The sequence below is a fragment of the Ruminococcus sp. J1101004sp1_RTP21198st1_B9_RTP21198_201120 genome, assembly GCF_040924245.1.
In the GTDB taxonomy this organism is placed as follows: Bacteria; Bacillota; Clostridia; order Lachnospirales; family Lachnospiraceae; genus Blautia_A; species Blautia_A faecis.
On record NZ_JBCOMI010000014.1, the window covers coordinates 57,672 to 115,342 of the forward strand.

The window sequence follows — 57,671 nt, forward strand, 5'->3', positions numbered from 1 at the left end:
CAGATGAATTCCAGATTCACCCGGAAAAAACACAGCATTGATTCACTGGCAGCCTTGCTGCTTTTTGCAATGTATGTGCTGTTTCTTCTATTTCTGATGCTTTTTGGTGCCGGGAACTATCAGGCCTCTGTAAAAAACCTGGACACTAATAACAATCTTTATACGGCGTCCTCTTACATCACTACCAAGTTTCGTCAGCACGATATTCCTGGAAAAACCTCCCTTACAGAGATTCAGGGAACACAGGTTCTTTGCTTTCAGGAAACTATTGAGGGGAAAGATTACTGCACTTACATTTATTTTGATGGCAGTCATTTAAAAGAGCTTTTTACAGCATCGGATTCCCAGGCTGATCTTTCTATGGGGACCAACCTTGCACAGCTTCAGGATTTCCAGATTGACGCTTTAGAAAACACTTTTTACAGAATCACATTAACGGACACAGATGGACATTGTTCCAGTTTTCTGCTTCATCCAGGAGTTCCTGCCTGATTCGCAGACTCCTGAATTTGGGGCTGGTCACTTCTGAATGATGTGCTGAAAGGAAGTTTTTATGAAAAAAATCACTACCCATTCCAAATCCGGGCTTTTTCTTATGGAAATGATATTTGTCCTTCTTTTTCTGGGGCTGACCTGCGGTGTCTGCGTAAGATTGTTCGCAGCCTCCTACATGGCAAGGGTACATGCCAGGGAGGACTCTCATATCCAGGAGCTTATCACCAGTGCCGGTGAAATTCTGGAAGGAACTGACGGCACTGTCCAAAATTTTCTGGCACTGATGCCAGATGGAGTTGCAGATCATGACAGTATTTGCTATTATTTTGACAAGCACTGGCAGAATACTTCCGAAGAAAGCGCGGTTTATAAAATGAGGCTCGTCTGCTCTGCTTCTGACAAGGTCAAAGAAGTTCAGGTCACTTTTGAAAAACTCCAGAATGCAAATGAGGAAACCAGTCTTTATACCCAGACAATTCGCTTTCCAGTTTTTTCCGCAAAGGAGGAAGCAGATTCATGAAAGAGAAGAATCATCTTTTTTCCGCAACTGGAATTCCTTCCCTTTTTCTAATCTTTGGAGTTCTTATGCTGGTGATCCTGTCCCTGCTGGGCTATGGTACTTCCAGACAGGATCTGCGCGCCAGCAGCCTTTCCCTGGAGCAGACATCAGCTTATTATAATGCCTGCAGTGAGGCAGCTGATTTTTACTCCGAGCTGGTTCAGGCATTGGAAGGATTTAAGGCACAGGCAAAAACAGAGACTGCATATTACCAGCTCGTCTCCGATTATCTGAATTCACAGGAGAATATAGAATGGGATTCAGAGGAACATACTGCTGAATATGCGAAAGCATTTTCCGACACCCAGAGTCTGGCTGTGAAAATTGCTGTATTCCGGACTGACTGTACAGCTGATTCCACTGCTTCTGATAACGTTGCTTCTGATACCATTAATGCAGGATTGGACGTGACCAGCAGCAATATCGCCGGGATTCTCTCCTGGAATACGGTTGTAACTGCAGACTGGAATCCGGACAACAGCCAGTCCGTCTACAAAGGAGAATAATTTTATGGAAGAAAAAGTAAAGGCTTTTCTGGAGCTTGCCACTCAGAAAAAAGCCTCTGATATATTTATTATTGCCGGTCGTCCCCTTTCCGTAAAAATTGACGGAAAGCTCTGTACACTGGATGGTTTTGAAGAACGGCTCATGCCTCCGGAAACAGATGAATTTATCCGGATCATTTACAAGCTTGCTCACGACCGGAATATAGAACCTATGCTGGAAACCGGTGACGATGACTTTTCCATGGCTATCCCTGGTCTCTCAAGATTTCGTGTAAATACATACCGGCAGCGTGGTTCTCTTGCCGCTGTCATCCGTATTATTGCATTTAATCTTCCTGATCCGCAGGATCTGCACATTCCTCCAGCTGTTATGGAAGCAGCTGATCTTACCAAGGGAATGGTTCTGATCACAGGTCCTGCCGGAAGCGGAAAATCCACCACCATGGCTTGTATCATCGACAAGATCAATCACAGCCGTGAAGGACATATCATCACACTGGAAGACCCTTTGGAATACCTGCACAGACATGACAAATGCATTGTCAGCCAGCGAGAGATCTGTACGGATACTGCCAATTATCTGGTTTCCCTGCGTGCCACCCTGCGTCAGAGCCCGGATGTGATCCTGCTTGGAGAAATGCGTGACCACGAGACTATCCAGACTGCCATGACTGCTGCTGAGACCGGACATCTGATTCTTTCCAGCCTTCACACTACCGGAGCAGCCAATACCATCAGCCGTATTATGGATGTTTTCGAGCCCAGCCAGCAGCATCAGATTGCCATTCAGCTTTCCATGGTTCTGCAGACTGTTATTTCCCAACAGCTGGTGCCGGATGTGAATGGGCACAATATTCCGGTTTTTGAGATCATGAGGCTTACCCCTGCCATTCGAAATATGATCCGCGACAACAAGATTTATCAGATTGACGGTGTGATCGCCTCTTCCTCCCAGGCAGACATGAAATCCATGGATAACAGCCTGCTGGAGCTTTATCGAAACCGCCAGATCACAAAAGAAACTGCACTTAAATATTCATCTAATCCGGAAATGTTAAAACGGAAGCTCATGTAATGGGCTTCCGTTTTTTAAAGCGTGTCTGAAAAAGGCTTTCTGCAAGATGTGCGTCACAATTCGGGCAAAATATACCGCAAAGTGGGGCGTATAGATTGCGGGAATGCTTTTTCAAACACGCTCTAGTATCTAAATATTCTGTCACATAAAAGCCATCATAGTTTTTACTATAAACTGTCTTCTATTTCACAATGCTTTACTGCAGATTCTGTTTCTTCTCTGTAATTGATTTCCTACTTTCTTGTAACAGCCGCCGATGCTTTATACTTTCCCTTTACAACACCATTTGGCTCTTTTACATAAGCACGCACATAATAACGGTACTTCTTTCCTTTTTTCACCTTCGTATCTGTCCAGGTGGAAGTTTTTCCCTTCTTAATAGTAGCCGCCAGCTTATATTTTCCGTTTCCGGTTTTTTTGTAAATGTAATAACCATCACACTTCTTCTGTGCCTTCCACTTTAATTTCAGACCTTTCTTCGTATTGGAAACCGATGAGACGTTCTGCCTGGAGGGTGCTGATTTATACGTTCCACTGGACTTGTAACTGCTTGCCACTGTTTTCTTATCCACAGTACAATAAGCTCTTACTGTATACTCATAAACGGTAGCTGATTTTATCTTTTTATCTTTGTAGGATGTAGTAGCTACTTTCTTTATGTTTGCAAGCTTCGTCCATTTTCCAGAGTATGTTTTCCTGTAAACCACATAGCCAGCTGCACCGGAAATCTTATTCCAGTTTACTGTATTGTAAAGTCCGGAAGAAACCTTCACCGACACTGACGGAGTGGCAAGCACGGTCTTCGCAGCAGCTTCCGCAGTATAATCGGAATATTTCGCAGTACCGTTCACCATACTGTACGCACGGATCTTGTATGTATACGTAATTCCCGGCTGAACTTTCGTATCTGTCCAGGAAGTATCTGACCAGGAGGCTGTCTCTACCTTCTGATACTCTCCGTCGGAGATTTTTCTATAAATCTGATATCCGGAAACTCCGGCTGCTTTACTCCAGGTCAGACTGATCTGGTTATAGGCGTGGGCCGCAGCCTGAAAGGAAGCAGGTCTGGTTACATTCACTGCACTGCTCAAGGTTCTTGTGTGAGCTTTAATTCTTGCACAGGCACTTGGACTTGTTTTGGAAAAATCGCTCCATCCATTTTTCTCATGGTAACAGAAGCTCTGATCCGTCTCCAGACCAGCCTGAAACTCCACCCAGTCATAAGCACTGTTAGTCTCGCACAAGTATTCCACTGTGTCGGAACCGATATTGGTGAGCACTACCGAATAAAGGGTTCCATTCATCAGATTTACCTCTGGCACTTCCACCGTGGAAATACCGGCATGTTCCTGATAAAAAGTAACCGGATTGGCATAGGCCGGAGTTCCGCTTACCGGATTGCTCTTATCCTTCAGATTTGTATAGATCTGAATGCTGTAGCTTCCTCCGTCAGTGTAAGTAGCCAGGACCACTTCTCCAAGGGCTTCTCCGTTCCCATTTCCGGCTTTTGCCTGAAAAACATTGGCAATGGAGGAAATCCCACTGCTGCCGGAAGGATACAGCTTCAGTTTGCTCAGTGCACTGGAACCATCATAGAAATAGTTGTTCCGGTACTTCGGACTGGTGGTGGCTTCTGCTGCTACAATATTGTAATTACATTTATTCTCATAGGAAATATAAAAATAACCGGCTTCTCCCCAGTCATCTCCCCAGCTGTTTCTGGCAATCCATGCCCCGTTTGAAGTAACATTGCTGGCAGAATTGAAATTTTCCCTGGAATAATTGTCATCCCAGCCAATCAGGGTTACTGCATGATTCACGCCTGCACTTCCCGGGTAGCTGTATGCATACGTATACGGATTATAATAGGTATCATACATTCCAAAGGACATGGAAACAGATCCATATTCTGATATCAGACTTTTAATGTTATTTACAGAATAAGAGGAAAACGCCGCATTTTCCAGATATGCTGTGGTCTGGTATGCCATTTGGGAGGACGGCACCTTGTCAGAGTCCAGAGTATGATCTGCATTTGTCTCATAAGGAACCTGGGATTCCAAAGCCATACCGCTCCACGTACTCAGGAAAATGGCAGCCAGGGTCTGATTTCCTCCATCTCTGTAGGAATGGAGAATCTCGTTTTTGTCATTAGCTGTATTTCCAAGGGGATCGTTCATTCGGTGGGCAAAGAAATATGCCAGATGTTCTTCTGACAGATCAAACAGTCCAGCTCCTGCCTGCAAAAATGAGATTTCCAGGTTGGCAGCCAATGTGTATGCCCAGCACATATTGGAAGGCTTTTGATTCCTTACCGGGATGGAAATACTGCTTCGGGGATCGTATTTCGCAGGATAAGACGCAGCTCTGGCAGCACCTACGCTTCCTGTATCACCATTCCCGTTGCCAGATGGCGGGTCTACATAACTTATAGGCTGCAGCTCACGAATTGGCTCTAGCTGAGCCTCAATCTCCGCATCGGTCAGATTGTCTTCACTTTTCTCTTCTTCGGCAGAATCCGGATTCATGCTGCCAAAGCCAGAATCTTGTTCCTGAAGTTCATCAGTACCACCATCTGAGAAACCGTCTGACAGGTCTTCCGATTGGGAGGGATTTCCATCTGTCATGCCTGTGAAGCTGGCATCGTTTTCCGTACTTCCATTGCCAGCCTGACCGGCATCATCTAAAGTGCTTTCGCTCCCTGACAGATCATCACCTGCTGAAAAATCATCCTGCACATAAGACTCTTCCGCAGCCATCTTATCAGACGACACAGCGGATACAGTGTCTCCTGCATTTTCCATTTCCGCACTTTCTGTCCAGACCATACCCTGCCCGGCAATATCTGCTGCCTGAATGGGCAAGCCTGTAAAAATCAGGGACTGGGCAAGTAACAGACTTACAGCTGCTTTTTTCAATAATTTCTTATATTTCATATTTACTCCTGTCGTTCTGAGCTTCCTGTTCCGGAGTATTTTTCACACAGGCTCCAGAGCGTATTAAAAAATCACCAGAACAGAATTTTCGTTCAAACAGATATTTTTCACTTATTTATGATTTTTTAGATATTTTTCCAGAAAATGTATTAATTTCTCCATTTCTTCCTGAGTCCCTACCGTGATCCGCAAATGATTGTCAATCCTCGGCTTCGGGAAGTATCTTACATAAATATGCTCCTGACGAAGGGCCTCAAAAATTTCTTTGGCCGGACAGCTTTTGTGAGAAGCAAAGATAAAGTTGGTCTTAGAATCCGGGAATGTGAAACCAAGGGCAGCCAGTTCTTTCTTCGCCCATTCTCTGGTAGCAATAATCTTCTCACAGGTTTCTGTAAAATATGCCTTGTCCTGGATAGCTGCCACACCGGTTACAAGAGTGGTACGATCCATAGTGTAGGAATTGAAGGAATATTTTACATCGTTCAGAAATCTGATCAGCTGTGGATTGCCGCATGCAAAGCCGATACGCATTCCAGCCATGGAACGGGATTTGGAGAAGGTCTGGACTACCAGGAGATTGTCATATTTCTCTATAAGCTCCAGTGCTGATTTCGCTCCAAAATCTACATATGCTTCATCTACGATCACAATGACGTCCCGGTTGTGTAAGAGAATCTCCTCGATGTCACTGAGGGGCAGCTCCACTCCTGTAGGTGCATTGGGGTTCGGAAAAATAATTCCGCCGTTTTCTCCGAAGTAATCTTCTTTGCGGATACAGAAGTTCTCATCAAGAGCTTTACATTCATATGGGATTCTGAAAAGATCCGCCCATACGTCATAGAAAGAATAGGTGATATCTGGAAAAAGGATCGGTTTATCTGAGTTAAAGAAGGTGAGGAAGCTCATGGCAAGTACATCATCTGAGCCAACACCTACAAAAACCTGTTCGTCTTTCAGCCCATAGTTACAGGCAATTGCGTGTACCAGGTCGCCAGCTGTAGGGTCCGGATAAAGGCGGAGGGTATCTGGCTGAATCCCGTGTAATGCTTTCTCCACGCCTGGTGCAGGGGGATATGGGTTCTCGTTTGTGTTCAGCTTGATCATGTCCGGCTGATTGGGCTGCTCGCCGGGTGTATAAGGTACTACTTTACGAATGTTTGCTTCCCATGTATTCATTTCGGTCCATCCTCGCTTCTTCGTATTTTTATTATAATTTCTTTTTGAAAAAATCTGTAGTATGCATGTTTCTGCATAGTTATTAGTATTTTACTTTTTTCCTTGGAGTTTGTCAAATTAGGTATCTTTGTCTTCGGGATTGCAAGCGATGTTTAAATCTGAGCCATCACAAACTAATAATTGATAGCCATTGTATTTTTTCTCAAGAGTAAAAGAAGCATTGAATTCATGAAACAAAAATGCCCAAGTTTCCAAAAGAAGTATTTTTGGAAAACAGCCATGGAACGGTAGCCATTTCACCAATCAAAGACAATAATTGTTTTTTCACCTGTTCTGCAAATATCATAGACGAAAAGTGGGAAAAACCAGCTTTTTTTCAAAAACTGGGAAACGCGGTTTAGCAAAAAACCTCCAATTATGGAAACATCAGCATTTCCAAAATTGGAGGTTTTCTCATTCATTTTCAGGCTCCCAGTGTCAGGAGCTCTCCAAAACTCTGAATCTTCACATCAGCAGCCGCATATCCAGCTGCAATCCCAATTCCCACAGCCTGCATTCCCGCGCTCTTCGCTGCGTCAATTCCAGCATAAGCATCTTCCACCACATAACAATCCTCAGGCTTTTCTCCAAGGAACTCTGCTGCTCTCAAAAATACTTCCGGATCCGGTTTGGACTTGGTAATATTCGTTCCATCGGAGATCGCATCAAATGCATCCAACAGTTGAACCTTTTCCAGGATAAATTTTGCGTTCTTACTGGAAGAGCCAAGTGCCAGCTTATACCCCCTGTTATGTAATTCCGCAAGAGTTCTTCTTACATCTTCCGTCACATCAGCCGGTGTCATGGATGCCAGAAGCTCTCTGTAAGTATTGTTCTTACTCTCCATCAGTTCTGCTTTTTTCTCCTTGGAAAGAGCCGGTCCTTCATATCTCTCCAGAATAATTTCCAGGCTCTCCGATCTGCTCACACCGCGAAGACGGTTATTTATGGTCTCATCAAAATAAATTCCCATTTCATCCGCCATCTTTTTCCACGCCTGATAGTGAAATTTGTCAGTGAAAACAATAACACCATCTAAATCAAATATAAAAGCTTTCATATATTTCTCCATTCCGTTAACAACTGCAAATAAACCTGCCAGCAATCATCTTAAATATAATTTTTCCCACACAAAGGATCCGCCGGACTTACCCCTGTAAATTCCGAGCGTCCCATAATCTTATCCATTGCTGCCTGAATAAATTCCGGGTTCCCACTGTATGTATTAATGTAAGTTTTCACCATCGGTGCATCAAACAGATGGAATGGATAAGCTGTAGAAATCATCAGCGCCGGAATCTCCGGAGCAAACCAGGGTGCATCATCTCCAAGCCCGAAGCACACATTCCAATTCAAGCGAAGAGTGGTATTATTGGAAGCATTTTCCATGTTACAGATATAAACATACAAGTCGTAGTCCTGCTTCATCTCCTCCACACTTCGGTACATTTCGTGCATCAGTTTTCCTTTTTCCGGTGTCATACCTGCCGGATTCACGAAATCTTCCATAGAGATAGATACCCGGCGGTCACGGACCGTCACCTGGAAGCCTTCCTGCTCAAACTTCTCTTTCCATGACTGCACAAAAGCATTCTCTGGATCCAGATCTTTCTGGATTACATTCAGATAAACCCGCTTGTATTTCTTAGGGGAAATTGGAAGCAGTTCCTGCTCATCCCTTACCAGAGTTATTGCCTGGTCTGCCACCTTTTTCGCCCAGCTTTTGTGCTTCTCACAGCCCACAATTTCCAACGCCTCTTTTTCTGGAACCAGAGTGCCCTCCGCTTTCTTCTTATGAAGCCCCAGTGACGCTTTTGTGGCCAGAATTCTGAGAACTGCCTCATCCAGTCTATCCATGCTCAAATTTCTAGTTTTCGCACCAGCCAGAAGATATCCAAAATCCTCTTCCAGACTTTTGTTGAACAAAATCATGTCACAGCCTGCATTGATTGCCTGAACAATCGCCTCGCTGCGCTTCATAGCTGCGGTAAACCCAACCATAGGTGTTGCGTCTGTGCTGATCAGCCCGTTAAATCCCAGCTTTCCTCTGAGAAGCCCAGTAAGAAGCTCCTTGGATAAAGAAGCCGGACGCAGCATCTCTTCCCTGGTTGCCTGGGGATTGAGCGCCTTCACATAAGCAGGCTGGGCAATATGCCCTACCATCACGGTCTTCGCACCTTTCTTTATCAGATTCCCATAAACATATCCATAGGTTTCATCCCATTTTTCTGTAGAAAAAGAATTAACACTTGTAAGAATATGCTGATCTCTTTCATCCACCCCATCTCCTGGAAAATGTTTGATAGCAACAGCCACACCGCATTCATCTGCTCCCTTCATATATTCCAGGGCAAAATCCAGCACCTTCTTTGGATCACTTCCAAAAGTTCTTACATTGGTAATGGGATTGTGAAAATCATAATTAATATCCACAATAGGCGCAAAAGACCAGTTCAGCCCCAAAGCTGCACCCTCTTTGCAGGCGGTATATCCCATTCGGTATCCATTTTCCGGATCATCTGTAGCCGCCACTGCCATAGGTTTTCCGAAGGAAGTTCCCTCATAGGCAAGTCCGTCTCCGCCTGCTTCCGTATTAGCCGCAAGTAGCAGCGGAATATTGGAAAACGCCTGCAGCTTTCTATAAATATCCTGAATATTTTCCGCGCTGTCTGCACGATACATCAGACCACCCACCTGAATATCCTGGGTAAAATGCTTCAGCGTTTCTTCCTCTCCGTTGAACCCCATGGGGCAAAATACCTGTCCGCATTTCTGCTCCAGACTCATATTTTTCCAGGTATCCAGAACCCAATTTTCTCCTTCTTCATCCAGAAAAAAAGGATTTCCTTTCATATCGATCTCTGTCATTATTTTTCCCCTTTCAATGAGCCGTCTGCTGTAAAATACTTTCTAAGAAAATACGCCGGGCCACAGCTCCAGGCATGGCAGTAGCTGTTCACGATGGTGCCGCCATATGGTGATTCTGAAGGGTTTTCCGGATTATATAATTCCCAGAATGTATCCGCTCCCAGATCGGTCATGCCGCCCCAGTATGCTTCCATTTTCTGCAGAGCCATTTTTTTCTCCCCCACAAGAAGCAGCGCCGCAATATAATTGTGATACATGTATGGCGTCACCATTTTTTCAGCTTCCGAAATGGTCTCCACCCTGCGCAGAAGATTTACTGCTGCCTGGTCTTCAATCGCCTCTCCCAAAATCATCCACACCTGGGAAGCAACTGAAACCTGTCTTTCTTTTCCACTGATGTAGCATTGTTTTTCTCCATCCCAGAGATATAAATTCGCCGCATTTCTGCACTCACAGTAAAGCTCCGCCAGTTTTTCCTCCGTCATAACATCTCCTAGCACCTGGGCAATCCGGATAGCTGCACTAAGCGCATAAAGAAAAATCCCCTGGGCAGACGCCTGTTTATTCAGATTCAGATTCCAATCCACAAAGCACCAGCCCAGCACATCTGAATCTCCTACCAACATTTTCTCATCCAGCTGCTCTTCTGCCAGTTCGATCTGTCTTAATGCTACAGGCCATAACTCCTGCAAAGTTTCCTTATCCTTTGTAGCTTCGTAATAGTCCCAAAGTGTGTTTATGAAAAACAGGGAATAATCAAACATCTGGGTATCATCCACTTCCGGTTCCGGGGAAAGAAACAAGCACGCCCCCATCCTTCCTTTTTCCATAGGAAGTGCTGCAAACAGATACAGGCAGGCTTTCACCATATCATTATTGTTATAAGTTTCATAATTGGTCAGTGCCTGGATACGAAGATCTCCCATCCACAGTCTGCGGTCTCTCTTCGGACCGTCCTCAAACACCTGCTGCATACAATTGTGAAGGGTTCTGCATGCGATCTGATCCATTTTTGCCAGCTTATGATTCTGCGCCTTAAATGCGGAAAGCTCCTGGTCTTTCGCAGAAGAAACAGCGGTACAAAAAGCATCTTCCACAACAAGATCAAACTTGGAACTAATATCCAGAACCTCGATCATCACATACCTGAACGCATATCTCCTTGGCAGGCGCAGCTGGGAAGGAACCACATCCACATGGAGCTGTTCCTCTTCGATCCAAGAAGAACAGATCCAGCCCTGATAGCTTTTTCCATCTTCAAAAAGCTCCGTCGCATTTTCTGCAAAGTGAAGCTTCAGCCACACAGGCGCGTCTGGATGACTCCCCCTGTAATTCAGATTTAAAGTCAGATACCCAACCTGATGATTTCCAAAATCCAGGCATACCCGGCTTCCCTTTTTCAAAACTCTCTTTCTGTAATCAACTGCCTGCTCAATGACAATACTGTTATCATTTTTATAAAGTTCTACTGTCTGCACTGCATCTACTTTTGTCTCAACCAGATCCGGAAGCAGATTTAATGCTTTATTCAACAATTTCTGATTTTTCATTTCAGCCATAAAAACCTCTTGTCACATAGAATTTTGTCAAAATTGTTATAAAAATGCGACCCTACGGAGTTTTCCGGCAGGGCCGCTGCAATCTCAGAGCGTGTTTGAAAAAGGCTTTCTGCAAGATGTGCGTCACAATTTGTGGGAGATTTTGCCCGGATGAGGGCGTCGTAGCGGGCTACGACAACCGAATTCGGGTGAAATATACCGCAAAGTGGGGCGTGCAGATTGCAGGAATGATTTTTCAAACAGGCTCAAGTTATTGTCTGATTTTTCCCGTGAAAATTCTTACCAGTAATTTTTCATTATTCAGATAAATCAGGAATGCCATCAGCAATACTGCATTGATAATAGACTGCATGGAAGCGGTCACCACATTTGAGAGAACTGCAAATGTGGAATTCAGCAAAGACATGCAAACCGCAGCCAGCAAAAATCCAAGTTTCTCATTGCTATACCTGCTTATGTAAGAACCAATAAACATTGGCAAAAATGCTGTAAACATAATGGAAATAGAGCCAAAGTTCAGCTGGCCTCCATTGATGGTCGTACTTCTTGCCGCATTCAAAAATCCAACAATTCCCATCAGCGCACCGCAGATCCCATAACAGCCAATGGCATTTGGAATCTCTTTGATTCCTGTATTTACTGCTACCTTCTGCCCATTTTTCAATGCATTATAGTCATAACCAAACCTTGTATAATCAAACAGAAGAATGGAAAGGACCAGTACCACAGCAATAATAATCGCCGCATAAATCCAGGTTCCTACAAAGCCTGACATGGAAGAATTCTGTACCTCTGTCATTACATATTTTCCGCTTGTAATGGTGTACAAAACACCTTCATAGATCAGGGTTACACCCAAAGATGTTATGATGGGCGGAATCCTGAGAGTCACATAAATAAGACCAGATACCATTCCCAGCACAGCGCCGGCCGCAATAGTGATTACCAGCATAAGTGCTGCACTTCCTGAGCCGCCGCCTAATACTGCATAGCTTATCTTCGCTCCCACTACAGCAGACAGAGAAGCCATGGCTCCAAGTGAAAAATCAAATCTTCCACTGTTCAGGTTAATGGACAGGGCAATTGTTGTAATCATAACAATTGCAGTATAGACCACAAAATTATCAAAGCCCTTCTGATTTGTTATGATGTTTTCTCCATGTGACAGACAGATCACTTCCAAAATAAGTAAGGTCAGTACAGGGATCGTAAATGTTCCCGCTATTTTCTTAGGGGTGCTCATAAATTCCAGCCTCCATCCAGCCTGTCCGATTTCCTGGATATGGGCATCCAGGGTTATCGGTCAGAGCTTTCATAAATTAATTTCCAGTTATTTAAATTCGTAACTGTTTAATGTCTTCACAGTTACCTGCAAAACAATTACTTAGATTCTACTAATGTTTTTACATCCTCAAATGTAACGTTATCGCCAATAATACTGTCCAGAGTTTCTTTGTCATAGATTGGTGCATCACCACTGTCAGAAACAGAGTATTTATCAAATGTGTCGCTGTCAGTTGCTACCAGATATCCCTGGCTGATAGATGGAGCGTTTCCGTCCTCGTCTCTGATCACATTTCCATTGATTGCATTCATTACCAGTGCAAAAACTGGTCCGATAGAAGAAGAATATTTTCCAGCAAGATAAGTAAGGGTACCATTTTTCATAGAATTTCCGTTTGTCTCAGTAAAGGAATCAATATCTGAGAAGGAGATTCCTGCCTCACTTAAGGACTGTGCAAAGAATGTGGTTGCCATACCTACGGAAATAAATGCATCCGGTGTTTTCTGGATTGCTGCGTTTAACTCATCCGTTGTGGTGTCACCATATCCCTGAAGATAGGAAACAACCTCTACATCGCCTTCTACTTTAGATAAATCAACTGTCTGATCCTGGAAAATCTGTCCAGCGATAGCGTTCATATCGCTTTCTCCGCCATAGGTGCAACCCAGTCCGTTAAGGACACCAGCAACACGGTAAACATGCATTGGGTTCGGAATAAAAGCTCCATAGATTGCTACTTTGGAAACACCCTGCTCTTTGTAGTAAGCTCCCATATCTTTTCCAGCTTCAAACTCTGTATCATTTCCAGGTCCTACCTGACCAGCAAAATATTCATAAGTTTTGTAAGTTTCATACTGTGCGTCATCCAGCACACCGGAAGCTACCGCATAGTAAACTCCGTATTTTTCACAAGTCTCAATCTGCTGTACACGATCGTTGCTGGAAAAAGAGATGATTGCCTGACACCCCTGGGAAGCAAACTTCTCAATTGCTGTTTTCTCATCTTCTGCACTTTGCAGCGCATCTGTGTAGTTAAATTCTACGTCATAGTTACCAGCGATATAATTCTCATAATAAGAACGGAAGCCCTGTGCTTCCTCGCCACTTACGTCTGCAACCAGCACACCAATCTTTGCCTTGTCAGCAGCCTTTACTTCACTTGTTCCTGCTCCTGCAAGAACTGCTACAGCCATAGTTCCTGTTAATGCCATGCTTACCATTTTTTTCATTGTTCGTTTCATTAGAATTTCCTCCTTTTTATTTGCAGCGTTATACGCTAATTCACCATTAAAAATCCCATATATCGGACAGTTATTTCTTATTCTCCATTATCTTGGAAGTATATTTGTCTTATAATTCATGCTTGTTACATATACAACGATCAGGAAAAATACTGCACTGATCACCTGGGTGATTCCATAAGCCGCACTTCCGTCAATCACCAGCTCCAGAATGTCATTGAGCAGGATAAAGGAAAAACCGCCAACCAGTGCCGCATAAATTCTGGAACGTGCTCCGCCTGAAATAGGCATTCCGCCAAATACAATTGCAATAAAAATATTCATACCAATGCTGGAGGCCGTAGTGGTTGTTACAGATGGTGTATAAACCAGAGTAAGAAACGCTCCAAGCCCTACGCCCAGGCCTGCCATTACGAAAGCAATAATGGTATATTTGTTGGATTCAATTCCGGTAAGAGCTGCGCACACCGGATTTCCTCCGATAAATTTCTGCCTTCTTCCCACTTTTGTAAGATTGAAAACAAAATAACTGATAATAAAGAAGACTGCCAATACTACGATTTTAAAAACTATATTGTCAAACGGCTTTACCACTACTCCCGGAATACTGATCCCGCCAAGTGCACCACCCTTTGTGGTAATGATCTGTGAGGCAATCGCAGAAAGCACAGACATCATGGCAACTGTAGTAACAAATGCTGGAATATGAAATACCGAAGCCAGCAGGGAATTTACAAGGGAACATGCAACTCCGCTTACAAAGATTGCCAGGATCATTAACACCACATTCTGTGTAGTATTGTAAGTAACCACACCCATGGTTGCAGAAAACAAGGTTGCAGCGCCAAGACTGATATCAAAAGTTCCCAATGTGTAAATGAAAATTGCTCCTGTAGCAACCACCGCCAACACAACACCTTCGTTAAAAACAATCTGCAGATACATATCCAGCCGATAGCCTTTTGCACTGACTACTGCCAGGAAGATTCCGAATAAAAGCACCAGAGCCGCAAATGGAAGAACCTTTATCGCAGTTTGGGCTGCTTTATATTTATTCATATTATTTTTCATAATCTGATGTTCCCCCTTAAATCATATATCCAATTACATCTGCGTCTGTCAGGCTTTCACTTCGCATAAATTCACCGGTAATGCTTCCGTCTTTCATAATCAGAAGCCTGTCGCTCATTCCCAGCAGTTCCGGAAGCTCCTCGCTGATCAGCAGGATTGCTTTTCCCTCTTTTTTCAGCTCCATCATCAGCTGATACATGGACTGTTTGACGCCAATGTCAACACCTCTGGTGGGGCAATCCAGGATCAGGATCTCACTTCCACAGCCGATCCATTTTCCAAATACAACCTTCTGCTTATTTCCGCCGGACAGCTGGCTTGTCAGCTGGTCGCCATCAGAACATTTAATAGAAAGATCTTTTATCTGTTTTGCCACATATTCTTTTTCCTTTTTATTTGTTATAAGGAATCCGTTTACGGCATATTTTTCCATTCCGCCAACTGCAATGTTGTCCTGGATACTTGCGGACAGACAAAGGGATTCCACATCCCTGTCCTTTGACACATAACCAATCTTGTTTGCAACTGCGATGTGGGGACTGTTGATCTTCGTTCCATCGTAAGTGGTTACTTCTCCCTCTTCCAGGGCAAGTGCGCCGAACATGGCTTTTCCCAAAGTGTGCATTCCGCAGGCGGCAAGTCCGCCAATGCCTAAGATTTCGCCTTTTTTCAAAGTAATGCTTACAGATTTTAACTCCTCTTTGTACTTCAGATTAGTGGCTGTTATGGCAGCTTCTTTCTGGCTGCTTGGGGTAAAATCACTTCTGTAATAATCTCCCTGAAGCTCGCGGCCGATCATACTTGTACGGATTTCATCCGCATTGAATTCTTCTTTTTTAAACGTACGGATCAGGTTTCCATCACGGAGAACAGTGAGTGTATCACAAACTTCCATAATCTCTTCCAGGTCATGGGAAATAAAGATTATTGCTTTTCCACTGTCCCGCAGCTTTCGGATCAAGGAATACATGATCTCACGTCCATCCTGTGAAAGTGCTGTGCTTGTCTCATCAATTACCAGAATGTCTGGATTTTTCAGCATAACCTTAGCGATTTCTACCAGCTTTCTGGTCTGAAAATCCAGTGAATCAATAGGCATATCGCCGATTACATGTTCTACTCCAATGGCTCTCATTGCCTCTGTCGCTTTCTGGTTCATTGCCTTTTTATTGATCATCCCCAGCTTGTTCCGAAACTGGGAAAGCTCTGCCAGAAAAATATTTTCTGCAACGGTTACCCCCGAAATGGTTCCGCTCTCCTGCACAACCATTCCGATTCCATTTTGTAGCGCATCTATCATACTCGCTGGTTCCCAGCTCTGCTTTTTGAAAGTCATTCTTCCACTGGTGGCTTTCTGCATGCCAGCTGCAATAGAAGATATGGTAGACTTTCCAGAACCATTTTCACCGATCAAACCTCTTATTTCCCCTGGATATACCTCCAGATCTACATTTTTCAGTGCTATTACGCTTCCAAAATTCTTGGAAATATTTTTCATTTCAAGAATCGGTTCACTCATGTTTACCCTCCGTTCACTTGAAAACTGTTTATGAGATTATTATATTCTTCCCCCTAAAATTTCAAATTCACAATTTAGCTCAGTTTTATTGATGTATTTGATCTAAGATGTTAAAATACATCATATAAATAGCTTTATTTTAATATTTTGGATTGTGTGAATAGATTTTGTAAAAGGGGGATTTTTATGGATGTTGAAGAACTGAGACATCAGATTTATCAGTTTAATGATGAAGAATTGTTTTATAAAGAACAGTATGAAGCCCGGGAAGCCGGGCAGATTTATGCTTATATCGCAAAACAGGATATTCAGGAGGTGATCCGCCGCCACTTACTGATTCCGGAAGTGAAAGAAACCATTCCACCGGAATTTAAAGACTCTTTCTTTTTTGATATGGCGGACAAAGATAGCATTGTGGTACAGAAGCATAACCGCTATAGCCCGGCGCTGATTCACTCCCACACATTTTTTGAGCTGGTATATGTTTACGACGGGAAGTGTACACAGGAGATTTCCGGACAGACCATTTCCATGAAAACAGGAGATTTCTGCGTAATCCCCCCTTCTGTAGAGCACTCTATTTCTGTTTATGATGATAGTATTATTATCAACATCATGCTCCGCCGCAACACTCTGCATAGTATGTTTTATAATTTTTTGAATACGCCAAATAAGCTCTCTTCTTTCTTTTTGAATAATATTTATGCAAAAAGAGCAAATGATTATATTCTTTTTCATTCAGGAATGGATTCTTACATCCGGGAATCTTTTTGCTGGATGTTATGGGAAAGTATGAATAAACAGGAATACTCTTATCAGTGCATTACCAATGTACTGCTTCTGGATTTCTATCTATTGGTACGAAATTACTCGGAATCTGTGCAGATGCCTCTTTTCAACAGCAAGATTGATGTGCAGCGTTATGCGATTATTCAGTATATCCAGGATAATTACAGAGATGTGACACTTTCGACTGTGGCAAAGCGTTTTCATTATTCCAATGAATACACTTCCCGTTTAATTAAAGATCTGATGGGAATGACCTATACAGAAGTGGTCCGTACCGTTCGAATCGAACGGTCCCAGGATTTCCTGGCGAATACAACTATGACTGTGGCAAATATTGCGGAAGCAATCGGATATGATACCACAGAACATTATATCCGCCAGTTTAAAAAACATACTGGGATGACGCCTTCTGCTTATCGAAAACAGGAGGCCAAAAATCGGTTGTTTTAATTTTCCATTCTTTTCAGCTCTGGCAGCACCGTCAGCAGCATGATAACGCCTGCAGTACCCAGGCTGATAATATTTTTTGCATTCTCCATGCATCCTGAAAGTTCTTTTTTCTTCAGGAGCCGTGCCTTCATTTCTGCCTTTTTCTCAAGGAAAAGAAGTACATAGGCTGCGGATAAAAACTGGGAGATTACAGTTGCAATGGCAGCTCCCCGGATACCAAATCCAAACACAAAAATGAATAGTGAGTCTAGGATCAGCGGGAAGCAGATTCCTATTTCAAAGTCGATTCGTTTCATTTTTTGTTTCTCTAAAAAACACTTGAACGCACTTTTTGACTTGTGCAGTAAAAGGTTAGTCATTAGCTTGCCGGAACGTTGCGACGCGCGGCGGTAAATATACATTGTGAAATCGCGTCCGGGATAACGACCAACCAATTAAATAGCAATAAGAAAAGCCCCCTAGGAATTTTTATTAACTTCCCAAAGAGCTTTCAATATACAATCTTATTAACCTGCCAGATGCAGTATTCCGATGAGGAATACCCATCCAAGTCCATAATATGTCACAACAGCAACAAGGTCGTTGACGGTGGTGATCAATGGACCAGAGGCTACGGCGGGGTCTACACCTACTTTTTTGAAAAACAGAGGGATACAGGTACCTACGGCACTGGAGATCAGCATTGCAAGGAGCAGGGCGACTCCGATGCAGCCGGATACGGCGTATGCAAATACCAAAGTCTTTCCTTTAAATAAGTAAATGTAAAGTCCAATGAGTACAAAGGACAATATACCAAGCAACGCACCATTGCAAAGACCAATCCGCATTTCTTTAAATACAAGTTCCATCTTCTGCTTGCCGGTGAGGGACTCATCCATCAGGACACGGATGGTAACAGCCAGGGACTGCGTACCGACGTTTCCGGCCATATCCAATATAAGGGACTGGAAGGCCATGATGATGGGAAGATGGGTAACTACGTTCTCAAAGACACCAACTACAGAGGATACAACCATTCCAAGACCAAGAAGAACGATCAGCCATGGCATACGTTTCTTCATACTCTCTTTCAGCGGTTCCTTCAGATCTTCCTCTGCGGTAAGACCTGCCAGCATGGCGTAATCCTCTCCCATTTCATCATCAACCAGGTCGATGATATTGGAAGATGTGATAACACCTAAAAGGCGGTTGTCATTATCCAGCACGGGGATGGAATCCTCGGAATACGCTTTCAGTTCTTCGATACAGTCGTCAATATCCTCTTCGGCATATACATATGGGTAAGAGGTTGCCACCAGATCTTCCAGGGATTTATCCTGTCTTGCAATGATCAGGTCTTTCAGATCAATGGCTCCGTAAAATTTCTGTGACTCGGTTACCACAAAGATTGTGGAAATATTATCGTTCTTAGCAGCCTGTTCTACAAGGCTGTTCATAGCCTGCTTCACAGTCAGGTTCTCACGAATGATAATGCAATTGGTCGTCATGCGGCTACCGATTTCATCCTCATCAAAGGAAGCAATCATCTCAATATCGTGGCGGACATCATCGTCCATTAATTCGAACAGCAATTTCTTTTTGGCTTTATCAATCTTATGAAGAACTTCCACAAGGGCATCGGTCTCCATACGTGAAAGAATGGCTGCACCTTTTTTCACATCCATCTCTTTCACATATTCTGCTGCATTATCTGAGTCCGTATACTCAAAAACATCGGACAGCATATTCAGGTCCAGAATACGGTACAGTTTGCAGCGTTCCTGAACAGTCAGCCTCGGCATTGCATCTGCAATGTCATTGGCATGAAAATCTCCCAGCTTATCGCTCATAGCTGCCGGAGAGGTATTACTTCTTACTACAGCCAGAATATCCTGGGTGTAGTCCTGCACTCTTTTCTCCATCCTACTTTCTCCAATCTGACAATAAGACAGTTCACCATTTCCAGGTGTTTATCTTATGTATTTTTGACAGACTTATACAAAGTCCATTTTTACGGACAGTAAAATCCGTATTTAAACAGAATATAAGCGTATAGCTTTTCTGTTCTTTGAGCGTGTTTGAAAAAGGTTTTCTGCAAGATGTACGTCACAATTTGTGGGAGATTTCACCAGAATGAGGGCACCATAGTGGGCTACGGCAACCGAATTCGGGTAAAATATACTGCAAAATGGAGCGCAGATTGCGGAAATGCTTTTTCAAACAGGTTCTAGGGAATATTGGATTCTTCTGAAGAACTCATAGGATAGAAAAAAGAAATGAAACAGTGTTCTTAAGCGCAATGCGCCTTTTACATGAAAAGAAGAACAGAATGTGCGCGATGCTCATCTGTCATTTCGTTTTTCCATCCTATGCAACTACTTCGCCCATGAGAATCGCAACTATCCATTCTGTTCACCTGCCTTTGTTCTTAGATTTTGTGGGAATATATTTTATTCCCACAGGACATTCTAACTGCTTTTATACAAAAAATCAATTCCTATTTTGCTATTTACCTGATTTTTTCAAGTTTCTTTCCATTTCTTTACATAGCTGTCATTTTTCTGTGGGCAAATAGAAAAAGAGAGACGGCAAAAGCCGTCTCAAAAGAATCAACACGCTATAAATTACAGTAACTGGCGCAATGGTCTTATTATAATTCTTAATACTCCATAGAACAGCTTTTTCTGCCAGTTCAGCACTTTCGTTTCGTACTGTGCTCCTTCGGTCTCCTGTCCGTTTGACAGAACTTCTTTACTTTTTTCTATGTAAGTACCTTCCGTGAACTGAATCTGCTGATTCAGTTCTTTGCTGTCGATAACAAGCATTAATTCCGTATCCAGATAAGTACTTCTCATGTCCAGGTTATAGGATCCAACGATGGAGAGTCGGTCATCAAGCAGGACTGCTTTGGTGTGAACTGGAACCTCGTTCATCAGCTCATATACATCGGCACCGGTATTCAGAATTTTCTTTTTCTGGTTTAAATAATCGGTGCAGCCCCAGGGGTTGGAACCTTTTTCTACTGCATTGAGAACAATCTTTAACCGTGCATGGGACGCGATCTCATTTAAAGTATCGTACATGTATCCGTTGCAGATTACATATGGAGTCTGGAGGGTTACATTGTCTGCGTTCTGCGCCAGATAGCAGATTGTCTGAAGTACCAGAGGCGTTTTGGGACCTGCATGGATTCCGTTGTTGACAAGCGTAATTTTATTCGCCGGAATGGTATCCTCCTGCCAGGAGCTGTAATCTTCAATATCGGTATATTTTTCTTTTAGGGAAGCGTAACGCATTTCTAAAGACTGGTACTGTTTTTCGTACTTTGAAAGTTTTTCCTGTGTCTCGTCTGCAATTTCATTTTCAACATTCGGTATTCCATTCACAATATTTGAGTTTTTTGAATTGCTTTCTGCACCCTCACTGTCATCCGCTGCTTCTTCTGACACAGAAATATCTGAACTATTCTTTTTTCTTCCACCCTTTATTTGCACGCAGTCCTCATTCCATATCTGCCGGAAATACGCTTCCAGTTCCTGCAGAGATTCTCCCTCGCCCTTTGTGATATCCCACACCAGAATATCCCTGTCCACATTGATATCCGTGGTATAATCTCCAAGGAAAATATCATTGCTGTTGCGTCCACCCAGTAGATACATTTCGTCATCCACGATCACATATTTATCGTGCATACGGTAATTCAGCTTAAATAAGCCTGCTGGAGTCACCGGATTGTAAACACCAACAACTACATTCTCCCTCGCTGCCAACGCCTGAAAGTCTTTACTTCCATTCAAGAAAAGCTGCTGGTAAATACCATCGATCAACAGTTTGATTTCCACACCTCTTTTGGCAGCTTGATCCAATGCTGCAAGAAGATCTGTTCCGCTTTCATCTGCCCGCAGATCAAAGGTTGCCAGTACAATACTCTTCTTCGCCGCTCCAATCATCCGCAGACGCCACAAAAGTGCCTCTTCATTGTCATCAATACAGCGGATCCGTTCGCCCCCTGACGTATCGGAAGTAAATTCTGTCTGTTTCAGCGTTTCCGCAAATTTTTCATCTGGCTTCCTGCAATACAGCGGTGCAAAAACATTTACCAGTACTACAATAAGTAAAAACCATAAAAATATATTCCGTATTCGTTTTAGATTTTTCTTTATCGTTATACACCCTTTCTAAAATCAACATTCCCACAAATATTTCTTCAAATCTACACAACCATTTTCTTTCAGAGTAACTCCTTCCCCTTTCAGCAGCCACTCCTGCTCTGTCCACCCCGGCGCCAGCCTCCCCATGTGGTTCACCACCCGATGGCAGGGAAACTTCCCATAGTTCTCTGCATGTGACAACACTCCCGCCACCAATCTGGAATTCTTCTCCCGCCCGATCAGCTTCGCGATCTGTCCATAGGTTGCCACTCTCCCCGCCGGAATTTCCTCCACCACAGAAAGAATCTCATAGGCAAGATCATCGTTTAATTTGGAGATATTTTCTTTGCGCTTGTTTGTTTTCAGTAAATCTGAAAAGGGATCATCAATCATAACTTTTGTCACCTACTTTTATTCATTTCTATTTTGCTGTGTAGTATTACAACTGCTAACGCACATTTCAAATTTCTCTCTAAGCGAGGCTACAATTCCGTTTCCATCAACATCACTATCGGAACCATTTCAATTCGCGCCTCTCTGCGAGAGGCTGCTGTTCTATGGCTGCAGAGACCTGACAAGCCTAGATTTATTTCAATTCACGTCTCTCTGCAAGAGGCTACGGTAAGAATATCCATATGTGTCACCCTGTTCGTTATTTCAATTCACGCCTCTCTGCGAGAGGCTACTGAGCACCATATTCCTGTTTAGGAATATTGTAGATTTCAATTCACACCTCTCTGCGAGAGGCTACGCAGGATAACACAATCGGGAGAGCCTTTAATCCAATTTCAATTCACGCCTCTCTGCGAGAGGCTACCATTTACAAGCGGAAACTTCCCAAGCAACGTCGCCATTTCAATTCACGCCTCTCTGCGAGAGGCTACTAAATTCCTCTGCGTCAACCCAATATCGTTTCTTATTTCAATTCACGCCTCTCTGCGAGAGGCTACTTTCATTGCCGCCAGTATAGCTTTCTTCTGCTTAGATATTTCAATTCACGCCTCTCTGCGAGAGGCTACCAGAGTGCACTTCTCACAACTGCAATGGCTTCTCAATTTCAATTCACGCCTCTCTGCGAGAGGCTACAACTCCAAGTGTAAAATCAAATGAGTCTTTCAGTATTTCAATTCACGCCTCTCTGCGAGAGGCTACGTACTGCTCTAATCTGGTTCGTACTCTGCTCATCATATTTCAATTCACGCCTCTCTGCGAGAGGCTACCACGGCCAGGAGGATATATATGCAGAAACTTATTATTTCAATTCACGCCTCTCTGCGAGAGGCTACAGTAATGTGGATTATGGCAGTTTAGCAGAGGGCGAATTTCAATTCACGCCTCTCTGCGAGAGGCTACCACAACACCTTGGTCAATTGTATCACCTCTGGCAAATTTCAATTCACGCCTCTCTGCGAGAGGCTACAATAATGGATTACTCATCTGCGTTTCCTCCCTTATTTCAATTCACGCCTCTCTGCGAGAGGCTACAGCAAAAACAGACAATATATAGCTGTATTTCAGCTCAATTTTTGTTTAATTAGTTTACTTTGTTATATTCATTCAATTATTCTCTAATTAAACAGCAAAGTTCTTTACATTTATATAATTTTATATTGCGCCAGTCTCCCGAAGTTTTATGTATGGGATATATACGCGCAAGTTCTTAGAATAGCAACGGCTCCCCAGCTTCAACTTTCAGTTTTTTTCCCATAGAATCGATTTTGTTATGATATGAATTCCCTAGTCTATAAAATCGAATCGAATCCACATCTTCATTTATTTCTTTGCTTAACTCATGTTTCAAAGCTGTAAGCTGAGTTGCATCTACCAAAACCTCAAAAACAGAATTTTGCACTCTCACACCATACCGCTCGCACAATTTTGCTACTCTTCGAAGTCTTTTTTCACCTGCAACAGTCATTGTATTTACATCATACGTTATTACAACAAGCATTTTTCACCTCCAGGAATACGGTGGATATTCATCCAAATCGCCACGCAGAACTCTGGCAAATAACATTGCTTGAGCATATGGAATCATTCCAATTTCAATATTTTCATCCAGAAAAGGATGTCTAATTGTTTCCTTTTTTCTTTTTTGCCAAGCATTTAGAACTTTTCTTCTTATACTCTATTGGAAATAAAGTTACCTTAAAGTCAACAGCCGGAATTATACAACCGTTATCAGCTCTTGTCGCTTCAATACAGTCGCATTTCCCGTTCAATCCCAATTCTTCGGAAACCACTTCATATTCATAAAGTTTAAGAAATTCTCCTCTTTTCTCAATTCTTTGTGTATGAACTCTTTCATGTTCTACACGCCCTTTCGCAGTTTCTACATTTTCAACCCAGACACGTTCATTTAAAAGAATAGCAGCTCGTCTTGGACAATAACATATCTGAGAAAGCCAACTTAAAGGAAGATACTCTTTATCATTCATTTGTAAACCATTCCTCATTTTCAGGAAGATGATTCCACACTATATCACTGAATGCATCTTCTTTAAAACCAACTTCAACTCCTTTTGGAACACGATTCAAATGAACAGCTGCAGTATAATCATGATAGCTTCTGGGATAAACTACATGTTCTTTCTTCTTAACTTCTACCAGATCAAACAATTTATGTGCCGGTGCGCATCCTAGTTTTGCCTGACGAACTCTCTGCTCCAGATTAGAATCGGTTCCCACATGTTTAAAAATAATCAGTGGAGAAACCACTTCCATCTCTCCTTTACTTGCAGAACGATTGTGCTCATACATATTCATAAGCGCTTCAAATAAAAGATTTAAATCTTCTTCATCAAATCCTGTTTCTGCTGCTAAATTAGCACTGATAAATCCCCTTATCTCATATAATCCAAAAGGAATAAGCTGTTTTCGTCCCATTGTCCGAAGTTTATCTTCTGGTTTCTCATTTTCCATCTGCTGATAATCTTCCAATTTCAAATCCTTTTCTCCATCTGTTACTGCCATACGGGTTATGGAAATATCAAGTGGTAAAACCGGATCCAGACTTTTTCCAAATGTAATCTGAACCGGACCTCTTACTTGCCCTGCATTCGGTCCGGTACTTATTACTGCACCAAACGTACGTACATCATAAAACAATTCACAGGCTTTCTGCCGTCCTGCATAAATTGCCTCTTTTGCTTTCGCACAATCTTCAACCCCAGCCTCTCTTTTTGCTCTGGCAATATGCCGGTTCATATTTGTTGATTTCTGCACGATAATCTCCATTCCTGGTTCTCCCGCTCTTGACATAGTTACATAATTTCTAATCAATCTTTTAGTAGATACATCAGAAATATATCCCTGCATAGTTTGCGGATCTACTCTCGGAGTATTTCCCATATCAGGATCACCATTAGGATTTGCATTTGTGCATGCTACATAATAAATAAACTCATATCGATTTTTAATTGCCATAGTAAAATCCCCCTTATATGTATTAATCTTCTACATTATTTTTCTTCTTTGCGATTCTTTCATTCTTATCTTTCTGCAATTTTGTACACATCTGTCTATATCCCAACGTAAAATACGCTTGTTCTTCCAACGTCAGTGTTGCTGGAATCTCTTTTCCGATTGCACAATAAACATCATTCAAAGTATCTTCATATTGTTTTCTCAGCCATTCATTTTCTATTTTTTCAAGATGATATGCTGATAATCTGGATATCTGTCCTAACACCAATGCTGGCATCTGACTTGCACTTGAATAATAACGCTGTACAATTGTAGCATTTACATTTTTCATTGCAACATTCTGTATTGTAGCGTGAACCGCCATAGCGGCACCACAATGGTATGCTGCACTTTTATGTGTGGAATCGTATTCTGACATAATTTCAGCCCCCTTTCTTCTCATAAGCCAAACTTTCAGCCACTGGCAAGCAGTTGCATCTGGAATTTGTATGCTAGTTGAATTTTCCTCTTTTTCCAACATCTGTGAACGAATATATGCTAAAGAACGAACTGCAACCACATCTGGCAATGGTGTTCCGTTTATAATTGCACCAATAATTGCCTGCGTGATTTCTGGTAATTCCTTACCTACTCTTTCCCATATCTTACTATCAGAATTTTGTTTTTTCAGCAAACATAATAATCTTGCATTTAATTTTTTACTTTTTTCATTTTGTATTCCATTCAAGTCTTTCAATTCCAACTGTTCATCCCAAAGAGCAATGTTTTTCTGCAATTTTACATATGAGCCACGTTCATACTGCCGAATCATAACGCGTCCATTAACGCCAGATAACAAACATATAGTATATTGATTCGAAAGAGATGGGATTTTTTCACCTGTTGTAACGCTTTTAACTAATTTTGATGCTTGAATCTCTGCAATTCTAGCCGCTCTAGTTCTATCATCCTCTGATATGTCCTCTTCCACATCAACATTTTCTGCCATAGTTATTTCCAGAAAATTAGCCCCCAGAATAGGATCACTGTTGTCTTCAATATTCTGCTCATACCAATGAACAAACTTCATATTTGCCAATACCGGAGCATATTCTAATAAGTGATCCAGAGCTGCTTTAACAGCAAAAAAAGCATTTTCTGATACTGGTGCATTCACGCTCTTCTTCTGATCATAAGAACAAAATGCACTTTTATCAAAACAGATCAAAGCATCACCACGAGCATGTCCTCCAACTACAGCAAGCCCATTAACAGGAGGAACTGTTTCCATTGGAACTGTCTCTTCTCCAGTAATCAAGCATAAAGCCCTTTCTTTTTTTTCTATATCGAAAAACTTCTTTCGATATGTATCCCACCACTCCTTTAAGCACCTTGCCTGTACGATTTTTTGCCCATCAACTATAAAAGAAATTCGATCTGATCCTTTTATTTTGTTTTCATTTAAGGCTTCCGTAACTAATAAAAGCGTTTTTTCATCCTCTGCCATTTTCACACATACTTCAAATTCCGGGATCCTATTACTTCCGTCCTTCAAAACCTGGTAATAAAAATTTCTTTTTACTTTTGTCTTATCTTCCTGGTCTAAAAGATCTTTAAAAATCACTGACCTCTTTTCTACAATTGGATTACATTTCTCTTTTCCATTTGCAAGACTTCCAATATCCGGACATAAAACAGGTGTATCATCCCCTAATATAATTCCGAGAAATTCACCTTTTTTGCTTAACGAAACATACGCTTTTATTGTTTTGTTGCTATAACCAGGAGGCAAAACCAGATTATTTTTCATTGCATAATCATATAATGCCTTCAGCATTTTCTTCCCCCTTTCAACACTTCAGGGCTGTCATATGTCGGAACATTTATAATGCCATGTTCTACAACAGCGTGATACAGCGACAATTGTGGCTTAACTTTTTTTCTTATCTCGCAATCATGAAGATCAAAAATATCATAAACCATTAATCCCCCATCCATATTGATGTCAATTGCCTCTTTACTTCCATCACTTTCCTCAAAATAAGCTGTGAACTCTCTTACCCCAAGGGATGGCTGGTAATAACATTTTCCATTTCTTATTCTTCTGTAAGCCTGATCATATAGTTGCTGCTCTCTGCCTTTGAAATCAGGTCTTGGACAAATAGATGCTGTTATCCGATATCTTACGTCCTTTAACGCTACAGTCTGTCTTTGTGTCCTTTCTTCGTCAGTATATATTACTTTATTATTAACTCTTGTTTTCACCTCATTCCGCTTAAAACTAATATATTGAATCGGATTTAATATTTCAATCCGATCAATCTGCCAATAAAATTCCACTGGCTTGCTATAGATAGCAGATAATATTCCTCTACATGCCGATGGGGTTGGAAAGGGATATGTCAAACGTTCCACTTTTGCATAAGGCGGTGTGAAGCATGCAAAGTCCCCCCAAACTTCAATTGATATCGCCATTCAAATCACTTCCTTCTCCTTTTATTTGGCAATATGGGGCTGATAAATCAGCCCCATACACGCACAGTAACAATAAACACATTTCTATTCTCACCAATTTTATCCACATACGCAATATAAACTTTTACATATCATTTTCTTATTTCAATATGGTTTTCATTATTGGTGTCGTGTTAATTGTATCAATTCTCACATAATTCGTCAACAGAAAATCAGACAATTTTTCTCACAATTATTATCTTCTCCCACTTCAAATTGCAGTCCCATATCTTCCCGATACATATACTCATACTGCATACGCAAAACATAATATTCTGACTCTACTTTTTGCTTCCTCCTTCTGTCAAAATAATAAATTTGCTCACAATACTTCTCTATATCTTTTTCAAATGTATTGACAGTAATTTCCGCTGCACATTTTACTAGTCCAGGCGTTAAATTATCGTTAAGCATCTCTTCTCTTACATTTCTATATAACGGCATGCTTTTATTAAAAGGAACAATAACTTTTTTGCCCTGATTCTCAATTAATTTATACTCTTTAGCAATTTTCTCATAATTTCGCTCTTCAATTGCTTCTGTTAAAGCCACTTTATCTTTTGCATACTCACTAAAAAGTATTTCATAATAGTTTGATATACATTTGGGATCATTAATATCTATGCTTTCTCTTGATAGAATCTCTTTTACAACAATTGCCGCATTCTGATACCATCTATCTGGCGGATACAAACTTCCTTCCACTTTTGGTTCAAAAACTATTACTCTTCCAACTTTCTGATTTCCACTCCTGTTACATCTTCCTGACGCCTGAATAATAGCCTCTAAAGGAGCCAATGCTCTGTATAAAACATCAAAGTCTAAATCCACACCAGCTTCAATACATTGTGTGGAAACCACTTTACATGGCAGCCCCTTACTTTGCCTTTCTTTTACCTTTCTTATAATTTCGCTTCGATGCTTTGGACATAGATCTGTCGTCAAGAAGAACAGCTCCTCCGAATCACAATTATCGCTTTTTAGGAATTTAAATAATTCAGCAGCATGCCTGCGAAGATTTACAATCACGCAAACATTTTCTTCTTGTTGCATTTCTTGCGCTATGTTTCTCAGTGAAATCTGTCGTTCAACCATCCATTCTACTTGTGTCCTTTTTAGCTTTTCATACATTATTGAATATTCCGGCACAATTTCAGTTGGCATCCAGGATACTCCCTGTATATATTTAAATTCCGGCTGCGTAGCAGTAGAAAAAATCATAGTACAATGATATCTGGCACACAATGTATTTACAGCATTTAAAGTTGCTGACAACAAATTTGATGGTAAACTCTGGGCCTCATCAAACAAAATAATACTATTCGCAATATTATGTAGTTTACGGCAATCTGTTGGTTTTTGTGCAAACAGTGTCTGAAAAAATTTAACTGAAGTAGTTATAATAAAAGGGGATTCCCAGCGTTCCGCAAATTCACGCTGTCTGTCATCAAGTTCACTTTGACTATGGTCCTGTAAAATTTCCGGAATAATCTTTGAATAAACCTCATAGCTCTGTTCTGTCAATGCAAGGAACGGCAGTACAAGTATAATCCGTTTTTTCTCATATTTTACCGCATGTCTTAACGCAAAATGCAACAACGCCAATGTTTTTCCAGTTCCCGTAGGTGCTGTAAGTGTGAATAAACCTTCTTTTAATTCGCCAGCCTCACCACAACGCTCAAATAATAAATCACGAATTTTGTTTACCTTCTCCGCTCCCTTTCCGTCCTTTTTCAGTTCTTTTCTATACTCATATAAACGATTCAAATATTGAGCAGTTTCGAAATTTAACGGTTTTTGCAGTTCTTTTTCCGATGAAACGGTATAATCAGCATCTACCAAACAAGAAAATAACATACGGGTATGTAACATTGAATATATAGATTCATTAATTTCTTCCCTTTTCTGCACTTTTTCAATTTTCATATCCTTTAATAAAAATTCTGGAAAATCATTGAAAAACGCTTTTGACGCTTGTTTATATTGTTTCTGTCCTGCTAATGCCGCATTCTTTCCACCGTTGCACACCACAGGCTTATCTTCCAAGAGGCTATGTTTTAAATATGTTTCCAAATAGTCATAACCAATAAGACCATCGTGATGTCCGTTTATTGCTTCTATAACTGCTCGATAACCAGACGAAACCATCTTTTCTACAAGCAGACAGAACAAAAATGCAGCCCCACAAAACGCATGGTCAATATGAGTACATTTTCCCTCCAACACACCTTTAAAACTTTCGCTATATTTTCCAAAATCATGCAATTTCCCGCATAATTCTGCTGCTCTTTTATTATCAATCTGTGCGCCAAATTTCCCTGCCATTTCACTAACTTTTTTCAAATGATTATACAATAATTCCTGTGTTCCATCTTCTCGCTTTGACTTGGCATAATATAATTCATTTTTATCATTCATTTTTATTTATTCCCTTTATATCATCTGTAAAATCACATATTTCATCATTATTTTCATAATATATTCAGCTATGCTTTTCGTCAATAACTAATATGATTAACATTTCCACTTCTATTTTCGAAAGAATATTTCGGCTAATCTTGCATATAATATAAAATCAGCCGTTTTTTCTGTAGAATTGCAAAAACCTATTTGAACTGTGGACAAGAACCATATATGTATTACTACCGTGATAAAGATGCCAGAGAAATTGACATTGTTCTGGAACATGATGGAATGCTGAATCCTTTGGAAATCAAAAAAATCTCTAATCCAGGTTCCGAACTCACTAAAGTATTCGCACTTCTTGACAAAGCTTCTGTTCCCCGGGGAAAAGGTGCAATTTCAAAATGCCATCACACCGGATACTCCAAGTGTGATGGCATTTTGATTTACGGATGGGTAATTGAATGTTCCCGCCGGGGTATCACAGATACTGGCTAAACTCTATCTTTTCCTTATTCGGTCCCTTAATTGTGAAAAATCTGACTCCGTTTTCCCAGAATGGTAAAAAATGGATCGTATCCCTGGTGGTATTTAAACCAGCATGGTTGATCAGTTCATATACTTTTTCGATGTCTTTTACATCAATTGCAACGTGATCTATAGCGCCTGATTCCATTTTAGCAGCTTTATTCTCATATGTCTCAATTACCAGATTATTCAGCTTGAGGAATGCAACTTTCTCATTTGCTTCCTCGTTGACAGTTTGCAAAGCGACCTCAAATCCAAGCCTTCTATAAAATTCAACGGTTGTTTCTATATCATTTGTAGGAATTCCCACATGCTGAATTCCATTTAACTGCTTCCTTAACATTATTTCTCCTCCTTTTTTTCTCATATAACAGCCCGGCTTCAGCCAGTTTTTCTAAAATCCACCTCTTTTCCTCTTCCGTCTCAACTGGAATCTGCAATTCTCCATATGCAAAATCCGGCAGGCTTAAGACTCCAAGCATGGATTTCGCGTCCACAATATAGCGTCCATAACAAAGATCCACATCGCAGGAAATTGATTCTGCAATACTGACCAATTTACTTGCATTCTGCATAGTTCCCAATGTTACTTTTATTTTCATCGCTTTCACACTCCTACGCAAACAGACTAATCACAATAGCACAGACCAGACCTGTAATTCCAATAATGGTTTCCATCATGGTTCAGGATTTCAAAGTCGTTTTCTCATCAATCTCAAGAAGGGAACTGATTTCCCATTCCGCAGTCCTGAAGCACCCAGCGGACAATTCCGCCGCCAGTAATTACCAGTAGGATTTGTCCTGTAGGGCGCAGGGAACGGTCCAGAATTTTCTTTAACTGCTCTCCATCATATCCCTGTTTTTTTCCAAGGAAGTACATGGCACACAACACAGCAATGATCAGCGCTACAAATGGAGTTCCCAGAAATTCCAGCACTGGTCTCGCCGGAGCAATACCAGGAATATAAGTTGAAAATGTGTTACACAAAATCAGTACCAATGGTACAAGGATAATACATAACACTGTAGAAAACTTCGGAAGATTTCCTTCTTCGGCTTCCCGAACTTCCTGAATATTTGAAGGAAGTCCTGCATCAATTTTACTTCCGATAAATTTTGACCATAAAATACCGGCAAAAATCAGTGACAAAATTCCAACAGGCACACCTACTGCGATCATAATGCCAAGATCCACATTCAGCATATTTGCCACCAGGACAGAGCCTGCTGATGGCGGAATAAATGCAAAGCCTGTGGCAAGTCCAGCCAGAAGAGGGATCACATAATATAAAGTAGATTTCTTTGTCTTTTTTGCAAGTCCGAATGCCAGTGGAATGAGAATCACCACGCCAGCCTCAAAGAATACGGTTGTACCAACTACCAGCCCTGTGATTCCCAATGCAATTCCAGATTTTTTCTCACCGAATTTATTGATCAAAGTCTGGGCAACACATTGTGCACCTCCTGATACTTCCAGGATTCCTCCAAACAAAGAGCCAAGTCCAATTAATAGGACAATTCCCTGCAAGGTATCCCCCGCACCTTTTTCCACTGTACTTACCAGGGTTGGAACCGGCATTCCGGCTCCAAGCCCAATAACCAATGCTGAAATCAGCAGTGATAAAATCGGATGAATCTTAAATTTAATGATAAGAAGCAGAAGCAATATAATGCCTGCCCCTGCCGCGATCAGCAGTCTGGCTGACTCTGCCACAAATACCGGTTCTGTCATTTTGTATTTCCTTCCCAAATTTCTCATTCAATAGTCTACAGTTAAACAGATAACAACACCCGCATTTTTGCTATCCTATATTCGGGACTTATCAGCATAGTGCATCCCAGATAAATTTATTACGCTGTAACATATTTATGAATTGTAGCTCTCACAGTTCCCGGCCCTGCGATCATTTCCCTGAACATGTTCTCAATCTTCTCTCCCACACCAGCTTTGTAAAGATCTGTGAAAAACAGGCGCTCGTTCGAAAGAATCGGCTTCAGCTGATCCTTAAAAGTCTCAGGCTTTCCAATAACAATATCCTTTAACTGTTCCTGAAGCTCTTCATTCATCGGATCTGGTGCTAGTTCGTATTTATTCCCTGCATCATCCACTGCCAGCATATATCTTAACCAGCCCGCGATTCCAAGAGGAATTGCTGTGAGCTTAGATGCATTCCCGAATCTCTTCACATATGCCTTTACAGTCTCTCCAAAACGGATTCCAACCATCTGGGATACATCCACAGCAAGACGAAGGTTGGTATCGCCAAGGTATTCATTTGGGAAACGATCGTTAAAAAGCTCATCCACAAATGCCTGTGGGGAAAGGATTCCAGGATCAGCAACTACCGGAAGACCCTCACCATAGGCTACCATACGTGCCATTTTCATCATGTCTTCATTTGTATTCAGCATATGGGCAAAAAGGTCATATCCAAGAACCACGCCAAGAGGACCAGTTGCAGAATGAACCGGATTCAGACATACCGTTACTTTCATTCTCTCAGAAAGATTTACTGTATTTCTGTCTGCCATGTATACGCCGAAGCCTTTTTCCAGAGCAGGACATCCATTGGGGAAACTGTCCTCGATTACAAGATACTGTGGTTTCTCAGCATTTACAAATGGTGCAATGTATGTTTTCTTGCTTGTAATAACAGGCTGCATGCTTTCTACGCCAAGCTTCTCAAGGTCAGCTGCAATCTGCTCACTGGGACGAGGTGTGATCTTATCGATCATGGTCCATGGGAAAGCAACCACTTTCTCATCACTTACATAGCTTATAAATCCATCATCTACAAATCCGGCTTTCTTCCATTCTTCTGTCATAGTCAGCACAGACTCACGAAGCTTCGCACCATTCTGGGAGCAATTGTCCATGGATACAAGAGCGATCGGATATTCGCCTGCTTTATATCTCTCGTAGAGCATTGCCACCAGAACTGCCATGGCACCTGTGGCCTTATCCGGACCATTCTGGATATCAGCCTGTACAAATGGGAACCAGGTTCCGTCAGCTTTATGTAATGTATATCCTTTTTCCGTGATAGTAAAGGATACCATCTGAAGGGATTTACTGGTAAAAATTTCTTTCAGACGGTTCCACTGAGCCAGTTCTGAAGACTGAGCCTTTACAGCTTCTGCCAGAGCGCCCAGAACCTTATATTCACGGGTTCCGTCTCCATGAAGGATTACATTTAATCCAAGATTGTCATATGGTTCATAAATCTTATCCACTACATCATAGTCAAAGGTCTCCACACAGGTGATTCCTCTGTCCAGAATTCCCTCTTCCAGAAGTCCGTCTGCAATACCACCGATAAATACGCGGAAAATATTGCCGATTCCAAAATGTACCCATACTGGAGCTTCTTTCGCTCTTGCGGATACTTTCTCCACATTATAGCCAGGAAGCTGGATTCCTGCCTTTTCCCATGCTTCACGATCTTTGATTCCGTTTAACGTTAATTTCATGTTCTGTTCCTCCTCGATTTTCTTCTTGTACAGATCTGATTCTCAATCCCAATCTGTTTTGTTGTTCTTTATTTTTCTTTTTGTTTTAACTTATGTGTATGTCTTAACTGTAAGTTGAGTATATATCTTTTTTTCAAAAAAATCTATTGACAGAAATTCTAATTTTTATTTCTAATTTTTGTATGGTTTTACCAGTAGTTTTCTGCTTATTGCTTTTTTAACTGTTCTATACTAAAATGCAAGTAAGACTTAACATTATCTGATAAAGTAAAGATTACGTGATTACTGTTCACTTCATAGTCTGCAATACAAGCTTTGTTACCAATGGACAGTAACATTACCTATTTGAATATTTATTAGCAGTCACTAACCTTATGTTGTACTAAAGACATAACCAGGAGACCATCATGAGTGAAAAAGGATTAACCACCATTGCTTTAAAGAAAATAAACCGTTCCAAAATTTACCAATACATTTACCGGAGCAAACTGACCTCAAAGCTACAGATCGTTCAAGATCTGCAGATGGGTCTGTCTACTGTCAGCCAGAATTTAAATCTTCTGGAAAATGAAGGGCTGATTGAGAAAAATGGTTACTTTGATTCCACCGGAGGACGAAAGGCCAATGCCATTCAGATTGTTTCGGATTTCAGAATTTCCATTGGTGTTGGAATATTAAAAAATATGTTTCATATCACCGCCATTGATCTGTACGGAAACACGGTCTATACGGATACAATTCCGCTTACCTACTCAAACACAGCTGCGTATTACCAGCAGATCACTGACAAAGTCAAGGACTTTATTGAAAAAAACCAGTATCCGGAAGACAAAATTCTTGGTGTTTCCATTGCTACCCAGGGAATCACCTCCCCGGACAATACCACTGTTATTTACGGAAACATTATGAACAACACCGGTATGCGTCTGAAGGATTTTTCCAGGCATCTGCCCTATCCCTGCCATCTGGAGCATGACTCCAAATCAGCTGCTTTTCTGGAATTATGGAATCATCCGGAGCTTGACAGTGCTGTTGTTTTTTTATTGAATCGAAATCTTGGCGGTGCCATTATCACCAATCACCAGATTCACCAGGGATGTTCTATGCACAGCGGAACAATCGAGCATATATGCGTCAACCCTGACGGACCGCTTTGCTACTGCGGAAACCGGGGCTGTCTGGAAACCTATTGCTCTGCCAACTCCTTGGAACAGGCCAGCGGCATGACTATAAAGGAATTTTTTCCTCTTTTAAGAGAAAAAAAATCCCCCCAGCTTATACAAATCTGGGAGGATTATCTGAAACATCTGGCTTTTGCAATGAAAAACCTGAATCTGGTTATTGATGCACCCATCATTATCAGTGGATATCTGGCACCTTATTTTACGGAAGATGACACGGATTATCTGCTGCGGCAGATCAATTCCATGACTCCATTTGAGCTGAAAGAAGAACAGATTCTCGTGGGCACACATGGGCAGTATACACCTGCGATCGGGGCTGCACTTTTTTATGTGAAGGAATTTATCCAGTCAGTTTGACACTAAAAAAGCTACTGTTCACTCTGTGACCAGCAACACGCTTCGGGATGCACAGAAATCATGCATTCGCATGATTTCGCGCCGAGGTTCTCGTTTTTTCTGTGAGCTTTGCTTACAAAAAACACCTCGCAGAATGTTACCAATAAACAGTAACCTAAAAAATCAATGCAAAATATGTAATTACACATTTTTCTTGACAAAAGTTTTCGCTCTTATTATAATTACCGTTGTTAATTAACAGTGGTAATTATTTTTTTGTAAGGAGAAATAACTATGGACATTGAACTTATCAAACGTATGATGGATGCCTGTTATCAGGGCAAGCGAATCCGAGATATGCTGCCGCCTCTGCCAGATGGAGTTGCATCTTCTTTTATTCAATATCTGGATATCATTGAAAAACTGGAAAAACAGGGTATTCGAGTGAAGATATCCGATGTAAGTGACGCTCTTTCCCTCCCACGTCCCGGTGTAACCCGTACAGTGAAGGACATGGAAGCCAAAGGCTATGTGAAAAAGCTTGCATCTGCAGAGGACGGCCGGATTACCTATCTGACTGTTACAGAAGCCGGAAAAGCCCTTTCAGAGAAGTACAACAAACAGTACTTTACTATTCTATCCGGTTATGTAGACAGTATTCCAGAGGAGGACATTCTGTGTACCATCCGGACCATGGAGAAATTTTACAAAATTATGTGTGAAAGGAGAATTGACCTTGACAAATGAAAAAAATGATTTTACACAGGGAAGCATTCTGAAAAAGCTTGCCCTTTTTATGCTGCCGATTCTTGGTGCCCTTATACTGCAGGCAGCATATGGTGCAGTAGACCTTCTGGTAGTTGGACGCTTCGGCTCTACATCCGGGCTGTCTGCTGTTTCTACCGGCAGTCAGGTATTGAACCTTGTGACTTTTGTGGTAACACAGTTTGCTATGGGAATCACAGTCCTCATAGCCCGCTATCTTGGCGAAAAAAAGCCGGAACGGATTGGCTCTGTTATTGGCGGTGCTGCAGTTGTTTTTGCTGTCATTTCTGCCATACTTTTTATTGTAATGATTGCTTTCGCCCACCCTATTTCCGTGCTTATGCAGGCTCCTGAGGAGGCTGTTTCACTTACCACAAGCTATGTAAGAATCTGTGGAAGCGGTATTTTCTTCATTGTTGCCTATAACCTGCTTTCTGCTATTTTCCGCGGGCTTGGTGACAGTAAATCGCCGCTTTTATTCGTTCTGGTAGCCTGTATTGTAAATATTTTCGGAGATTTATTTCTGGTTGCAGGGCTTCATCTGGATGCCGCCGGCGCAGCTCTCGCAACCGTTTTCGCACAGGCGGTCAGTGTAGTATGTGCGATCGTCATCCTGCTGAAAAAGAAGCTTCCCTTTTCCATCAAAAAATCCGACTTATGTTTTAATTCCCAATGTAAACGTTTTCTGGGAATCGGACTGCCTCTGGCTCTCCAGGAATTTCTTACCCAGATGTCCTTCCTGGCACTTTGTGCATTTGTAAACAGATTAGGGCTGGAAGCCTCCTCCGGATATGGGGTTGCCTGCAAAATTGTAAACTTTGCCATGCTGATTCCAAGCGCACTGATGCAGTCCATGGCATCCTTCGTTTCCCAGAATGTAGGAGCGGGAAAGCCGAAGCGTGCAAAGCAGTCCATGTTCACCGGAATCGGAGTCGGACTGCTATTCGGATGTCTGGTTTTTGTTCTGATTCTATTGAAGGGCAATGTACTTGCCAGCCTGTTCTCAACTGATGCATCAGTTATCCAGAAAGGCTTTGATTATCTGAAGGGCTTCGCTCCTGAAACAATTTTAACAGCAATTATGTTCAGTATGGTAGGTTATTTTAACGGAAATAATCAGACCTTGTGGGTTATGTTCCAGGGATTGTTTCAGACACTTCTGGTACGTCTTCCAATGTCATATTATATGAGCATTCAGCCTGCTGCCAGCCTGACAAAAATCGGTCTGGCAGCACCTGCCTCCACACTGGTAGGCATTTTGCTTAATGTAATTTTCTTTCTGTACTTCAACAAAAAAATCAATAACAGGCAATAAGTAAAAAAACAGTCCCCTACGCAGTCTGTAAAATGTACTGCGTTGGGGACTTATTTTATGACGGGGTTATTCTTATTATGCCCGTTCTGCTTTCTTTTCAGTTTCCGGTTTTTCCAAAAGCTTCTTAATACCCTGGATTGCAACCAGCACGCCAAGTATTAACAGTAATACTGCAAATATCAGCTGTAAAGAATTTCCAAGATCCAGACCTGTTGTTACAAATGCTTTGGAAAGCTTTACAATTGTCATTCCAAGTGCGGTGAAGGTAACTGCCATCATAAATACCATTGGTACCCAGAGCATCCAGCCCTGACGCTTGGTTTTCTTTAAAAATACGGCGCAGGCTACCAGTGCCAGTACAGATAACAGCTGGTTTGCAGAACCAAACAGTGGCCAGATTTCCGCATATCCAACCTTGGTAAGCAGGTAAGCAAGTACAAGTGTAATGATGGTTGCAAAGTATTTGTTTGTTACCACTTTCTGGAATGGACTCATATTTTTCTCATCTGTGTCGGAATCAAGGAAAAATTCCTGGAAGGACAGACGTCCTACTCTGGCTACAGAATCAAGAGATGTAAGCGCAAATGCGGATACTGCAAGGTTGATCAGAGTGAACACAAGGGAGTGAGGCAAACCGATCACAGAAAGGAAGTTTGCAATCGCACCTGCGAAAATCTGTGGCTGGGTGGTAAGTCCCTGTGCAGCTGCCTCTCCTTTTCCAAATGATGCAACTGCGATCAATGCGATGATTGCAAGCATACTTTCCATAAGCATTGCACCAAAGGAAACTGGAAGCATGTTCTTTTCATTTTTAATCTGCTTGGAAGCAGTACCGGAAGATACCAGAGAGTGAAAACCGGAAACTGCACCACAGGCAATTGTTACAAATAAGATTGGGAACATGTACTGTCCATCTACGTTAAAGCTTGTAAACGCCTGAAGGTTACATGCCGGGTTTGCTGCAAATACACCGATAACAGCGCCCACGATCATGAAAATCAGCAGATAGCTGTTCAGATAATCACGTGGCTGAAGCAGCGCCCATACAGGAGCTACACTGGCGATCAGAATATATACAAAGATAATAATGTGCCAGGTTCCAAGGCTTACATACATTGGGAACTGCAGTCCCAGCACAATTGCTGCAACCAACAGCACAATTGCAAAAGCAGTATTTACCCATTTATTGAACTTTGTGTATTTCAGGAAAAATCCAAGTCCAACTGCTTCAAAAATGAATAACATGGAAGTTGTTGCAACAGCTCCGTTTGCCACTACCTTTGTCACTTCTCCTGCATCATTTGTAGCAAATCCGTTAAAGGTTCCGGCTACAACATCTGCGAATGCCGCAACAACCAGAATACAGAACAGCCAGCAGAATAAAAGGAATAATTTTTTTCCAAGTTTTCCAATGTACGCTTCAATAATGTATCCAATTGTACGTCCTTTGTTCTTTACAGAGGCATACATAGATGCAAAGTCCTGAACTGCTCCAAAGAACACACCACCGATCAGGATCCAAAGAAGTACCGGAAGCCATCCAAAAATGGCAGCCTGGATTGGTCCATTGATCGGGCCGGCACCGGCAATAGATGCGAACTGATGTCCAAATACTACATTGGTATCAGCCGGTACATAATCAACTCCATCCTCCATTTCGTAAGCCGGAGTTTTTGCTTTCGGGTCAATTCCCCATTTGTTCTGGAGGTAACGGCCATACAGAAGATAGGCGCCGCCCAGAACTACGATAGCGATTGCCATCATCATAATTCCACTCATAATCTTTCTCCTCGTCTTTCATTTGTAGTCAAGTGGTTAATATATATAAAAAACGCCCTTGCTATCCAATGGATAACAAAGGCGGAATTTCCGTGGTACCACTTTGCATTATCGTATCTATTACTAAACACGACCACTCACTGCTGTCTGTATAAACAGCTTCTTCTGTAACGTGAAGACTACGTCCCGGCTTACTGAAATTAGTTATTATTTTTTCAGCGGGATGCTCCCAGGTGATACCACAAAATACCTTCTGCCGCCTCTCACCAGTCTGCGGCTCTCTGTGTTCCGGTTATCTTTTGTAATTTGTCCTGTTCAATGCATTTCTCTTTATCTAACTAAAGTTTTACTACTTTTTTTAGAAAATTACAATACATTTTTTGTATATATTATACGATTTTATCAATCTATTTTTGTACATTTTCACTGACCGGTATCAGTATCTTCAGATCAAACCAATTCTCCTTTGTGTCAATGGAAACAGCGCCATCATATTTATTTACCGTATAGCGGATACTTTTCAGCCCATAACCATGAAATTCTTTGTCCCGCTTCGTTGTAATAAACGCTCCGCCCTGGTAATTCAGTTCGGTATCATAATAATTTTCAAACCGGAGAAGCAGAAAGTTTTTCTGTTTTGAGACACTGACGTGTATTAACCTTTTTTCTTTATCCGGAATCTTCAATTCACATTCAATGGCATTATCCAATGCGTTTCCAAAAATACTGCAGATATCCATAACCTCCATAAAATCCAGCAGGGTTCCATCTGCAACGCAGGTAAAGGTTATGTTATTCTTTGCGCAATAAAGACTCTTGGTAGTCAGCACAGTATCCAGCACTTTATTTCCTGTTTTGTTCTGGTTTTCATATTTCTTTATATCTGCTTCCATTTTATCCAGAAATTCTTCTCTTTTCCCAGAATCAGTTTCACTTCTTAGCACAGCGATCTGATGCTTCAGATCATGATACTTATAATTGATCAGCTCAATGCTTTCTCTTGACTGCTTGTATTGGGCATACTGATTCTGAAGCACATTCTGCACTGCCTCCAGTTCTTTTCTCACCCGAAGCTCACAGCACTGTATCAAATGTGCATATAGAATTGCAATTCCTGCAACATCTACTATAGTACGGATATTCCCTATTTCAAAAGAATATCTGCCTGTAAATGGCGTGTTCACATTCACATAACTCATATTGCTGACAGCAAATACAGCAATACTAATCAAGAGTCCGGAAAAATATTCCCTTCTGGTGATTTCCATCTGTCCATCCTTTGGCAGATGAACATGGAGAATTTTGTACAATATCACTACAATCACACCATAAATCAGAAGAATTGCCATTCCCTGCTGCCACCAGGACATCCATGCTTCTTTCCCTGTATAACACAGGATCTGCCACCCGGCAGAAGCCATAAATTCAGCTGCTACAAAAGCAATCATTCCAAAATATGCCGCATCTGTCAGCCTGATCTCACAGCAGCAAAAAACAAAAGCAACCATCAGAAAAACCGCAAATATCATACAGGGGATCCAAAAAATCAGTCTTACCCCACCGGTAGAAATCAGAAATACGCTCTGTATTCCAAATGCACCTGCCACAAGACAGCCTGTTACAGCCGGTGAAAATCTTTTTTTGAAAGGCAAAATAAAAATCAGACAAGCCATCCACTCTGCAAGTGCCGTATAAAGTCTTGGAATATCCGGCAGATAATGTTCTGTCATTTTATCACCTCTCCCCAATATCTGGTCAGGGCTTCCATGAAGACCTTTCTGCGTGCACGGCTCAATGTCAGATTTTCTCCCTTCACCAAAGCACATCCATCCTGGATTCGTTCCACATGCTGGAGGTTGATCAGATATCCCTTATTTCCACGGCAGAAATTCATCTCCGAAAGCTTTTCCTCCATCTCCTTCATTTTCCCCGTTGTCTCATAGTTACCCAGTATGGTATGGAGTATCAGAGTATGTCCCTGACTTTCAATATAATAAATATTTGCAACATTAATCCTGACCATGCCGCCCTTCATATTCACCATGATGATCTTCGTTTCCCGCTTTTTCATTCGGCTGATAGCACGGTTAAGTCTCTGGGAAAATGCGAAATAGGACACCGGCTTCAGTACATAATCCAGCGCATCCACTGCATATCCTCTGATTGCATATTGTGCCATATTCGTAATGAAAATGATCACAACCTCTGTGTCAATTTTGCGGATTTCTTCAGCTGCAGACATTCCGTCCATGAATTTCATTTCCACATCCATCAGAATAATATCGTACTGGGATTTATATTTATTTACAATCTGATCGCCGTCTGAATAGACTGTAATGTCAAACATCTCTTTGTTCTCTTCTTCATATTGATGCAGAAACTGCTGAAGCTGCTTTGCATACATTTCTTCGTCTTCCACAATTGCAATGCTGATCATGCCAGTCCTCCTTTTTTCCTGTTATTACGCCTCCTTTCATAATAAATAATTTTCCCTCACTCTGCAAGACAAAAATCGCATAAAAAAATCCCCCTTTTTTGCTCTGGAAATTTTACAGATTCCTTGCTCTGCTTATTCCAGATTTAAAAGGGGGACTTATGTCTCCAGATTACTGTTTAATTATTCGTTTACAGCCTGTTTTTTCTTTTTTCTCCAGCGTACAATTACAATTGTATCAACTACAATAAGAACAACTGCAAGAATCACGTCAATCATTACAAACAGTTTTGTCATATTGGTCATTCCGGTTGCCGGATTTCCATCTGCATAATATCCGCTGTTTGCTACTGTATAAAGGATATTTTTGCAAGCCTGACGCATTGCAAGAACTGCTGTTGCGCTCTCGTCTGTCAGTTTGTTGGACTCTGCACTGTTAAATCCAAGCATCAGATCATTTCCGTTTCTGATACAATGATCGGTGATCATGTAACCATAGGAACCGTCATAATCGGTTTCTACCATTCCAACAAATCCCCATTCTCCACGGAGCACGTTGTTCAAAAGCTCGTTGTTTGCACAGCTTGGTACTGTACCGATCCAGTTGAAGGAGGACATAACTGCCATTGCTTTTCCTTCAAAGCCCTTTGTTGCAAGCTCGAATGCTTTCAGATATCCTTCACGGATTGTCTGCTCGGAAGCAAATGTGAGAAGGAAAGAGCATCTGTTTGTTTCCTGATCATTTAATGCAAAATGCTTCATGTATGGATAAACACCCTTGGTGGCTGCTCCATTCATTTCATTTGCTGCCATGTATCCAGACAACAGACTGTCTTCTGAATAATATTCGAAGTTACGTCCTGCAAATGCTGTACGGTGGATGTTCATAGCCGGGCCGTACCATCCGTAGTTGTCAGCATCTACATATTCCTGTCCCATAGAAACGCCGATTTCATTTGCAAGTTCTTTGTTCCAGGTCTGAGCCATAAGAACTTCAGATGGATAAGCAGTTCCATATGCCTTTGTGATGAAGTTGTTTAATCCGGCAGGTCCATCACAGTCAGATGTGGCAATTTTACCTACTGATTTGATTTCTGCGGTCTGCCATCCACCAACATTGATCAGAGTAGCCATATCTTCGAAGCTGAGCTGGTCTAACAGCTTATCCCAGTCTGCATCGTCATAATCTTTTCCGGTAAGGTCAGCAAGCTGAAGTCCGTTGTCTGCTCCCATTGCCGGCATTTCATCAGAATCATTGTTATATTTGGTTCCATCGTAAATGCCAAATACATTCTCTTCTACGGCTGCCCTTGTCTCGTCGCTCATTACATAAGCATCCTCTTCCGGCACACCGCATGCTTTGTCATAATTTGCAAAACCGTCCTCACGGGAAAGCTGCTCAAAGTCGCCTCTCGCATAATCCTCAAACTGGTTTGTTGCAACAGTTTTGTCGGAAGAACGACCATCTTTGCTGTAATCAATATCTTCATCAACGGTGAACTTCTCTTCACCAAGAACTGTATGAGAGTCTGAACGAAGAGAAATTGTGTATTCGCCAGCCTCTAAGATATAACCGCCTCCGGAGATCTTAATACCTTCAGAATCATAGGAAGCCATATCTTCTTTGTTGATGGTAAAGGATTTTGTCTGGGATTCTCCTGGCTCAATAGAATCTGTTTTCTCGAAAGCGATCAGGTTTGCTGCTGCTTTCTCGATTCCACCGTTTGTGTAAGGTGCTGTGTAATAAATTTCCACAACATCTTTTCCTGCAACAGAGCCAGTGTTCTCTACCGTTACATCAAAGGTGACAGTATCTCCGTTATCCTTGAAATTCTCAATCTGTTTGTCAAAGGTTGTGTAGCTGAGTCCATATCCAAATGGATACTGTACCATATCCTCATACTTGATAAGACCCTCTTCAGCTGCTGTTTCATAGAATTTATATCCTACATAGATTCCCTCTGCATAGTTTACAAATCCCATGCTTCCTTCGTAAGCCGGATCATTTGCTGCAATCTGCTCTTTCAGATCTTCTACGTTTGTATAAGCATTCAGGCCCATATTATTGTAGTATGGAGTCTCTGTCAGATTCTTTACAAAGGTATCTACTGTTTTTCCAGATGGGTTTACAGAACCATTGATGATCTCGCCCAGTGCTTCGAAGCCAGTTGCACCTGCTCCAGGAGCAAAGATAACCGCACCGATCTGCTCATATTTGTCAACCCAGTCCAGTTCCATTGCATTATTTGCGTTTACAACTACAATAACATTGTCAAACTGGGAGCATACTGTATCCAGCATATCTTCCTCTGTGTTGGAAAGCTCAAGATAGCTTTCTCCCTCGTCGAAGTCATCATAGTCTCCATTGTTTGTGTAGCTGCCTTTTACATATCCGTAATTGTCTGGGGAAACAGATACTTCTTCTGCTTTCTTTGCATAGCTTCCATCAATTACAGATTTCATGTCGGTTGGAAGGTCTGCACCCTCTCCACCGGAACGTCCGATTACAACTACAGCTGTGTCAGAATACTCTTTTGCTTCGTCCATCAGACTGTCTGTGTAATAATCCTTTGTCGGCTCAGGAAGTGTCCAGTCCTGCTGTGCCATAGCAATTGTAGGACGGTCAGCTCTGTAGTCAGTATACATCTTGGTAAGAGACTCGTTTGTCTCATATCCGGCATCCTTTAAGGACTGCAGAATACCGATTGCTGTGGAAGAATCAGAAGATCCTGATCCTGTTCCGCCAAACAGCGGGTTTGTAGAATCCCAGCCGAATACATTCAGTTTCTTTGTATCTGAGGAAAGAGGTAAAATACCATCGTTTTTCAGTAACACCATTCCTTCTTCAGCAACCTTCTGAATGGTTGCACGGCTCTGGTCTGTAGTCTCTTGTGCAAGTACTACTTTCTTTGCGTTTAAAACACTTGATACGTTGTTGTACATCGGTCCGTAGCAGATTACATTTACAAGCACTGCAACAATTGCAATAAATGCAATGGCAGCCTGCCAGCGGATCACATGACGGAATCCCTTTTTGGCTTTATGAGCCACAACCATTACTACGATCATCACAACAAGTAAAGCAAGGATTGCGATAACGTAGCCGATCAGCTTCTCAATATAGGATGTAAGGTCAGCCTGACTTACACCGAGACTGCTGAAAACCGGGCTCAGTAAATTTACTAAAAATCCTGTCATAATCATTTCCTCCCTTTGTTATTTGCAGGAGCATTTTATCATATTTCAGCAGATTCTGCTGTATTTTACATAAACGGTTCTTTTTTTACATAAACGGTTCTTTTTTTTACATAAACGGTTCTTTTTATGGCATTCGTTTTATTAATCCATTCGGAAACACTTGGTGTAAAAGTCAATAATCCGACCTGCTTTTTAAAATGTTCAGATTGGAACACTTTAAATTGCTACATCTTGTACATTAATTATCCTATTCTGGCAGGCTACTTTCCAAACAGAGTCGTCCCCACCCGATTAAGTCATTTGGCAACTTTTCCGATCCTTTCAAGGCTTTTGCACCACGACGGAGATAGGCTTTTAGTTTTTCGCCATAGAGGTAGGGATCGTTTCGGCGGGTGATTCCCCATTCCATAAGGAGGGCGGCTGCACCAGTAACGAAAGGCGTGGAAAAGGAGGTGCCAGTAAAGGCGGCATAGCCTCCACCAAAGCGAGGGGCATAGATATCAACACCAGGGGCGACAAGATCGGGTTTTGGATATGGGAGGGCGCGACAGCCGCGGCCGGAGAAATCGGCATAGGTGTTTTGGCGGGCGTCGTAGGCGCCGACGCTGATCACGCGCCTGGCGGTGGCAGGGATTGTGAGGGTTCCCTGGGGACGTGGAAGATAGAAGGCTGTACCTGGATTTAAAGTTTTGCCACCTGGAAGCCACAGGAAATATTCCCCGTTTTTTATATTTCTTGCTGCTAAGATTATTTTCCACACACCGCTGTCTACATAGGGGGTTTTCTCATCCTGCGGCAGAAAATCCACATAAATCTCCTGCGTCACATGATACGGTGCCGGTTTTCCATAGTAGATCAGAAGTTTCGTATTTCCCGCCTGCCAACGCTGGGCGCCCAGTGTTTCAAAAAGTGGACCAACACGCTCCCCGGCTGGATGTTCCAGATAAATTTCCATCTCATCTTCGTAATTTTTCCAAAGCTGCACATTTAAGGTAGGCTCAAAGGCACCAACACCAAGTTCAATTTCCTGGATTTCACCTGGCGAAAGCATGCCTCCGGTATGCAGAGCATCATTTCCATTGTTGCCCATTCCTACACAGATCACATTTTTCCCCATGCCGGACACATTGTCCAGGTAAGTTTCCAGCAGAGAATCGCCTCTGTGTGATCATTATAACTAGGGGAAAGATTCTGTAAAAAAATTTACAGCCTTTACACTGCCTTTTTCTTTAGCTGATAAGGGGACTGATACTTAAATACAATATCAATGCTCTTATCCCCATTCACAACAATCTTCTCAATCAGCTCTGTCACAATCTCTCTTGTTACCTCGGATAATGTTCCATACTTGATAAATTTCTCTATCCAATTTTCATATGATTCTTCTGCTTCTCCAAAGCTGTTTTTCTCCTGTTCTGTCAGCTGAATTTTCTCTCTGATTGCCTTATCCTGTTGTTCATATTCTGCCTTGTAGGAGAGATATTCTTCTTTGTCCAGAACACCATCCACATAATTCTCATACGTCTTCTTTTTATATTTCTGAACAGCTGCAAGTTCTTTTTGCAGTCGTTCTATCTGCTGATCTGCCTCCGCTGCACGTCTTTGCACCTCCTTTCTTCGATCTGCTGCTTTTAATATTTCATCCTTATCACTTTCTTTCAGTGCCAGTTCCGCCTGTCTTTGGATTTCATTTATCACAATAGAATCTAACGCTTCTTTCTTAATGAAATGTGAATGACAAATCGTATTTCCTTTTTTATGATAAGTCCCACACTCATAACCATCTCTACAGGTAACTCTTTGAAGATTATATCCACAGTCTCCACAAACAAGAATTCCTGCATATGGATTTACTTTTCTCACTTCACTTTGAAATCCCGGTGTTCGTGTTCTTTTCTTCATATTTTCCTGCACCTGCTCAAAAGTTTCCTTGCTGATAATCGCTTCGTGCATTCCTTCTACGATATATTGTTGTTCTTCTGGAATATAATGATATTTCTCTACTTTATATGATATTTTTTCCGACTTATGCTGTACCATAGCACCTGTATAAACTCTGTTCCGCAATATGACATTGACCGTAGGATATGCCCAGCCCTTACCACCGGATTTTTCCAATGCATTCGTATAATTTAATCCCTGGACTTTTCTTTTATATTCTGATGGTGTCATAACACCTTCCTGATTCAGTTTTCTGGCAATACCGTCTCTGGAATACCCTTCCAGACTCATATAAAAGATTCGGCGAACCACCTTTGCCGCTTCTTCATCTACAAGAAAATGGTGCTTATCTGCCGGATCTTTTACATATCCATATGGTGCAAAACCAGACATAAACTGTCCCCGCTTCTTCTGTGCAGAAAGTGCGCCTCTGATTTTCTTGGAAATATCACGACTATACATATCATTAAATAATGTTTTAAACTGTGCCAATTCTTCATTGCTATGATGAACAGAATCTACACCGTCCAAAATAGCAATATACCGAACTCCCAGAGAGGGGAAAACACGTTCAATGTAATTACTTGTCTCAATGTGCTCACGCCCAAGACGAGAAATATCTTTTGTAATCACACCCTGAATTTTCCCCTTGTAAATATCTTCCATCATCCGCTGAAATTCCGGTCTGTTTGCGAAATAAAGTCCAGAGTATCCATCATCAATATAAATATCTGCGATTTCCAGATCATCGGATTTACTTACATACTCACGAATCAATTTCATCTGGTTCTCAATACTTTCACTAATTTTATTTTCACCATCATCCTTTGACAGACGACAGTACACAGCCATCTGATACATCACATCACCCCACCTTTCTGTAATATCACATCTGGTGAATCGTCATTCATAGCAAATTTGAAATAAATATCTATTTTCTGATCCGGATAAACATAGATTTTATCAATCAATTCTACCAATACATCTCTGGTCAGTTGCTTTTCCGTCAGCTTCCTTCGATTAAAATGTTCCAACCATATCTTTGTCTGATTCACCGTTTCTTGTTGTTTCTGTTCTTCATTCTTTAATATACTTAATTCTTTCTGATATTGCCTGTTTTCATTGTCATATATCTGTTTTAATTCCAGGTATTCTTCTTTTGAAAGAATATCATCCATAAACTGTTCATATGCCCGTTTTCGATACTCGGTATTTCTTTCTGTTTTTGCCTGTAATCTGGCAATTTTACCATCCAATTCCGGCTTTCTTTGCCAAATCTGAACTTCCAGCTTTTTCAAGTCTGTTCTCATTTGTTTTAACTGTTGATTGATTGCAAATACAACCAGCTCATCAAGTTTTTCAAATGTAATATGATTCAGTTCACAGTAGTTCTGTCCCATCTTCTGATGAAAACCACACATATATCCATCAAAATTATTATGCGATGCCAGATATCGTTTACGCATAGCCGTTTTACATTTTCCGCAAAACAGTAGTCCCACATATTTATGTGGTTCTTTATTTCTGTCAAAATATGGAACCTGTCGTCCTTGCCGGATCTGCTGCACCTGAGTAAATTCCTCTTTGGAAATAATTGCTTCATGTGCATCCGGTACCAGTTCCATCTCTTCCAACGGAATCGCCTTTCTATATTTCAGTTTATAAGATGGTCTTTCATGTTTTCTGATTACAACAGCACCTGTATATACCGGATTCTTCAAAATTCCCCGCACAGTAGCCGGTGTCCATAAGCCTTTCCCTACATTCCAGGCATAACCATTTTTCAAAACTTCTTTTTTATACTTTGCCGGACATGGAATCTGATCTTCGTTTAAAGTTCGACTGATCACACTGCAACCAGCCCCATTCCGATACATTCTATATATTCTTTTAACAATCTCTGCTGCATAAGAATCTATCTCCAAATGATTATGAATCGTCTCACTTTTTATATAACCATATGGCGGTTGTTTCGGGGTGTATTCTCCCATACTTCTTTTTGCCTGAATGGTAATTTTGATTTTTCTGGAAGTATCTCTCAGATACATATCATTTAACAATGTTTTGATTTCCAGCAATTCATCATAAGTGCTCACTGCTGAATCATAATTATCTAAAATGGATACTACCCGGATTCGTTTTTCAGGAAAATATTTGCCAATATAATAGTTTGTATCAATATGCTCTCTTCCAAGTCGTGAGATATCCTTAAAAATCACCATATCAATAGTTCCCAGTTCAATGTCCGCCAACATTCTCCTAAATTCCGTTCTTTCAAAATTACTTCCCGAAAATCCATCATCCGCATAAATTTTTATTTCTGCAACGTCATTTTGCTCTGCAATATAATCCCGTGCCATCTGAATCTGAGAGTGAATACTGTTGCTATATTCACTCTCTTTATCTTGCTCCTCAACAGAAACACGGCAATAAATTCCTGCCTGATACATTTTCTCCCTCTTTTCATTGGTCTTGTTTAGTCATTGTCTTTCATTGTCTTTATCTTACAATAAGAATTTCTGAAAATCAACCTGCAATTTTTCGTTCTGCCAGGTTCTGAATACACTGAGCCAATGTCTTTTCTCCATTAAAATGCACCCGAACCTGATATCCTGCATGTTCATAGCTTACAGTTTCTTTCTGAATTTCTTCTGTTTCTATGATTTCTACATTCGCAAAATGGAACCTAGTATTCATGCTATATGCCTCCTTCAGCATACAGGCTTTTTTACATCCTATGCCGGCAGGATTGTACAAAAGTTCTGTATGAATTGAATTCAGCTTTCGAAAGCCTGCCTACATTCTAATTTCTTATTGTATAAATCACATTGAATTGAAATTGACAACAGATTGAGCACTTTTTAGTTTGTTTCATTCATATTCAGTATCAAAGTTTCATTGTCAAGAACGTATGTTCGTGCTATAATAAAGAAAATTTAGTACAATTACTACCACTTACAAAATAAAAAAGGGGGAATTTGCCTTTGGATCGATGCGATTTTTCGTCTATAAGCACATGTTTAAAAAATCATATCAGTGAAAGCAATCAGATGAGCCAACCTGATTTTTTATACGAACTGTTTGAAGATTTTATGAATGATCCGGCGAATGAGGATTTTTCTATGGATAATGGTCTGGTTTGTCGTTGGATGACCGGACAGGCAAAGATCAGTCCGAAAATATCTGCTTATTATTACAAACCCAGCAATCAAAAAAAACTTGCCGAAACCATACACCAGAATCTTCTTCCTCTAATGCCAGACTGTAATATGGCTATACAGGATATTTACACCTTGTTTATGCAGGACGATACCATCTCCGACGTCAAAAAGAAAAGTCTGTCCTCTCTGTATAAACCAGCAAGTTCAAGATTACTTTTTCTGGCAAAGCTGATTTCTTTCGGTATGGAACGCCAATTTATCAAACGTGATACCAGAAATCAAAAACTAATTGCAGGCGGCGCTCTGTCACCGATCGTTCTGGACCACATTATGGACAGTGAAGTTCCAAAACCTTGTCGTCATTTTCTTGGGAGAGAAGAAGAACTGAACGAATTGCACACAATCCTTGAGGAAAAACGCCATGTGTTTCTTTATGGAATTGCTGGTATTGGAAAAAGTGAACTTGCCAAAGCTTATGCAAAGCACTATAAAAAACACTACACCAACACTCTTTATGTAGAATATACTGGTGATCTGCATCAGGATATTACCGATATGGATTTTGTTGATGATCCACCGGAAATCAGCGAACAGGAACGTTTTCAAAGACATAACCGTTTCCTCCGTTCTCTGAAATCCGATACTTTACTTATCATAGATAATTTTAATACCACTTCCGCACAGGACAGCTTTCTATCGGTGATGTTAAAATATCGTTGCCAGATTTTATTTACGACCAGAAGCAAGCTGGAAGAATACTGCACTTTTCCTTTAAAGGAAATCAAAAATAAAGACAGTCTTTTCCAACTGGTATCTATATTTTATTCAGAGACAAATGAACATCGTTCCGCTGTGGAGAAAATCATAGGAACTGTACACTGTCATACCTTTGCTGTGGAACTGGCTGCAAAACTTCTGGAAAATGGAATTTTAACTCCAGAACAGTTGCTCGTAAAATTTCAGGAAGAAAAAGCAGCTCTTGACAACGAAGATAAGATTAAGGTTGTCAAAGACGGGCTAAGCAGCAAAGCCACCTACTATAGTCATATTCATACTTTATTTTCATTGTATTCTCTATCTATAAAACAGCAGGATATCATGTGCAATCTGTGTTTTCTTCCTTCCACCGGTATCTCTGCACGTATATTTGCCAAATGGCTGGAGCTGCCTACTCTAAACGAAATCAACGACCTAATTGAAACCGGTTTTGTCCAGACAACTACACGTCGCACGATTTCCCTGCATCCGATGATTCAGGAAATTGCTCTTTCAGAAACAAAACCTTCCGTCACAGGGTGTCGTACCTTGCTGGATTCTTTACAGCAGATCTGTTTAATGCATGGCATTGAAGTGGATTATTACAAGAAAATGTTTCAGACAATAGAAAATATCATAGAACTGATTGATAAAGATGCTATACCCGATTATCTGCTTTTTCTGGAAAATGCGTTTCCGTATATGCACAATTACAATTATCAAAAAGGCATGAAAAATATTATCCAGGAATTAAAACGTATTTTGAAAGAAAAAGATACTGGAACTGTTGCTGACCGGGCATTATTACTGGATTTTCAGGCAACTCTTGAAGTTAAACCCGAAAAAGCTATGAAACTGGAAAAGGATGCCCTTGCCCTGTTCAAAGAAGTTACAGAAGAAAATGCTAATCTTGTTTCCAATCTTCATGCTAATCTCGGTGGACTTTACCGCATGAATGGCTATCCGGATCTTGCAAGGGAACACATGGAAGAAAGTCTCTTGCTTCTTGAACAATATAATTTGCTTTATACCAATGACAGCATTCCGCAGATTACCAACTATGCTATGTTACTGACAGAGCAGCAAGATCCTGAGAAGGGAATTTCCATACTGCAAAAATTATTAAAAGTCATCAAAAAATATAACTCTGATGGCTGTCTGGACTATGCCACAGTACAGGAATCCATCGGAACCATCTACCTGTTGACTGCTAATCTTCCGCAGGCTAAAACGCATTTTAAGAAGGCATTCAAAATTTATGAAAAAATCTGGGGCGATGAGCCGGAACTGATTGAAGCAAAATATCAGGAAATTCAGGAACTATTTCCACAAATGGGAGTTTCACTAGCACAGGAAATTTTAACTATTATAAGACAATAGACATAATTTTGCGGCGGGCAATATTACCCGCCTCTATTCTTATTTAGCGTAATAATCACATGAAAAGTAGCACTTTCATCATCATAACACATTCGGGAATCCCCTCCATGATGACGTGCAGCCTTCTTTATCCTCCATAAATACAAAATTTATAGAATATCCGGAATAATTAGTTAAATATGGTCGAAACACAACTCTAAACTTAAGCTATAGCAAGCCTCTTAAATAATGTAATCTCTTTACAGCGATGATAAAATATAGTGTAAGAAATGATAAAATGCTACACAATGAAGGAGATTATCGAAAGTCTTCACTTACCTGTAGGCAGTGAATACGTCAAGCATTTTCTGATAAAACAAGGTTATACTTATAAGAAAAAGTCTTTGTATGCAAAAGAACAGGATTGTCCCCGATGTGCTGGAAAAACGCAACACATGGATAGAAAATATATCTGGTGCAAAAGCGGAACATCAAGTATATTCTGAACTTTTAGATAATGCTGATATTTCCTATATGTATTTACCGCCATATAGTCTTGATTTAAATCCTATTGAAAAAATGTGGTCAAAAATGAACGCCATTCTCTGAAAGAGTAAAATCCGTGTTGCTTCTGAACTACCTGAAACTGTAAAAACGGTCTAAAAAACCATGAATGATTGCAAAGGGTGGTTTCATGCATGTGGCATTTGCATTAATTGAGAAGATTACTATATATCAAGCAATTTCTATTATTTATTCTGCTCGACCAACTTTCCATCTTCCATTTTATATACTTTATCACACAACACTTGAATATCCTCATTATTGTGGCTAGCTAATAAAATTGTTTTTCCCTGTTTTTTCATATCAAGTAAGATTTTTCGGATTTCATCTACACCAGCACTGTCCAAACCATTCAGCGGCTCATCCAGAATCAATATATCTGGATTTTCCATGATTGCCTGAGCAATCCCCAATCGTTGCTTCATTCCCAACGAATATTTTCCTACTTTTTTTTTCTCATGCGGATTCAATCCAACCATTTTCATAGCAGCACTGATCATGCTAGAATTTACTTTTTTATTTACACCCATTAAAAACTGTAGATTTCTAAATCCTGAATAATTAGGCAAAAATCCTGGCGTTTCTATAATAACTCCAATATTATCTGCCATATCTACTTTCTTTCCAATTTCTTTTCCATTCACAATAATAGTGCCCTCATCCTGATGTATAAGACCACAAATACATTCTAACAAAACTGTTTTTCCTGAACCATTTCGTCCCACAATTCCATATATACTCCCTTCCTGAAAACGTACTGTAATATGATTCAAAACAACATGTTCACCAAACTTTTTACTTATATCCCGGATTTCGATTGTCTTCATATATACACCTCATTCTTTACTCATTTCACAAATGTTTTAGTTTTTATACCAATGATTGATACAGTTATCAAAACAAGATTTAGGATTACCATTACTGTCAATGCGTAATTTACTCCTGGATATTGATTTATATTATTGATATCTAAAAAGGACAAAGATACCCACGATGCTGGAGAAAAATATGTCAAGAGTGGAGAAATTTCCTCTGCTATCATCTGGAAAAAAACTAATGCCACAGCTATAATATTACCAGCAAATTTTGATATTTTCATATTCACAGTAAAAATAATATTACCGAATAAAATGAATAAAAGCCAACAAAGAAATCCTTCCAAAATCATAGCAGTTATTGGATGATATTTTAAAATGATGGAATAATCAAAAGAAATAGGAATCCCTTGAGACGCAGCAATTCCTGTCTGTGCAAGGGTATTAATCACCTTTCCCCAGCCAATTTCTATTGATAACTCAGGTATTAACGTGACCACTGTAAATAAGATCAGTAGCACTGTGTAAAATCCTGAAAGAATCATAATATACAACATTTGTCCGGCACACCATTTTCTCCTTCCTGTACGTACTAATATATATAATTGCGCTTCATCCATAAATGGAGCATTGCAAAACAGTAGAATCACTAGAAGCAGAAATATTTTCACAGAATAACTTGATGTTAATAAAAAAGGAAACAAATAAGATGATACTCCTATCTGAACGTTCTCAGCAAAAACCTTTACGGGATTAAGCATAAATTGTATGTACATAAACGATAATATTATAATAATATATATCTTTGAACTGGTAAAAGTTTTTTTTAAATTATAACAAGCTATTCTAATGACCTTGATTATATCATCCATTTTCAATTCTCCTTTTGCAGTTTTTGAAAAATAGCCAACTAAAAAGAAGTGCCAGACCACCAAAAATGCCCCCCACATACAACCATGTATAGCCAATTCCTTTTACAATTTCTATGTTTCCTTTTATGAGACGTGGAATTGATAAATACCTTGGCAATCCTAGACAAATAGAAATATTATCAATCAAGTAATATCCTATGATTGGTGCTGTCATTACTACTAAAATATCTGTAATTTTCGTAGATATCCATAATGCAAATACCGCAAAAAAGGCCACTCCTACAGATTGAAAAAAAACTTTACTTGTGAAATAAATCCAGATACCACTTGTATTTAAGTAATCCTGATAAATACCTCCTTTCAGAGCATTTCCATCTCCATTTAAAAATACTGGTTTGAAACTCACCAATAATGCAAACATTAGCATCTGCGAAAACGCTACTGTCAGAAATGCTGTCACCCAAGTAATTATTATTTTAGACAATATGTAGTTTTTCTTTCCACACCTAATTATTTTCATCCTATAAAAACATGTGTTCCAATCAATGCAAAATGAAATTGCTCCCGGAATAGGTGCAAGCACGAATGCAATCAACCATATTGGATAATAAAAGTAGACCATATAAAAATAATAAACTGATGCGTCCGGTATTGCTTTCATTTCATTTATTAAACTACACATTGATAGAAACGTCATCACTACAACCGTAAACAAAAATCTTTTTGAGCATAGTGCATTTTTTAGCTCAAATAAAATTGTTTTCATATGTTTCCTCCCGAATATATTTCCGTTCCAGATGTTGCATCTATGAATAAAATAGAATTATCCTCTATGTTTATTATTTTACTGGAATTTTTATCCTGTGTATCATAATTATGACTAATACTACATCTCCACACCGGCAATAAGGTGTATTTCTCACTTTTATCTCGAATATCCGCTATATATTCCAATTCCATAGAATTAACCTTATAATTTCCCTGTAAAATAACAGAGTTATATTTCTGATCTATTGCATTAAGAATAGTATTCATTGTGCATAGCGTCTTCTTTTCTACTTCTTTTTCTCCAATATAAATATTAGAAATTTCCAGGTTCTGTATGCCATCTTTTGAATATGTTGCTCGAATAATCGATCCTGGCACAACATTATTATTTGTTTCTCTATCCTGAGAGTTTAACTTCAATCCATCAACGGTTCCATAATATGTAAAACAATAACAATCATATTCTTCTGACCATGGAATAGCTTTCAGCATTTTGATATCATCTTGAAATTCTTCTACATCTTCCAAACCTGCATATTGTTCTAAATTTTTTTCCTCTAATGTTATGTAATCCAAAGAAGCACATCTATACTTTGGATATACTTCTATATCTAATAAGTCAAGTATTTTCCTTATTTCAAGATCTGCTTCCTTCCTGTCTGCAAAGTCAAAATTGTGTTCTTCTTCGGAAGTAATTTCTGTTTCAAAATCCGTTCGAATATGAGCAAACTTTACATTTGAAAATCTCACCCATCTATTAGCGATTGAACTAATTTCTGATCCATTCTCATCTCTATAAGTGCGTAGATTTTCTATTTCTTCTCCTTGTCCATTCTCATCTATATATTGAGCAACTGAATTTCCCAATAAAATGTGACTCATTTTTTCCACGTCAATTTTTAATTGTGTTCCTTCATAAATACTTACATTTTTTATATCAAGTTCAGGCATATCTATATCTGCATCTACTTCAACTCCTGATGACAAGATCTTATCAATATGTTCACCAAACTCTTCTTCATTACTATCTTCAAAATTTTGCTTATCATTTCTTGGTGATTCTACCACCCCTTTATTTCTGCATCCTCCAAGAAAACATAGACTGAAAACAACACACCATAATACAATATTTTTTTTTGACATACATAGCATCTCCACTTCATATATGTTGCAGTATGAAAAAGGGCATGTGTTCTTTCATGCCCCTTTCCATCATTCCCATTTTATTCTCTTAATAAATCCATTTAATTACTTTCTATGAATTTTTTACGGTCTCCAAGTGCACTGCAAATCTAACTTCTCATAAGGATTATCGCTTGCATACTGTACCGCCAGTTTATAATAAGAATTAACTTTTCCATAACCGGATTTGTATGTCAGATATGTTGCACCTGCATAACTTGTTTCTCCCAAAGAAGTAACTCCAGTTGTTCCACCTGAAGAACGTCCTCTAAGATTAATGGTTTCTTCTCCCTGCACCCATTTAATAGATGTTCCTGGACGCTCTTTTGTATATGTATACATAGTTCCCGTTATAGTTTTCTTCGCTGATCCACTAGAAACCACAGAACCCCCATTCAAATATACAAAGAAATTTTCAGTCCGACTATCCGCCATGACTGGAACAGACATAGAACACACCAAAGTTGACATTGCTAATGCTAAAGCTACCATTTTCTTTTTAAACATATAATTCAGTCCTCCTTTGTCATACTTATATTTGAAACTGTGAAATCAATGACATACTCTATTATCTTCATTTTTTTCACTATTTCAACCTCCTCTGCGCCAAACGACATTTATAACCTATTTTTGGTCAATTTACATATTTTTTTTACTATACAAGGTATTTGCAAACTCGCCGTCATCAATACTCCAACAGAAAAACAGATGGTATAAATTTTTTTTCCTGCCAAGAATAAAGTTACATCTAACACCCCGAAAAGTATCACGAAGAACACTGTTAATTTTTTATATGTTCCTCTCTCATCAATATCAACTCTTCTATTTTCACTGTCTATCGGACTAAATACAATCAGAATCAAAGATGCAATAATCGTAGCTATTGCCAATTTACAATCACATTGTACACGCATTGATAACATTATGTACAGAAACAGTAGAAAACCTGATTCCAGAATACAAGTGCTTAAATTCTTTGCATGATAACCTCCACTAAATTTTCGTAAAACTATAAATGGTAAAATAAGCAGAATTCCATGTTTTACACTTCCTACGAAAAAGCCAATACTTCCTGCAAGGATGAATGGTGATACAAACAAAAGTACACTATGTAATGCATACTTATAAAGTTCTTTATCTTCATCATGTATCACATTATACCGCATCATCCAATCAACTACTGTATCTGTACATTTTTTCATTATTTATTTCTCCTGTATTTC

General features: G+C 40.5%; 55 protein-coding genes, 2 pseudogenes, 1 CRISPR repeat array and 1 other annotated feature (2 of these 59 cut by a window edge). Of the genes and pseudogenes, 14 read left to right on the top strand and 43 right to left on the bottom strand.

What is annotated here, in order from left to right; all coding sequences use genetic code 11:
• The 5 genes from AB5618_RS11180 to AB5618_RS11200 form a co-directional block, all read left to right on the top strand.
• Positions 1 to 7, top strand: the final stretch of a protein-coding gene (locus tag AB5618_RS11180; protein WP_173717899.1) for a hypothetical protein. The gene continues 344 nt to the left of window position 1, outside the view; 7 of the gene's 351 nt are visible here — the last part of the coding sequence; the start codon falls outside the window, past its left edge; it ends in the stop codon at positions 5 to 7.
• Positions 4 to 492 carry a DUF4860 domain-containing protein gene (locus AB5618_RS11185; RefSeq protein ID WP_173717898.1) on the top strand — a complete coding sequence of 163 codons (489 nt, stop codon included), beginning with the start codon at positions 4 to 6 and terminating at the stop codon, positions 490 to 492. Before AB5618_RS11180 ends, AB5618_RS11185 begins: the two co-directional genes overlap by 4 nt.
• A gap of 61 nt (positions 493 to 553) precedes the next feature.
• Positions 554 to 1,015, top strand: coding sequence for a hypothetical protein (locus tag AB5618_RS11190; RefSeq protein WP_173717897.1), 462 nt, complete (start codon positions 554 to 556; stop codon positions 1,013 to 1,015).
• Complete coding sequence (locus AB5618_RS11195; protein ID WP_173717896.1) at positions 1,012 to 1,560, top strand: hypothetical protein; 549 nt, start codon at positions 1,012 to 1,014, stop codon at positions 1,558 to 1,560. Before AB5618_RS11190 ends, AB5618_RS11195 begins: the two co-directional genes overlap by 4 nt.
• A 4-nt stretch (positions 1,561 to 1,564) precedes the next feature.
• A complete protein-coding gene (locus AB5618_RS11200; RefSeq protein ID WP_173717895.1) occupies positions 1,565 to 2,635 on the top strand; it encodes a type IV pilus twitching motility protein PilT in 1,071 nt (356 codons plus the stop codon).
• Here AB5618_RS11200 and AB5618_RS11205 read toward each other — a convergent pair.
• From AB5618_RS11205 to AB5618_RS11240, 8 genes are all read right to left on the bottom strand, one after another.
• Positions 2,628 to 2,780 carry a DUF6783 domain-containing protein gene (locus tag AB5618_RS11205; protein WP_334297236.1) on the bottom strand — a complete coding sequence of 51 codons (153 nt, stop codon included), beginning with the start codon at positions 2,778 to 2,780 and terminating at the stop codon, positions 2,628 to 2,630. The genes AB5618_RS11200 and AB5618_RS11205 overlap by 8 nt on opposite strands.
• Positions 2,781 to 2,868: 88 nt before the next feature.
• A complete protein-coding gene (locus AB5618_RS11210) occupies positions 2,869 to 5,571 on the bottom strand; it encodes a C1 family peptidase (protein WP_173771486.1) in 2,703 nt (900 codons plus the stop codon).
• A gap of 111 nt (positions 5,572 to 5,682) precedes the next feature.
• The gene (hisC, locus tag AB5618_RS11215; RefSeq protein ID WP_173736032.1) at positions 5,683 to 6,747 is read right to left on the bottom strand and encodes a histidinol-phosphate transaminase; all 1,065 of its coding nucleotides are present in this window, start codon (positions 6,745 to 6,747) and stop codon (positions 5,683 to 5,685) included.
• 296 nt (positions 6,748 to 7,043) lie between these two features.
• Entirely contained in the window at positions 7,044 to 7,208 is a 165-nt protein-coding gene (locus AB5618_RS11220) for a hypothetical protein (RefSeq protein WP_173717892.1), read from the bottom strand.
• Between the two features lie 2 nt (positions 7,209 to 7,210).
• Positions 7,211 to 7,846 (bottom strand): beta-phosphoglucomutase, encoded by a 636-nt coding sequence (pgmB, locus tag AB5618_RS11225; RefSeq protein ID WP_173717891.1) that lies wholly within the window; start codon positions 7,844 to 7,846, stop codon positions 7,211 to 7,213.
• 50 nt (positions 7,847 to 7,896) lie between these two features.
• Positions 7,897 to 9,654: a glycoside hydrolase family 3 protein gene (locus AB5618_RS11230; protein WP_173717890.1), complete on the bottom strand. Its 1,758-nt coding sequence runs from the start codon at positions 9,652 to 9,654 to the stop codon at positions 7,897 to 7,899.
• Positions 9,654 to 11,213 carry a GH116 family glycosyl hydrolase gene (locus AB5618_RS11235; protein ID WP_202017071.1) on the bottom strand — a complete coding sequence of 520 codons (1,560 nt, stop codon included), beginning with the start codon at positions 11,211 to 11,213 and terminating at the stop codon, positions 9,654 to 9,656. Before AB5618_RS11235 ends, AB5618_RS11230 begins: the two co-directional genes overlap by 1 nt.
• Complete coding sequence (locus tag AB5618_RS11240) at positions 11,201 to 11,410, bottom strand: DUF6783 domain-containing protein (RefSeq protein ID WP_308768373.1); 210 nt, start codon at positions 11,408 to 11,410, stop codon at positions 11,201 to 11,203. The genes AB5618_RS11235 and AB5618_RS11240 overlap by 13 nt, the downstream gene beginning before the upstream one ends.
• Between AB5618_RS11240 and AB5618_RS11245 the strand changes: the two genes are divergently transcribed.
• Complete coding sequence (locus tag AB5618_RS11245) at positions 11,330 to 11,521, top strand: DUF6783 domain-containing protein (protein ID WP_306467780.1); 192 nt, start codon at positions 11,330 to 11,332, stop codon at positions 11,519 to 11,521. The two genes, AB5618_RS11240 and AB5618_RS11245, sit on opposite strands and share 81 nt — an antisense overlap.
• On the opposite strand, the gene AB5618_RS11250 is transcribed toward AB5618_RS11245, so the two are convergent.
• From AB5618_RS11250 to AB5618_RS11265, 4 genes are all read right to left on the bottom strand, one after another.
• Positions 11,464 to 12,456, bottom strand: coding sequence for an ABC transporter permease (locus tag AB5618_RS11250; protein ID WP_173717889.1), 993 nt, complete (start codon positions 12,454 to 12,456; stop codon positions 11,464 to 11,466). The two genes, AB5618_RS11245 and AB5618_RS11250, sit on opposite strands and share 58 nt — an antisense overlap.
• Positions 12,457 to 12,593: 137 nt before the next feature.
• Entirely contained in the window at positions 12,594 to 13,739 is a 1,146-nt protein-coding gene (locus AB5618_RS11255; RefSeq protein ID WP_173736033.1) for a substrate-binding domain-containing protein, read from the bottom strand.
• An 87-nt stretch (positions 13,740 to 13,826) separates the two neighbouring features.
• Positions 13,827 to 14,810: an ABC transporter permease gene (locus AB5618_RS11260; protein ID WP_226837343.1), complete on the bottom strand. Its 984-nt coding sequence runs from the start codon at positions 14,808 to 14,810 to the stop codon at positions 13,827 to 13,829.
• 16 nt (positions 14,811 to 14,826) lie between these two features.
• Positions 14,827 to 16,329, bottom strand: a complete 1,503-nt coding sequence (locus tag AB5618_RS11265) for a sugar ABC transporter ATP-binding protein (protein ID WP_173736034.1) — start codon at positions 16,327 to 16,329, stop codon at positions 14,827 to 14,829.
• A 186-nt stretch (positions 16,330 to 16,515) separates the two neighbouring features.
• On the opposite strand from AB5618_RS11265, the gene AB5618_RS11270 reads away from it, so the two are divergent.
• Entirely contained in the window at positions 16,516 to 17,568 is a 1,053-nt protein-coding gene (locus AB5618_RS11270) for an AraC family transcriptional regulator (protein ID WP_173736035.1), read from the top strand.
• Here the strand turns inward: AB5618_RS11270 and AB5618_RS11275 are convergent.
• From AB5618_RS11275 to AB5618_RS11285, 3 genes and pseudogenes are all read right to left on the bottom strand, one after another.
• On the bottom strand, positions 17,565 to 17,864 hold the full coding sequence (locus tag AB5618_RS11275) for a polysaccharide biosynthesis C-terminal domain-containing protein (RefSeq protein ID WP_330386374.1): 300 nt from the start codon (positions 17,862 to 17,864) through the stop codon (positions 17,565 to 17,567). The two genes, AB5618_RS11270 and AB5618_RS11275, sit on opposite strands and share 4 nt — an antisense overlap.
• A gap of 210 nt (positions 17,865 to 18,074) precedes the next feature.
• Positions 18,075 to 19,469, bottom strand: a complete 1,395-nt coding sequence (gene mgtE / locus AB5618_RS11280; RefSeq protein WP_368366737.1) for a magnesium transporter — start codon at positions 19,467 to 19,469, stop codon at positions 18,075 to 18,077.
• A 111-nt stretch (positions 19,470 to 19,580) separates the two neighbouring features.
• A pseudogene (locus AB5618_RS11285) lies at positions 19,581 to 19,694 on the bottom strand (DUF6783 domain-containing protein); the annotation flags it as partial.
• Between AB5618_RS11285 and AB5618_RS11290 the strand changes: the two are divergent.
• A complete protein-coding gene (locus tag AB5618_RS11290) occupies positions 19,647 to 19,778 on the top strand; it encodes a DUF6783 domain-containing protein (RefSeq protein WP_334292302.1) in 132 nt (43 codons plus the stop codon). The pseudogene AB5618_RS11285 and the gene AB5618_RS11290 sit on opposite strands and share 48 nt — an antisense overlap.
• A gap of 393 nt (positions 19,779 to 20,171) precedes the next feature.
• Here the strand turns inward: AB5618_RS11290 and AB5618_RS11295 are convergent, their stop codons facing one another.
• From AB5618_RS11295 to cas3, 9 genes and pseudogenes are all read right to left on the bottom strand, one after another.
• A complete protein-coding gene (locus tag AB5618_RS11295; RefSeq protein ID WP_368366738.1) occupies positions 20,172 to 21,512 on the bottom strand; it encodes a phosphatidylserine/phosphatidylglycerophosphate/cardiolipin synthase family protein in 1,341 nt (446 codons plus the stop codon).
• Positions 21,513 to 21,731: 219 nt separating this feature from the next.
• Complete coding sequence (locus AB5618_RS11300) at positions 21,732 to 22,037, bottom strand: MGMT family protein (protein ID WP_118580512.1); 306 nt, start codon at positions 22,035 to 22,037, stop codon at positions 21,732 to 21,734.
• Positions 22,038 to 22,217: 180 nt separating this feature from the next.
• Positions 22,218 to 23,183: a CRISPR direct-repeat array (repeat unit 32 nt; unit sequence ATTTCAATTCACGCCTCTCTGCGAGAGGCTAC).
• 175 nt (positions 23,184 to 23,358) lie between these two features.
• The gene (gene cas2 / locus AB5618_RS11305; RefSeq protein ID WP_173771498.1) at positions 23,359 to 23,649 is read right to left on the bottom strand and encodes a CRISPR-associated endonuclease Cas2; all 291 of its coding nucleotides are present in this window, start codon (positions 23,647 to 23,649) and stop codon (positions 23,359 to 23,361) included.
• Between the two features lie 3 nt (positions 23,650 to 23,652).
• Positions 23,653 to 23,820 (bottom strand): annotated as a pseudogene (locus tag AB5618_RS11310) (subtype I-C CRISPR-associated endonuclease Cas1); the annotation flags it as partial.
• Positions 23,771 to 24,136, bottom strand: coding sequence for a Dna2/Cas4 domain-containing protein (locus AB5618_RS11315; RefSeq protein WP_173771500.1), 366 nt, complete (start codon positions 24,134 to 24,136; stop codon positions 23,771 to 23,773). The gene AB5618_RS11315 and the pseudogene AB5618_RS11310, both read right to left, overlap by 50 nt.
• A complete protein-coding gene (gene cas7c / locus AB5618_RS11320; protein WP_368366739.1) occupies positions 24,129 to 25,124 on the bottom strand; it encodes a type I-C CRISPR-associated protein Cas7/Csd2 in 996 nt (331 codons plus the stop codon). Before cas7c ends, AB5618_RS11315 begins: the two co-directional genes overlap by 8 nt.
• Positions 25,125 to 25,146: 22 nt before the next feature.
• Entirely contained in the window at positions 25,147 to 26,940 is a 1,794-nt protein-coding gene (locus tag AB5618_RS11325; RefSeq protein WP_173771504.1) for a type I-C CRISPR-associated protein Cas8c/Csd1, read from the bottom strand.
• Complete coding sequence (gene cas5c, locus AB5618_RS11330; protein WP_173771506.1) at positions 26,934 to 27,578, bottom strand: type I-C CRISPR-associated protein Cas5c; 645 nt, start codon at positions 27,576 to 27,578, stop codon at positions 26,934 to 26,936. The genes AB5618_RS11325 and cas5c overlap by 7 nt, the downstream gene beginning before the upstream one ends.
• Before the next feature lie 201 nt (positions 27,579 to 27,779).
• A complete protein-coding gene (gene cas3 / locus AB5618_RS11335) occupies positions 27,780 to 30,035 on the bottom strand; it encodes a CRISPR-associated helicase Cas3' (protein WP_368366740.1) in 2,256 nt (751 codons plus the stop codon).
• Positions 30,036 to 30,227: 192 nt separating this feature from the next.
• On the opposite strand from cas3, the gene AB5618_RS11340 reads away from it, so the two are divergent.
• Complete coding sequence (locus tag AB5618_RS11340) at positions 30,228 to 30,518, top strand: DUF4143 domain-containing protein (RefSeq protein ID WP_368366741.1); 291 nt, start codon at positions 30,228 to 30,230, stop codon at positions 30,516 to 30,518.
• Here AB5618_RS11340 and AB5618_RS11345 read toward each other — a convergent pair.
• The 4 genes from AB5618_RS11345 to AB5618_RS11360 form a co-directional block, all read right to left on the bottom strand.
• Complete coding sequence (locus tag AB5618_RS11345) at positions 30,502 to 30,891, bottom strand: VOC family protein (RefSeq protein ID WP_148461055.1); 390 nt, start codon at positions 30,889 to 30,891, stop codon at positions 30,502 to 30,504. The two genes, AB5618_RS11340 and AB5618_RS11345, sit on opposite strands and share 17 nt — an antisense overlap.
• Positions 30,839 to 31,150, bottom strand: coding sequence for an HPr family phosphocarrier protein (locus AB5618_RS11350; protein ID WP_368366742.1), 312 nt, complete (start codon positions 31,148 to 31,150; stop codon positions 30,839 to 30,841). The genes AB5618_RS11345 and AB5618_RS11350 overlap by 53 nt, the downstream gene beginning before the upstream one ends.
• Positions 31,151 to 31,263: 113 nt before the next feature.
• Positions 31,264 to 32,280 (bottom strand): GntP family permease, encoded by a 1,017-nt coding sequence (locus AB5618_RS11355; RefSeq protein ID WP_368366743.1) that lies wholly within the window; start codon positions 32,278 to 32,280, stop codon positions 31,264 to 31,266.
• Between the two features lie 119 nt (positions 32,281 to 32,399).
• Positions 32,400 to 34,019 (bottom strand): mannitol dehydrogenase family protein, encoded by a 1,620-nt coding sequence (locus tag AB5618_RS11360; RefSeq protein WP_368366744.1) that lies wholly within the window; start codon positions 34,017 to 34,019, stop codon positions 32,400 to 32,402.
• A 407-nt stretch (positions 34,020 to 34,426) separates the two neighbouring features.
• On the opposite strand from AB5618_RS11360, the gene AB5618_RS11365 reads away from it, so the two are divergent.
• The 3 genes from AB5618_RS11365 (at position 34,427) to AB5618_RS11375 (ending at position 37,619) form a co-directional block, all read left to right on the top strand.
• Positions 34,427 to 35,560: an ROK family transcriptional regulator gene (locus tag AB5618_RS11365; protein ID WP_187565109.1), complete on the top strand. Its 1,134-nt coding sequence runs from the start codon at positions 34,427 to 34,429 to the stop codon at positions 35,558 to 35,560.
• Positions 35,561 to 35,833: 273 nt separating this feature from the next.
• On the top strand, positions 35,834 to 36,286 hold the full coding sequence (locus tag AB5618_RS11370; protein WP_173773987.1) for a MarR family winged helix-turn-helix transcriptional regulator: 453 nt from the start codon (positions 35,834 to 35,836) through the stop codon (positions 36,284 to 36,286).
• Positions 36,276 to 37,619: an MATE family efflux transporter gene (locus tag AB5618_RS11375; protein ID WP_347087772.1), complete on the top strand. Its 1,344-nt coding sequence runs from the start codon at positions 36,276 to 36,278 to the stop codon at positions 37,617 to 37,619. The genes AB5618_RS11370 and AB5618_RS11375 overlap by 11 nt, the downstream gene beginning before the upstream one ends.
• 75 nt (positions 37,620 to 37,694) lie before the next feature.
• Here AB5618_RS11375 and AB5618_RS11380 read toward each other — a convergent pair whose 3' ends face one another.
• From AB5618_RS11380 to AB5618_RS11415, 8 genes are all read right to left on the bottom strand, one after another.
• On the bottom strand, positions 37,695 to 39,398 hold the full coding sequence (locus AB5618_RS11380) for a carbon starvation protein A (RefSeq protein ID WP_368366745.1): 1,704 nt from the start codon (positions 39,396 to 39,398) through the stop codon (positions 37,695 to 37,697).
• A gap of 74 nt (positions 39,399 to 39,472) precedes the next feature.
• Positions 39,473 to 39,726, bottom strand: a binding site (T-box leader).
• Between the two features lie 79 nt (positions 39,727 to 39,805).
• The gene (locus AB5618_RS11385; RefSeq protein ID WP_368366746.1) at positions 39,806 to 41,128 is read right to left on the bottom strand and encodes an ATP-binding protein; all 1,323 of its coding nucleotides are present in this window, start codon (positions 41,126 to 41,128) and stop codon (positions 39,806 to 39,808) included.
• Complete coding sequence (locus AB5618_RS11390) at positions 41,125 to 41,835, bottom strand: LytTR family DNA-binding domain-containing protein (RefSeq protein ID WP_173773991.1); 711 nt, start codon at positions 41,833 to 41,835, stop codon at positions 41,125 to 41,127. The genes AB5618_RS11385 and AB5618_RS11390 overlap by 4 nt, the downstream gene beginning before the upstream one ends.
• A 180-nt stretch (positions 41,836 to 42,015) precedes the next feature.
• The gene (locus AB5618_RS11395) at positions 42,016 to 45,030 is read right to left on the bottom strand and encodes a glycoside hydrolase family 3 C-terminal domain-containing protein (protein WP_173773992.1); all 3,015 of its coding nucleotides are present in this window, start codon (positions 45,028 to 45,030) and stop codon (positions 42,016 to 42,018) included.
• 247 nt (positions 45,031 to 45,277) lie between these two features.
• Positions 45,278 to 46,147 (bottom strand): S8 family serine peptidase, encoded by an 870-nt coding sequence (locus AB5618_RS11400; protein WP_368366747.1) that lies wholly within the window; start codon positions 46,145 to 46,147, stop codon positions 45,278 to 45,280.
• 95 nt (positions 46,148 to 46,242) lie between these two features.
• The gene (locus tag AB5618_RS11405; protein ID WP_368366765.1) at positions 46,243 to 47,832 is read right to left on the bottom strand and encodes a recombinase family protein; all 1,590 of its coding nucleotides are present in this window, start codon (positions 47,830 to 47,832) and stop codon (positions 46,243 to 46,245) included.
• Positions 47,832 to 49,421: a recombinase family protein gene (locus AB5618_RS11410; protein ID WP_368366748.1), complete on the bottom strand. Its 1,590-nt coding sequence runs from the start codon at positions 49,419 to 49,421 to the stop codon at positions 47,832 to 47,834. Before AB5618_RS11410 ends, AB5618_RS11405 begins: the two co-directional genes overlap by 1 nt.
• Positions 49,422 to 49,497: 76 nt before the next feature.
• A complete protein-coding gene (locus AB5618_RS11415) occupies positions 49,498 to 49,668 on the bottom strand; it encodes a hypothetical protein (RefSeq protein ID WP_368366749.1) in 171 nt (56 codons plus the stop codon).
• Positions 49,669 to 50,021: 353 nt separating this feature from the next.
• Between AB5618_RS11415 and AB5618_RS11420 the strand changes: the two genes are divergently transcribed.
• Both AB5618_RS11420 and AB5618_RS11425 read left to right on the top strand, forming a co-directional pair.
• Positions 50,022 to 52,268: a tetratricopeptide repeat protein gene (locus AB5618_RS11420; RefSeq protein ID WP_368366750.1), complete on the top strand. Its 2,247-nt coding sequence runs from the start codon at positions 50,022 to 50,024 to the stop codon at positions 52,266 to 52,268.
• Positions 52,269 to 52,655: 387 nt separating this feature from the next.
• Positions 52,656 to 52,856 (top strand): transposase, encoded by a 201-nt coding sequence (locus AB5618_RS11425; protein WP_368366751.1) that lies wholly within the window; start codon positions 52,656 to 52,658, stop codon positions 52,854 to 52,856.
• 140 nt (positions 52,857 to 52,996) lie between these two features.
• On the opposite strand, the gene AB5618_RS11430 is transcribed toward AB5618_RS11425, so the two are convergent.
• From AB5618_RS11430 to AB5618_RS11460, 7 genes are all read right to left on the bottom strand, one after another.
• A complete protein-coding gene (locus tag AB5618_RS11430) occupies positions 52,997 to 53,638 on the bottom strand; it encodes an ABC transporter ATP-binding protein (RefSeq protein ID WP_368366752.1) in 642 nt (213 codons plus the stop codon).
• Between the two features lie 20 nt (positions 53,639 to 53,658).
• Positions 53,659 to 54,498 carry a hypothetical protein gene (locus tag AB5618_RS11435; RefSeq protein ID WP_368366753.1) on the bottom strand — a complete coding sequence of 280 codons (840 nt, stop codon included), beginning with the start codon at positions 54,496 to 54,498 and terminating at the stop codon, positions 53,659 to 53,661.
• Positions 54,491 to 55,264 carry a hypothetical protein gene (locus AB5618_RS11440; protein WP_368366754.1) on the bottom strand — a complete coding sequence of 258 codons (774 nt, stop codon included), beginning with the start codon at positions 55,262 to 55,264 and terminating at the stop codon, positions 54,491 to 54,493. Before AB5618_RS11440 ends, AB5618_RS11435 begins: the two co-directional genes overlap by 8 nt.
• The gene (locus tag AB5618_RS11445) at positions 55,261 to 56,409 is read right to left on the bottom strand and encodes a hypothetical protein (protein ID WP_368366755.1); all 1,149 of its coding nucleotides are present in this window, start codon (positions 56,407 to 56,409) and stop codon (positions 55,261 to 55,263) included. Before AB5618_RS11445 ends, AB5618_RS11440 begins: the two co-directional genes overlap by 4 nt.
• Positions 56,410 to 56,532: 123 nt before the next feature.
• A complete protein-coding gene (locus AB5618_RS11450; protein ID WP_368366756.1) occupies positions 56,533 to 56,955 on the bottom strand; it encodes a hypothetical protein in 423 nt (140 codons plus the stop codon).
• A gap of 110 nt (positions 56,956 to 57,065) precedes the next feature.
• Positions 57,066 to 57,650, bottom strand: a complete 585-nt coding sequence (locus tag AB5618_RS11455; protein WP_368366757.1) for an accessory gene regulator ArgB-like protein — start codon at positions 57,648 to 57,650, stop codon at positions 57,066 to 57,068.
• Positions 57,650 to 57,671, bottom strand: the end of a protein-coding gene (locus tag AB5618_RS11460; RefSeq protein WP_368366758.1) for a cyclic lactone autoinducer peptide. 128 nt of this gene lie beyond the right edge of the window; 22 of the gene's 150 nt are visible here — the last part of the coding sequence; its start codon lies off the right edge, out of view — the gene reads right to left on this strand; it ends in the stop codon at positions 57,650 to 57,652. Before AB5618_RS11460 ends, AB5618_RS11455 begins: the two co-directional genes overlap by 1 nt.

Bases quoted from the DNA above. Each gene is read 5' to 3' on its own strand.
- AB5618_RS11250 (WP_173717889.1), bottom strand. From the start codon at position 12,456: ATGAGCACCCCTAAGAAAATAGCGGGAACATTTACGATCCCTGTACTG.
- AB5618_RS11350 (WP_368366742.1), bottom strand. From the start codon at position 31,150: ATGAAAATAAAAGTAACATTGGGAACTATGCAGAATGCAAGTAAATTG.
- AB5618_RS11415 (WP_368366749.1), bottom strand. From the start codon at position 49,668: ATGAATACTAGGTTCCATTTTGCGAATGTAGAAATCATAGAAACAGAA.
- AB5618_RS11325 (WP_173771504.1), bottom strand. From the start codon at position 26,940: ATGCTGAAGGCATTATATGATTATGCAATGAAAAATAATCTGGTTTTG.
- AB5618_RS11365 (WP_187565109.1), top strand. From the start codon at position 34,427: ATGAGTGAAAAAGGATTAACCACCATTGCTTTAAAGAAAATAAACCGT.
- AB5618_RS11265 (WP_173736034.1), bottom strand. From the start codon at position 16,329: ATGAGTGAACCGATTCTTGAAATGAAAAATATTTCCAAGAATTTTGGA.
- AB5618_RS11220 (WP_173717892.1), bottom strand. From the start codon at position 7,208: ATGAATGAGAAAACCTCCAATTTTGGAAATGCTGATGTTTCCATAATT.
- AB5618_RS11270 (WP_173736035.1), top strand. From the start codon at position 16,516: ATGGATGTTGAAGAACTGAGACATCAGATTTATCAGTTTAATGATGAA.
- AB5618_RS11230 (WP_173717890.1), bottom strand. From the start codon at position 9,654: ATGACAGAGATCGATATGAAAGGAAATCCTTTTTTTCTGGATGAAGAA.
- AB5618_RS11200 (WP_173717895.1), top strand. From the start codon at position 1,565: ATGGAAGAAAAAGTAAAGGCTTTTCTGGAGCTTGCCACTCAGAAAAAA.
- AB5618_RS11395 (WP_173773992.1), bottom strand. From the start codon at position 45,030: ATGACAGGATTTTTAGTAAATTTACTGAGCCCGGTTTTCAGCAGTCTC.
- AB5618_RS11400 (WP_368366747.1), bottom strand. From the start codon at position 46,147: ATGGGGAAAAATGTGATCTGTGTAGGAATGGGCAACAATGGAAATGAT.
- AB5618_RS11195 (WP_173717896.1), top strand. From the start codon at position 1,012: ATGAAAGAGAAGAATCATCTTTTTTCCGCAACTGGAATTCCTTCCCTT.
- cas7c (WP_368366739.1), bottom strand. From the start codon at position 25,124: ATGGCAATTAAAAATCGATATGAGTTTATTTATTATGTAGCATGCACA.
- AB5618_RS11235 (WP_202017071.1), bottom strand. From the start codon at position 11,213: ATGGCTGAAATGAAAAATCAGAAATTGTTGAATAAAGCATTAAATCTG.
- cas2 (WP_173771498.1), bottom strand. From the start codon at position 23,649: ATGCTTGTTGTAATAACGTATGATGTAAATACAATGACTGTTGCAGGT.
- AB5618_RS11430 (WP_368366752.1), bottom strand. From the start codon at position 53,638: ATGAAGACAATCGAAATCCGGGATATAAGTAAAAAGTTTGGTGAACAT.
- AB5618_RS11405 (WP_368366765.1), bottom strand. From the start codon at position 47,832: ATGTATCAGATGGCTGTGTACTGTCGTCTGTCAAAGGATGATGGTGAA.
- pgmB (WP_173717891.1), bottom strand. From the start codon at position 7,846: ATGAAAGCTTTTATATTTGATTTAGATGGTGTTATTGTTTTCACTGAC.
- AB5618_RS11260 (WP_226837343.1), bottom strand. From the start codon at position 14,810: ATGAAAAATAATATGAATAAATATAAAGCAGCCCAAACTGCGATAAAG.
- AB5618_RS11245 (WP_306467780.1), top strand. From the start codon at position 11,330: ATGTGCGTCACAATTTGTGGGAGATTTTGCCCGGATGAGGGCGTCGTA.
- AB5618_RS11455 (WP_368366757.1), bottom strand. From the start codon at position 57,650: ATGAAAAAATGTACAGATACAGTAGTTGATTGGATGATGCGGTATAAT.
- cas5c (WP_173771506.1), bottom strand. From the start codon at position 27,578: ATGGCGATATCAATTGAAGTTTGGGGGGACTTTGCATGCTTCACACCG.
- AB5618_RS11345 (WP_148461055.1), bottom strand. From the start codon at position 30,891: ATGTTAAGGAAGCAGTTAAATGGAATTCAGCATGTGGGAATTCCTACA.
- AB5618_RS11385 (WP_368366746.1), bottom strand. From the start codon at position 41,128: ATGACAGAACATTATCTGCCGGATATTCCAAGACTTTATACGGCACTT.
- AB5618_RS11275 (WP_330386374.1), bottom strand. From the start codon at position 17,864: ATGAAACGAATCGACTTTGAAATAGGAATCTGCTTCCCGCTGATCCTA.
- AB5618_RS11210 (WP_173771486.1), bottom strand. From the start codon at position 5,571: ATGAAATATAAGAAATTATTGAAAAAAGCAGCTGTAAGTCTGTTACTT.
- hisC (WP_173736032.1), bottom strand. From the start codon at position 6,747: ATGAATACATGGGAAGCAAACATTCGTAAAGTAGTACCTTATACACCC.
- AB5618_RS11360 (WP_368366744.1), bottom strand. From the start codon at position 34,019: ATGAAATTAACGTTAAACGGAATCAAAGATCGTGAAGCATGGGAAAAG.
- AB5618_RS11410 (WP_368366748.1), bottom strand. From the start codon at position 49,421: ATGTATCAGGCAGGAATTTATTGCCGTGTTTCTGTTGAGGAGCAAGAT.
- AB5618_RS11255 (WP_173736033.1), bottom strand. From the start codon at position 13,739: ATGAAACGAACAATGAAAAAAATGGTAAGCATGGCATTAACAGGAACT.
- AB5618_RS11355 (WP_368366743.1), bottom strand. From the start codon at position 32,280: ATGACAGAACCGGTATTTGTGGCAGAGTCAGCCAGACTGCTGATCGCG.
- AB5618_RS11370 (WP_173773987.1), top strand. From the start codon at position 35,834: ATGGACATTGAACTTATCAAACGTATGATGGATGCCTGTTATCAGGGC.
- AB5618_RS11190 (WP_173717897.1), top strand. From the start codon at position 554: ATGAAAAAAATCACTACCCATTCCAAATCCGGGCTTTTTCTTATGGAA.
- AB5618_RS11420 (WP_368366750.1), top strand. From the start codon at position 50,022: ATGAGCCAACCTGATTTTTTATACGAACTGTTTGAAGATTTTATGAAT.
- AB5618_RS11440 (WP_368366754.1), bottom strand. From the start codon at position 55,264: ATGAAAACAATTTTATTTGAGCTAAAAAATGCACTATGCTCAAAAAGA.
- AB5618_RS11315 (WP_173771500.1), bottom strand. From the start codon at position 24,136: ATGAATGATAAAGAGTATCTTCCTTTAAGTTGGCTTTCTCAGATATGT.
- cas3 (WP_368366740.1), bottom strand. From the start codon at position 30,035: ATGAATGATAAAAATGAATTATATTATGCCAAGTCAAAGCGAGAAGAT.
- AB5618_RS11425 (WP_368366751.1), top strand. From the start codon at position 52,656: ATGCAAAAGAACAGGATTGTCCCCGATGTGCTGGAAAAACGCAACACA.
- AB5618_RS11450 (WP_368366756.1), bottom strand. From the start codon at position 56,955: ATGTTTAAAAAGAAAATGGTAGCTTTAGCATTAGCAATGTCAACTTTG.
- AB5618_RS11435 (WP_368366753.1), bottom strand. From the start codon at position 54,498: ATGGATGATATAATCAAGGTCATTAGAATAGCTTGTTATAATTTAAAA.
- AB5618_RS11390 (WP_173773991.1), bottom strand. From the start codon at position 41,835: ATGATCAGCATTGCAATTGTGGAAGACGAAGAAATGTATGCAAAGCAG.
- AB5618_RS11445 (WP_368366755.1), bottom strand. From the start codon at position 56,409: ATGTCAAAAAAAAATATTGTATTATGGTGTGTTGTTTTCAGTCTATGT.
- AB5618_RS11290 (WP_334292302.1), top strand. From the start codon at position 19,647: ATGTACGTCACAATTTGTGGGAGATTTCACCAGAATGAGGGCACCATA.
- mgtE (WP_368366737.1), bottom strand. From the start codon at position 19,469: ATGGAGAAAAGAGTGCAGGACTACACCCAGGATATTCTGGCTGTAGTA.
- AB5618_RS11380 (WP_368366745.1), bottom strand. From the start codon at position 39,398: ATGAGTGGAATTATGATGATGGCAATCGCTATCGTAGTTCTGGGCGGC.
- AB5618_RS11185 (WP_173717898.1), top strand. From the start codon at position 4: ATGAATTCCAGATTCACCCGGAAAAAACACAGCATTGATTCACTGGCA.